The sequence below is a fragment of the Rhodococcus sp. 06-470-2 genome, assembly GCF_002258235.1.
GTDB lineage: Bacteria > Actinomycetota > Actinomycetes > Mycobacteriales > Mycobacteriaceae > Rhodococcoides.
This window is the reverse complement of sequence record NZ_NOYB01000016.1, coordinates 1-55,825: the sequence shown is the minus strand read 5'-3', so window position 1 is coordinate 55,825 and position 55,825 is coordinate 1. Positions and strand designations below refer to the sequence as shown.

Sequence of the window (55,825 nt, the reverse complement as noted above, 5' to 3'; positions counted from 1 at the left end):
AAAGGAGAACACCATGACCCAGACACCCGTTGCCACGCTGAAGATGGTCACCCTGGACTGTGCAGACCCTACGGCCAGCGCGGAATTCTGGTCGTCGTTGCTGGGCTGGAGCGTCGTGCACGCGGAGCAGGACTACGCGATGCTGCAGGGTCCGAGCAGTGCGCTCGGATTCGGTCGCGTCGACGATTACCAACCGCCGTCGTGGCCCAACGCCAACGGCAGCAAGCAGTTTCACTTCGATCTGGCGGTCGATGACCTCGATGTCGCGGCGTCGGCTGCGGTGGAGCTGGGTGCGACGCTGCCCGAGGACCAGCCGGGCGATACCTGGCGGGTGCTGCTGGATCCGGCCGGGCATCCGTTCTGTCTGACCAATGCCGCGAACTGGGGCTGACACGGCTAGCCTTGTCGTCGTGAAACCACGTCTGGCAGGAATCGAGATCGTCGTCGCCGATATGGCCGCAGCTCTGGCGTTCTATCGCGTTCTGGGACTGGACATTCCGGCCGACGCCGATGCCGAGCAGCACGTAGAGGTCGACCTCGGCGGCGTCAGGTTGCTGTTCGACCTGCCGTCCACCATCACGTCGTTCGATCCGACGTGGACGCCGCCCAGCGGGGGCCACCGCGTCGCGCTCGCGTTCGATTGCGGTTCCGCCGCCGGAGTGGACGCGGCGTGGGCAGCGGTGACCGAGGCGGGGTACACCGGACACCTGCAGCCGTGGGATGCGTTCTGGGGGCAGCGTTATGCCGTCGTACACGATCCCGACGGCACCACCGTCGATCTGTACGCGAACCTCTGAGGCGTCAGCTCGACGGAGCGATGATCTGAATCAGGTTGCCGCAGGTGTCGTCGAACACCGCAGTGATCACCGGGCCCATCTCGGTGGGCTGCTGAGTGAACCGAACGCCCAGGCCGATGAGCCGATCGTATTCTGCTGCAACACTGTCCACCGCGAACTGTGTGAACGGGATGCCGTCCGCGAACAGTGCGTCCTTGAACGGTGCGGTTGCGGGATGACCGCTGGGCTCGAGCAGCAACTCGGTGCCTTCAGGATCCTGCGGCGAGACGACCGTGAGCCAACGATCGGGGCCACCCATTGCTACGTCGTGCTTGACGACGAATCCCAGTACCTCGGTGTAGAACGTCAGCGCTTTGCTCTGATCGTCGACGAAGACGCTGGTGATGTCGATTCTCATGCCGGTCCCTCACCTCTCGGCCCGCCGGCCAGTTCGACTGCGACGTCGAGGTGGCCGAGGTGACGGGCGTATTCCTGGAGTACATGGAAGCAGATCCAGATCAGAGTCGGCCGCTCATCGGTGAATCTTCCACCGAGAGTTGCCAATTCGTCCATCCGATGTGTGCTCAGTACTTCTTCGGTGAGCCGGGCACCGTCGTCGAGCCTGGTCAGCAGGGTCTCGGCGTCCACTTCGGCCGGCACATGCCAGGAGCCGTCTTTCTCGTCACCCCACGGCGCGTCGACTGCCCTGCCGAGAAATCCCCAGACGAACCAGCGCTGCTCCATGTGCACCAGATGGGTCAGCATCTGTAGTGGGGTCCACTCGGAGGGTAGGGCTGTGGTGGTCAAGGAATCGCCGCTCAGTGCAGTGATGCGCCGAACCAACTCGCCGCGATAGAAGCGCAGGTACTCGCGAAACAGGTCGGCGGGATCGGAGAGGGCGGAGTTCGGTTCGGGAAACGTCGTCAGCTTGGCCATGGCTTCTCTAGTTGTCGGCTCATTCGCTCTTGCGCTGTTCGCGGGCGATGCGACGCTGCTCCTCGGCGCGGGCGCGGCAGCGGCGTAGGAACTCCTCGTCGCTTTCCTGCGACTGGGCGACGGCACGTCCGGGTCTTGCGTCGTACTCGGGATAGGCCGACGCAGTACGCGGTGCACCGCTGCCACCCCAGATGCCGCCGTTCTCGGGCCGGCCGACGATGAGCCACGCAATGGACCCGGCGAGCGGCAGAACGATGACGAGCAGCAGCCAGACGATCTTCGGGAGGTGCCGGATTCTCGAATCGTCGGCGGTGATGACGTCGATCAAACAGAAGATCGACAGCAGCATGATCAGCAGGCCGAGGTACGGCACGGAAAATCCTCCAGTCTTTTCGAGACCGCGCGGTCGGTCTTTCGCGACTATCAGATCACTCGTTGTACCACCGATCAAGTGCTGCGAACGTCTCGAGTGTCGTGGCTCAGCCGAAAACCAGCAGAGCAGCCAGGGTGAGCATCATCGCTCCGATGCCGAGGTCGAGTACTCGCCACGCCGCGGGCTTGGCGAACAGCGGACTGAGCACCCGTGATCCGTAGCCCAGGGCGGTGAACCACAGGACGCTGCCCAGCATCGCGCCGACGGCGAACCACCACCGCAAGTCCCCCGGCTGTCGGTTGCCGATCGAGCCGAGAAACACCACGGTGTCGAGGTAGACATGCGGATTGAGCCAGGTCAGGGCCAGGCAGGTGGCAAGGGCGGCGATCAGCGAACCCGTTCCCTCCACCTGGGAGGTCATGGCAGCAGGTGTTCGGGCGCGGTTCAACGCCATCAGACCGTAGACGAGGAGAAACAGAGCACCCAGGACGGTCACGATCCGCAGAGCCACGGGAAATCGATCCACGAGGACACCGATTCCAGCCACCCCGGCCAGGATGAGGACCGCATCGGACAGTGCGCACACCGCGACCACCGGTAATACGTGGGCTCGTTGCAGCCCCTTGCGCAGCACGAAGGCGTTCTGCGCTCCGATGGCGACGATGAGGGAAAGTCCGACGCCCAGTCCGGTGAGGGTCGATTGTGCGGCCGCAAGGGAGGTCATGACGGCAACGTTAGGAGCGAGCCGTCATTAGGTCCAGCGAATGTATTTCAGGAACAATTAGCGTAGCTTCATCTGATGGAGATCGAGCAGCTCAGAGCCCTGAGGGCCGTGGTCGACAGCGGAACGTTCGAAGCCGCGGCCCGCGCGCTATACGTGACGCCCTCGGCGATCAGTCAGCGCATCAAGTCACTGGAGCAATCACTCGGCCGGACTCTGGTCCAGCGGAGCAAGCCGGTGGTCGCAACTCAGTCGGGCGTCGCAGTGCTGCGTCTGGCGCGCCAGATCGACACTCTCACCGAGCAGACTCGTGCCGAACTGAGTGACGACGGCGTCGCCGCGCCGATTTCGCTCGCCGTCAATGCGGATTCGATGGCGACCTGGGTGTTGCCCGCGCTCTCTTCACTGGCGCGCAACACCACCTTCGATCTGCATCGACAGGATCAGGACCGGACGGCGCAGTTGCTGCACGACGGGATCGTCTCTGCCGCAATAACGTCCGTTGCCGATCCGGTTCGTGGCTGCACCGTCCGACGCCTCGGTGCGATGCGCTACCGGCCGTCGGCCACACCCGAGTTCATCGAACGGTGGTTCACCGCAGGAGTGACGGCAGAGGCCTTGCGCTCCGCGCCGGTGGTGGTGTTCGATGCCGACGACCGGTTGCAGGACAACTACTTACAGCGATTCGATGTCGAACCGCATGAGCCGCCGAGACATCTGGTGCCTGCGTCCTCGGATTACGCACGGGCCGTCGACCTCGGCTTCGGCTGGGGCATGATTCCGGATCTTCAGGCCCGCGCGACGCTGATGTGCTTCGACGACAACGGAATCGACGACGTGACGCTGTATTGGCAGCAGTGGTCGTTGTCGTCCGCCGCACTCCAACGGGCAGCCGATGCCGTGGCAGAGGGCGCAGAGCGAATGTTGTTGTGATTCAGGCCGGACTGTCGTTCGGCACGATCTCGGGCAGACCGTCGCCGACCGGATCGAGAATCGCCGCCGAGCGGGCACCCCACCGCTCGTGCGCGGATTGCCGCGACATGCCGACGGCCGTCCCGATCGTCGCCCACGTTGCACCCTGAACCCGGAGCACCACCACGGTTTCGATGCCGTCCAGGCCTGCCGCCAGTTGCACGCGCAGGCTGAGTAGATGCCACGCGAGACTCCGACGTGCGGGCAGATCGGAAGATTGATCGGCCTCCCATTCCGGGGTGCCCGGCAGCGGACCGGTGCCGATGATCTCGTCTGCGATACGGCCCGCTTCGGTGGCTGCCGCTGTTACGACCGCCCGCGTTGCAGCGGTGATATCAGCCTCGGCTGCGAGGGTGATGGGATCCATGACCGACCTCCTGTGTCAGGAAAAGCCTGACAGCAGGCCGACCATGTTGTCAAGAGTTACCTGACAATGTCAGAGCATCCTCAGCACCCGGTCGATGGACTGGACGGCCTGGGTCAGCTCGGTTTCGGTGATCGTCAGTGCAGGGCGGAATCGCACTGCCGACTCGCCGCAGCCGAGCGCCAGTACATGTTCCTCGGTGCGCAACAGCTCGATCACTCGGTCGCGGGTGGAGGCGTCGGGCAGGGAGAAGGCGCACATCAGCCCGCGTCCGCGGACCTCGGATACAATCGTGTGTCGAGTTGCCAACTCCTGCAACATGTTCAACAGCACTGCTCCGAGCTCACCGGCGCGGTCGATGAGCTTCTCGGATTCGACCACTTCCAGAATTCGACGCGACCGCACCATGTCGGTGAGGTTGCCACCCCACGTCGAGTTGATGCGGGAGCTGACAGCGAAGACATTGTCGTCGATGTCGTCGACGCGACCGCCGGCCATGACGCCGCAGACCTGAACCTTCTTACCGAAGGCGACGACATCGGGGACGACGCCCAGCTGCTGAAATGCCCATGCGGTGCCGGTCATTCCGGCACCGGTCTGCACCTCGTCCATCACGAACAGCGCGTCGAACTCGTGGCACAGCTCGCGCAGCTTCTGCAGGAAGCGCGGCCGGAAGTGATGGTCTCCACCCTCGCCCTGGATGGGTTCGATGATGGCGCAGGCGATGTCGTGCGGATTGGCCTCGAACGCCATGCGGGCTGCCGCCAGCGATGCGTCCTCGAGTTCGTCCATGTTCGCGTCGGATCTGATGAAGGGGGACGGGATGCGCGGCCAGTCGAATTTCGGGAAGCGGGCGACCTTGTTCGGGTCGGTGTTCGTCAGCGACATCGTGTAGCCCGAGCGTCCGTGGAATGCGTGCTCGAAGTGCATCACCTGCGAGCCCAACGAGGGATCGATGCCGTTGCGCTCGTTCCACCGTGACTTCCAGTCGAAGGCGACCTTCAACGCGTTCTCCACCGCCAGTGCTCCGCCCTCGACGAAGAACAGGTGGGGTAGGCGAGCGTCACCGAGAACCCGCGCGAACGTGTCGACGAATCGGGCCATGGGCACGGTGTAGATGTCGGAGTTGCTGGGCTTGTTCATCGCCGCCTGCATGAGATCGGCCCGAAACTCCGGGTCGTCGATCAGGGCGGGATGGTTCATGCCCAGCGCATTGGACGCAAAGAAGGTGAACAGGTCCAGATAGCGGGTGCCGTCTCTGGCGTCGACCAGGGTGCACCCGGTCGAAGCATCGAGGTCCAGTACCAACTCGAAACCGTCGGCCAACAGGTGTTCGCCGATCACGTCGCGGACGTTGGAGGCATCGATGGTCACTCCGGTGCGCTGTAATACTTGCGTCATGAAGACGAAGATACGCGTTAAAATTCCGTAAGCAAGTCCATATGACAGGAAATTATACTGTTGTGATCGTCGTCGGTAGGCTGATCTCCGACGGTTCGGTTCTCTTCACGGAAGGTGTACGCGCATGTCTGCATCCATCACCCACGACGAGTTGAGTGTGCGCACTCGCGCCATCCTCGACCGGCTGGGTGCCACGATCGCGCTCGACGCCCCCGCGGGACCCGACGCGATCATCGCGCGATCGCCGATCACCGGAGGGAACCTGGCGTCGCTGGCGTCGGCCTCGGCTGCCGACGTCGAGGCCGTCGTCGCCGACGCGCGCACCGCGTTCGTGTCGTGGTCGCAGGTGCCCGCTCCGGCACGTGGTCAGGTGATTCGGGAACTGGGCGAACTGCTGCGCGTACACAAAGAGGATCTGGGCGCGCTGGTGTCCATCGAGGCCGGAAAGATCGTCTCCGAGGGGCTCGGTGAGGTGCAGGAGATGATCGACATCTGCGACTTCGCCGTCGGACTCTCGCGTCAGCTGTACGGCAACACGATCGCCACCGAACGGCCCGGGCATCGGATGATGGAGCAATGGCATCCGCTCGGTGTCGTCGGTGTCATCACCGCCTTCAATTTCCCTGTCGCCGTGTGGAGTTGGAATACCGCACTTGCTCTGGTCGCAGGAGACACCGTCATCTGGAAGCCGTCGGAGAAGACTCCGCTGACCGCCGTCGGAGTGCAGGCGCTGTTCGAGCGTGCCGCCGCTGCCGCGGGCGTGGACCCCAAGATCGCACAGCTGGTGATCGGTGATCGCGCGTCCGGCGAAGCGCTGGTGGATGATTCGCGAGTTGCGTTGGTGTCGGCCACCGGCTCGACGAGAATGGGCCGTGCCGTCGCACCTCGGGTCGCCGAGCGATTCGGCCGGGTGTTGCTCGAACTCGGTGGAAACAATGCCGCGATCGTGACGCCGTCGGCCGATCTCGATCTGACGACGCGTGGACTGGTGTTCTCGGCCGCCGGGACGGCCGGTCAGCGCTGCACCTCGCTGCGACGCGTCATCGTGCATTCCTCGGTCGCGGAGGAACTGGTCGCAAAGCTGGTCGCGGCCTACGAGACGCTCTCCATCGGATCTCCCTTGGCCACAGACACTCTGGTGGGCCCGCTCATCGACGCCGGTGCGTTCGCGGGGTACCAGAAGGCGCTCGAAGCCGCGGTATCCGACGGCGGAACAGTGGTGGTCGGCGGGGAGCGGGTGAACGTGGTCGACGAGTATTCGTTCTACGTTCAGCCCGCGATCGTGACGATGCCCGCGCAGACCGACATCGTCAAGCACGAGACGTTTGCCCCCATCATGTACGTGCTGACGTACGACACCCTCGACGAGGCCATAGCACTGCACAACGATGTGCCGCAGGGTCTTTCGTCGTCGATCTTCACCACCGACCTGCGTGAAGCCGAGCGCTTCCTGTCCGCTGCCGGCTCGGACTGCGGTATCGCCAACGTCAACATCGGACCGTCCGGCGCCGAGATCGGCGGGGCATTCGGCGGAGAGAAGGAAACCGGCGGCGGACGTGAATCCGGTTCGGACGCATGGAAGGCATACATGCGCCGCGCAACCAACACCGTCAACTACTCCAACGAACTGCCCCTGGCGCAGGGAGTGAAATTCGGCTGACGGCATGATCGACAGTATGAAAGTACTGTCGATGATCCTGGCCGGCTTCGTCGTCGGCTATGCGGTCAGTGATATCCGACCCTTCGACTCCCTGCTGAGCAGCACGGCCGAATTCGGTTCACCGACAACGATCGTCAACGGGCTCACCGTCCTCGCGTTGATCGCCTGCCTGGTGAGCGTCGCGCTCGCGCGTTCGAGTGCGCGGGGTGTGCTCGTCGTGGCGATCGGAGCAGTACTCGTCGTCGTGTTCCGGACAGTCGGCATGGTGACCGGGATGTTCGGCGACTGGGCCGGCGCAGTGGGCGCAGGTGCCCTGCTCGGCGCCTCCGCCGTACTCGCGGGGCGACATCGCGGAGCGCAGGCATCGCTGGCCGTCGCGGCGATCGGAGCCGGTCTTCTCGGCACAGCGCTGGATGCCCTGTTGCAAGCCGACGACGGTCCCGTGTTCGTGTGGGATGTCGTCGGTGCCGAGGATGCGGTGGTTCCGGAGCGAGCGATCGTCATGGTGATTGCGGCACTGGGTACGGCGCTCTCGCTCTACCAGGCACACCGCGATGTGGCGTTGCAGTCGCACGAGACCCGACGGACTCTGCTGGTCGGACTTCCGCTGCCCATAGCTGCCGGTGTTGTGAGTTGGTTCGCCGGCGGCCACGACAGTGGGGATGCCGTCTGGCTCGGTGCACTTGCCGGTATGGCCGTTCTTGCTGTGGTGGCCGCGTTCGCATTCCCCGGCCGGGACGGGCGCGTACTGCTGGTGCTGTTCGCGTCGGCCACGATCGGGTCGATGGGATTCGCCGTCGAGGATTCGCTGCAACTCGCCGTGAGTGTCGCGTTGCTGGTCGTCGGAGCGGGGATCGGCTACCGGTGGCCGCAGCTGTACGTCGGACTGGGTGGGCTGCTCGTCGTTGCCGGTGCATCTCTGATCGAGGGCTACGTCGCTCTGCCGTCGTTGTCGCAGTTCGCTCTGCCGTTCGTCGTCGCGTACGCGCTGGTGTCCGTGTTGTCGACGGCGCCGGGTTCGCTGGCCGTCGCGTTGCCTGCGTTGTTCACCATGTCGCTGCCGGTGACGGTGTTCGCCGCGAGCTACCAAGCGGGGCTGTCATTGTCTTCGGACAACGCGGTCGCCACCCGCACGAGCGAGCCCGACCACCTGGTGTTGTCGCTGGCCGGGCTCGTGGTCGTTGCGGTGGTGACGGTTGCCTGCTCAGTGCTGATGCGCAGACCCGCCCAGAATCCGGCGGCTCGGTAGCTGCCGACAGCGTCCATTCCCGCGACGGCACCGTGGCCGTAGCCTGCATGGGATGGCCGATCACAACCGGAACACGGATCTGCCCGACGACGTCTCCGATGTGACATCGGGGTTCTTCCTCGCCGTGGCGATGTTCTTGCCCTCGTATTTCGGTGCCACGCTCATCACCGACGCGCTGCTCGGCCGAGGTGGACTGCCGCTGTCCCCGCTGTTGTGGCTGGTCGTAGCGGTACCTCTGGCGATTGCCATGGTGCATGTCGAGGATCGTGGGCATCGTGATCCGAGGGAAGCTACGCGGCACGGCCTGAGTCCGGTGAATTCGACGGCAAACCGCTTGATGCGACAGCGCACGAGCCCGCCCACCCGATGACTGCGGTGGACGGGCTCGTGAGCGTTCTGCACTGGACTACGGCGCAGGTACAACCTCGGTGGTCATGGGAATCACGGACTCGGCAGCCGTCTCGGTTGCGGTGACGCAGACCGGCGGTGCTCCCTCGACGGGGGTTTCACCCTCGACGGGGATCGTGCACTCGGGGGTCGTCGCGACGACGGCGGGTGCCGGTGTCTCGGCGGTGGTGACGGGTGCAGGCACAACCGGAACGGTGGTGGTCACGATCGGCGACGGGGTTGCCGGGGTTGCCGGGGTGGTCGCGGTGGCCTTCGGAGTCGTCGTTGCCGACGTGGTCACAGGTGCCACGATCGTCTCGACCGCTGCACGTCCGGCCTTCTCCTGCACCTCTTTGGTCTTCACCGGCTCGCCCCGGTTGGCCTGCTCGGCCAGCTGGGTCAGCCAGGCCGCTGCGTACTGCACCGAGGTCAGTGGCTTGCCGTTGGCAGCGTCGGCGTCGCGCCAGTAGTCGAAGTGGTGTCCCGATCCGGGTGCCAGGGTGAGGCCGTACGGGTCGTTCATCACGACGGGGATGGTGTTCTGGTTCGAGGAGATGAATCCGGTGATCTCCTTGAAGATCTTCTGCGGCAGGTACACCATGTCGACCATCTGACCGGTCTCGATGGGCTCCTGCTCGCCGTCGACCTTGGCCGAGACCGGAGTGGTCACTGTGCCGGGCTTGTAGCCGGGCTCCGACACCTTGATCAGCACGTCGAGGAACGTCTCGTCACTCTGCATCCAATTGGGCTGAGAAGCAATGTCGTTGAAGGCATTGACGGCGATGCGTCCCAGTGCCAGCGCCAGATCGGCACCGGTGGCGGGGTTGAGGTTCTCGTTCTGCAGCGCGTCGGCGTTGACCTGGCGACCGACGTTGGCGGCGAGGTGAATCAGTGACGTGTTGGCGGGCAGTGCGCAGGTGAGGTCGCCGTCGGAGCAGAAGGACGCCACTCGGCCGTCGAGCGCTCCGAATCCACCGGACGTACCGGGTAGTGCTCCTTGACCGGGAATTGCGTTGTTGCCGTTCTGGTACCGGGTGTCGAAGCCGTCCGGATTGCTGAACGGGTTCTCGGCGCCGGGGAACGGTCCTTCCCCGGCGACGCGGCCGGCGTCGGCGAAGATGACGACACCGACGACCTGGTTGGGGTCGACGATTCCGTAGGTGCCGTCGGCGGACGCAACCTGGTTACCGACCTCCATCGCGGTGCGGCGGGCAACGTCTGCGCCCTCGCTGTAGCCGACGATGGCGAAGCGGGTCTTGGGGCAGGACGCCGAGATCGTCCTCATGATGGTCTGCGAGTTGGTGACGCCGGTCTGTACGGCGTTCTCGTAGCTCGCCAGGTCTGCCGGATATTCGACGTACACCGCGGCGTAGGAGTCCGGAACCACGTTGCCGTTGTTGGGCGCACGGACGGCCTGGTCGATCCAGTCGCTGGAGTAGTCGCCGGACATCGCTGCGGGGAGCCGCTCGCCCTCGGGGGTGGTGAGCCACTTGACGCCCTCGCGCGGGGTGTCGCCGCGGCCGCCGATAGCGATGCTCACCATGTCGTAGCAGGTTGCGGTCGAGACCAGTTCGATCGATGCCTCGGTGCTCGTGGACGGAGTCGACCACGGTGCGGCAACGACTACTCCGGCACCGAGGGCTCCGATCGCAAACGCGCTCAGCGCGACGCGCGCACGCTTCGACTTGCCAACATTCATGTCTTCGATCCCCATCATGTCCGCCCGAACCGATCCCCACTGCAGTTGCCAATGGGTTACCCGGGGTTTCGTCGGTCGGGTCGTTCGCGTTACAAACCGCATCATTTACCGTCGTACGCATGGCTTTTCGCAGACGAATGACATCGACGGAATTCGACCTGACCGATGGGTCGACCTGCGTCGTGCGCGAGGCGGTGGCGTCGGACCTCCAAACGATCGTGGCTCTGCTCGTCGACGACCCGCTGGGTCTCACGCGGGAGCGCGCCGATGACATGGATCGGTATCGCACCGCCTTCGACGACATCTCATCGGACCCGCGAAACCTGCAGGTCGTGGCGGTGCACGGTGACGAGGTGGTGGGAGCGCTGCAGTAGACCGTCATTCCCGGGCTCGCCCACGTCGGATACAAGATGACACTCGGAACTACCGATTAGATACCCTGGGGGGGTAGGGTAGTGCCGTGAACACAGAACGGCAGGAGCTCGACGCACCCACCAAGCTCGTCGGATTTTTCGTCGGGATGGCGTTCCTGTTCCTGGCGGCGCTGTTCGTCGGGGACAAGATCGGACCCGACGCCCAGGCGACCGCAGCCGCGTCGCACACCGGCCACGACGCGCACGACGAGACGGCTGCCCCGGCCGCAGTGCCAGCCGGGCTCCAGGCCACCCAGGACGGCTACACACTCTCGCTCGAACGATCGGTCGTCGAATCGGGACCGGACGTACCGGTCGCCTTCACGATCAGCGGACCGGACGGGGCGGCACTGACCGACTACGACGTCATGCACACCGAGGAACTGCACCTCATCGTCGTTCGGCGGGATCTGACCGACTTCCAGCACGTCCATCCGACGCGCGACGCGTCGGGAACATGGTCGACGACTCTCGATCTCACCCGATCCGGGCCGTACCGCCTGTTCGCCGACTTCACCCCGGCCGGCGGGGAGAACATCACCCTCGGGGCAGAATTGACCGTTCCCGGCGACTATCGGCCGGAGCCCCTGAGTACACCGAATGTGACATCGAGGGTCGACGGTTACGAGGTGACGCTCACCGGAGCGGTCACCGCAGGCTCGAACTCAATCGTGTCCTTGTCGATCGCGCAGAACGGCCGCGAGGTCACCGATCTCGAGCCGTATCTCGGTGCCTACGGACACCTGGTGGCCCTCCGCGCCGACGACCTCGCCTATCTACACGTTCACCCCGAGGACGGGCCGCCGGGACCGACGGTCGACTTCACCGTCGCCGCGCCGACCGCGGGAACATATGCGCTCTTCCTGGACTTTCAGCACGGGGGCGTCGTGCACACAGCCGAATTCACCATCGAAGCACGGGAGGGGCAGGCATGAGCCAGGAAACCGAACTGATCCTCGGCGGCATGACCTGTGCGTCGTGCGCCAACCGCATCGAACGCAAGCTCAACAAGCTCGACGGAGTATCCGCGACGGTCAACTACGCCACCGAGAAGGCACGCGTCACCAGTGACGGCGTGGCCACCGAGGACCTGATCGCGGCCGTCGAAGCTGCCGGCTACACCGCCTCTCTGCCTGCGGCCGAACCGGCCGACCAGCCTCCCGCCGACCCGTTGAAGCAGCGGCTGATCGTCTCGGCGGTGCTCAGCGTGCCGGTGATCGCGATGGCGATGATTCCGGCGTTGCAGTTCACCAACTGGCAGTGGCTGTCGTTGACTCTCGCCGCGCCGGTGGTCGTATGGGGCGCGCTGCCGTTCCACCGCGCCGCATGGACCAATCTGCGGCACGGCACCTCGACCATGGACACCCTCGTCAGCATGGGCACCCTCGCGGCGTTGGGGTGGTCGCTCTATGCACTGTTCTTCGGCACCGCAGGCACCCCGGGTATGACGCATCCGTTCGAGTTCACGATCGCGCGTACGGACGGGGCAAGCAACATCTACCTCGAGGCCGCAGCGGGCGTTACCACCTTCATCCTGGCCGGACGATGGTTCGAGAGCCGATCCAAGCGCCAGGCCGGCGCGGCGCTGCGCGCTCTGATGGACCTCGGTGCCAAGACGGTGGCCGTTCTGAAAGGCGATACGGAACAAAAGATTCCGATCGAGCAGTTGGCCGTCGGCGATCTGTTCGTCGTTCGTCCGGGCGAGAAGGTCGCCACCGACGGCACCGTCGAGAGCGGCTCCTCGGCCGTCGACCGATCTATGTTGACGGGCGAATCCGTGCCCGAGGAAGTCGGCGTCGGCGACGCAGTGGTCGGCGCGACGCTCAACGTCGGTGGCCGAATCACAGTGCGAGCCAGGCGAATCGGCTCCGACACTCAGCTCGCGCAGATGGCGAAGGCCGTCGAGGACGCGCAGACCGGCAAGGCGCAGGCGCAGCGATTGGCCGATCGTATCTCCGGAATCTTCGTGCCGATCGTCATCGCGATCTCGGTCGCGACACTCGGATTCTGGCTCGGTGCAGGCAGTTCCGCAGCGGGCGCGTTCACTGCTGCAGTCGCCGTGCTCATCATCGCGTGCCCGTGCGCGCTCGGCCTGGCCACACCGACTGCGCTGATGGTCGGCACCGGCCGGGCCGCTCAACTCGGGATCCTGATCAAGGGCCCGGAAATCCTCGAATCCACGCGCCGCATCGATACCGTCGTACTCGACAAGACCGGGACCGTCACCACCGGTGAGATGACGCTGCAGTCGGTTCACGTGGCCGACGGTGAGGACGAGACCGAGGTCCGTGCCGTGGCGGCAGCGTTGGAATCGGGTTCGGAACACCCCATCGCCCGCGCCATCGCGGGTTCGACCCGGTCCATGGCCGTCGAAGAATTCACCAGCCTCGACGGCCTCGGGGTGCAGGGCGTCGTGGACGGTCGCGCCGCGGTCGTCGGGCGTCGCTCGTTGTTGGCCGACTGGTCGATGCCTCTACCCACCGAACTCGCAGATGCTTTCGAGGCCGCCGAACGGCAGGGACGCACTGCCGTCGCTCTCGGCTGGGACGGCAGGGCCCGCGGAGTGCTGGTGGTCGCCGACTCGGTCAAGCCGACTTCGAAGCAGGCCGTCGCGGAACTGCGGGCACTCGGCCTGACCCCGGTCATGCTGACCGGCGACAACGAGGCCACCGCTCGCACGATCGCCGCCGAGGTGGGAATCGACGAGGTCATCGCCGGTGTCCTGCCGACGGGCAAGGTCGATGCCGTTCGGGAACTGCAGGCGTCGGGCAAGGTGGTGGCGATGGTCGGCGACGGCATCAACGACGCGGCCGCCCTCGCCACGGCGGATCTGGGTCTTGCGATGGGTACGGGCACCGATGTGGCGATCGAGGCCAGCGACCTGACGTTGGTGCGCGGTGATCTACGGGCCGTGGGCGATGCCATCCGGCTCTCCCGGCGCACCCTGAGCACGATCAAGGGCAACCTGTTCTGGGCCTTCGCCTACAACGTCGCCGCTGTGCCGCTGGCCGCTGCGGGCCTGCTCAACCCGATGCTCGCCGGTGCCGCGATGGCGCTGTCGTCGGTGTTCGTGGTGAGCAACAGCCTGCGGTTGCGCCGGTTCCGTTCGTCGATGTGACCGGTTGGTAGCAGCGAACGGCTTGCTAGTACAGGATGGAGACATGTCCGACGCACACGATGTCCCCATCCGCGACGAATCGATCAGACTGGGTCAATTCCTCAAGCTCGCCAACCTCATCGAATCCGGTGCCGAGGCGAAGGGCGTGATCGCCGACGGTCTGGTCAGTGTCAACGGGGATGTGGATGTGCGGCGCGGACGGCAGTTGCAGCACGGTGATGTCGTATCGGTCCAGGGTGGGCCCTCGGCCCGCGTCAGCAAGGAAGAGGCACTGTGAAGGTCGGTAAGGGCGGACTGCCGCGCAACGAAGTTCCCGGGGCATTCGATGTCGGTGCCAAGGCGTACGACCGGCTCGTCGGAGCGAACCCCGGTTACCACGAACACCTGCTCAAGTCGGCCAAGCGGCTGCGGATCCCGAACCTGGGTGCAGGCCTGCGTCTGCTCGACATCGGTTGTGGCACAGGCGCATCCACTGCAGCGCTGCTCGAAGCCGCGCCGCATGCCGAGATCGTCGCCGCCGACGCGTCGGCCGAGATGCTCGAGGTCGCGCGGAGCAAGGACTGGCCGTCGAACGTGACGTTCGTGCACTCACGCGTCGAAGATCTGGCGATCAACGGGGTGGACGGTCCGTTCGACGCGATACTCGCCGCGTACCTCATCAGGAACGTCGACGATCCCGACACGGAGCTGAAATCGCTTCTGTCCCTGCTGCGTCCGGGCTCGACCATCGCATTCCACGAGTACTCGGTGCACGACTCGCTGCGGGCCAGGATCTCCTGGAACGTGGTGAGCTGGGGCATCATCATTCCTCTCGGCTGGCTGGCGACGCGCGACGCCACCCTGTACCGGCACCTGTGGCGCAGCGTCGTGACCTTCGACGGTGCCTCGGCCTTCATGCGGCGGATGCAGCGAGCCGGCTACACCGGGGTGGCCAAAGAGACCATGACCGGTTGGCAGAACGGTGTGGTGCACACGTTCCTCGGCTCTCGTCCCGCGGAGGAAGAGCGTTGACCGATTCCAAGAGAGTCACTCATGCTGCGGTGCAGGGATATTCCGACGCCGCACAGCTGGCGGACGTTCCGCAGGTGGTGGTGGTCGGCGGTGGCATCGCGGGTCTGAGCGCTGCCACCGCACTGGCCGAGCGGGGGGTGAAAGTGCACGTGGTCGAACGCGAGAGCTACCTCGGCGGCCGCGTCGGCGGATGGGACACGACGCTCGAGGACGGCTCACCCGCCACCATGAGCCGCGGCTTCCATGCGTTCTTTCGGCAGTACTACAACCTGCGAAACCTGCTCCGTCGCACCGACCCCGAGTTGGCTCGGCTGCGTCCGGTGGACGACTACCCACTGATCGACGGTGACGGCCGGATCGACGGATTCAAGGGCTTGCCCGAAACGCCGCCACTCAACGCCTTCGCGTTCGTCAAACGTAGTCCGACGTTCCGGTGGAAGGACCTCACCGACCTCAACGGTATTGCGGCACTACCGTTGATGACGGTCAGCGTGCCCAAGACCTTCGACGAGCTGGACACCACTCCCGCCGCAGAGTTCTTGCGCAACATCAACTTCCCCGAGGCCGCGCGGCACCTGGCGTTCGGAGTGTTCTCCCGCAGCTTCTTCGCCGACCCCGAGAAGATGTCTGCCGCCGAGCTCGCCATGATGTTCCACATCTACTTCCTCGGCTCCTCCGAGGGCCTGATCTTCGACGTTCCCCGTGACCCGTACCCGCAGGCTCTGTGGAACCCCTTGGGGGAGTACCTCACCGGACTCGGAGTCGACATCAGAACCTCAACTCCGTGCGGCGAGATCAGCCGCGGCGGGTTGCGAAAGTTTCGCGTCGACGCAGGCGGCATCATTGACGCCGACGCGGTGGTACTGGCGACCGACATCGCCGGATTGCAGCGAGTGCTCGAGCAGTCACCCGAGCTGGGGACGCCCGATTGGCGCAAACAGGTTGCTGCGCTGCAGAACACACCGCCGTTCCTGGTACACCGTGTGTGGTTGAGCAAGGCCGTCAACGCCGATCGACCCGCCTTCATCGGCACCGGTGGCATGCCCCCGATCGACAACATCAGCGTGCTCGAACGGTTCGAGGACGAGGCCGCACAGTGGGCTGCCCGCACCGGCGGCTCCGTCGTCGAACTGCACGCCTACGCCGCCGAGGAATCCGAGGAGGTCACGCGTCAGCAGTTGATGGATCGGATGCACGAGATCTATCCGGAAACCGCCGATGCAGAGGTGATCGCAGAACGATCCGAGTGGCGTGACGATTGCCCCATGTTCGGCCTCGGCGCGTTCGCCGAGCGCCCCACCGTCCGCACCCCCGAACCCGCACTGGTACTTGCCGGCGACGGAATCCGTATCGATCTGCCGGTGGCGCTGATGGAACGTGCGGCCACCACCGGTCTGCAGGCCGCGAACACACTGTTGGCGAGCTGGGGCGTCACCGGTCACGACATCGAAACAGTGCCGACGAGTGGGCGATTCAAGATGTTCGACGCCATCGAGAGGCTCATGAACAGGTGAGTTCCGGCATGCGGATCGAGGTCGACGATCTGTCGCGTCCGCAGGTGCAGGCGCTGCTCACCGAGCATCTCGCGGACATGAACGCCACCTCGCCTGCCGAGAGTGTGCATGCCCTGGATCTGTCGGGTCTGCGGGGGTCCGACGTCTGCGTGTGGACGGCTTGGGATGCCGACACACTGTGCGGTATCGCAGCGCTGAAGGAGCTCACCCCGGATCATGGCGAGCTGAAGTCGATGCGGACCACGGGGGCGGTGAGGGGGCAGGGTGTCGCCTCGCGCCTGCTCGTGCATGTTCTCGACGATGCGCGTCGACGTGGGTACGGGCGGGTGAGCCTGGAAACGGGAACCCAGGACTACTTCGCTGCGGCACGCAGGCTGTATGTGCGCCACGGATTCGTCGAGTGCGCACCGTTCGCGGACTACGTGCTCGATCCATCGAGCACGTTCTTCTCGTTGTCTCTGTAGAGGTCCCGATGACGGAGGGCCGGCACCGAGTATTCGGTACCGGCCCTTCTCGTCACGCTGCTTGCTGTGTGTGCGGGTAGAGATCGTCGTCGAGAGGCTCGGCTCGACACTGATCGAGCACATCCGCCGTCGAGCATTCCCTGATGCTCGTCTCGACACCCACCACCGTGCGCCACCACTGCTCACGGTCGGCCGATTCCGTCCACACCACCGCCTCGGATGGCATAGTGCATCACCCCAATGGTTTTCGTGATCTGTTCGGCTGTCCGTTTCGGGTCAGGTCGATTCGTGTTCGATGGACTTCTGCTCGGTGTGTGCGATGTCGATCTTGCGTGGTTTCGCGCGTTCGGCGAGGGGAATGGTGATGGACAGAACGCCGTTGTCGTACGCCGCGGAGATGCGCTCGGTATCGACGCCGTCACCCAACGAGACCTGGCGGCGGAACGTGCCGGCGAATCGCTCCGAGGTAATCCACTGCACCCCAGTGTTTTCCGGAGCGGATCGATGAGCGGTGAGCGTCAACGTACCGCGGTCGACGTCGACATCGATCGATCCGGGGTCGATGCCGGGAAGATCGGCACTGAGCACGTAGTGGTCGTCGACTTTGTAGAGGTCCATCGGCATGAATCGCGGGGCGCGGTCCGAACCGGAAGAGGCACCCAGCATGGCCGAGGTGAGGGAATCGACATCACGGAACGGATCGAAACGAAGCACAGCAACCACCTCCTGTACCCAGATGCGCTCACCCCTGTGGCGAGTCGCTCCTCAACTGTGCAGATCAGAAATTAGCACTCTGACCCTTCGAGTGCCAAGGGGTTTTCTGGAGGTTCTCAGAAATTTTTCAGATCCAATAGTGCTGTGCCGCAGCATGGGTCGTGATCAGAGAAGTCGGTTTCGATACTTAGCTCTTGCACTAAGTATGACTTGGCGATAGTGTGCCTTATGGCTCAGTATTCGACCGTTCTCGATGATGTGTTTCAGGCACTGGCCGACCCGACCCGGCGGGCAGTGTTGAGCCGGTTGAGCTCCGGACCGGCCACGGTGGGCGAACTTGCCGAACCGTTCGACATGACTCTGCCGTCGTTCATGAAACACATTCATCTGCTCGAGCGCAGTGGCTGGATTCGCACGCGCAAGGTGGGCCGTGTTCGTGCATGCACGATCGAGCGAGCCAACCTGGACGTGGCCGATCACTGGCTACGCGAGCAACGAGCCGTCTGGGAATCCCGCACCGATCGCCTCGAACAGTTCGTCACCGACACCGCGAAAGAAAGTGAAGCGCAATGACATCGATCGATCCTTCCCTCGACCTGACCATTTCACGCGTGATCAAGGCACCACGCGCAGCAGTGTGGAGTGCGTGGATCGACCCGTCGAAATTCGAGAAGTGGTGGATCCCTGCGCCTGCTCAGTGCCGGGTGGACGGCTGGGACCCGCGACCGGGTGGGGCCTTCCGGACCCTCATCAGCGAATCCGGTGGCGACTTCGCTCCGCACATCGACGGCTGCTTCCTCGCCGTCGACGACGGTGAGCGCATCGTGTTCACCAACTCCCTCGTCGAAGGGTGGCGGCCGGCACCGCAGCTGTTCATGACCGCGGTGATCACCCTGTCCGACCACCCCGACGGAACCCAGTACAACGCCCACGTGATGCACCGCAACGAAGAAGACCGAAAGATGCACGAGGAGTACGGCTTCCACGACGGCTGGGGTACCGTCATCGCTCAACTCGCCCAGTTCGTCGAAGGCTAGATCAAGCCCGGCCCTGCGAACGCAGCTCGTAGCGTCGCTCGGCGTAGTCGAGATCGTCCTTCCACAACCGCGCAGCGGTGAAGTTCATCGCCGGTCGCAGGAGACCGGACGCCTTGCGCGCCATCTGGAACCCCGGTCGATCCGAACTTGCGATCGTGGCTTCGATGACGGCGGTACGCGGTGTGCCGTCGGGTGCGGGGGCCAACGGCGTCGCATGGGTTTCGACGACGCTGCCCGCTCCCTCACCGTCGAGGATGCGCATCACGATGGTGCGGGGACCGGGGCAGACGAACTCGGCCCGCACCGGCACACCGACGCCACGACTGACGCGGAAGGTCACATCGACGAGAAAGCGATCGTCCTCCTCGGGCACATCGATGTCGGTGGGCGCGCTGACCACCTTCAGCCGTGCGAACGAGTACGGGTGGAACCACGCACCGTGCCAGGGGTCGAGTCGGTTGGCGATGATGTCGTCGGGCTCGCACTTGCCGACGAGAGTGACCACACCGGCGATGGCAGTCGAAGCAGGCGGGCGGATCGGAACCACGGGGACGGGCGTCGGCTCCTCGCCACCGAGCTCGTCGAGCCGAACCCACACCAGAACCCCGTCGTCGAACGCGGGCACCGGACGCCAACCGGGCTTGCCCTTCGGCCCGAGCGCAAGACCGTGCCAGCGGCAGACCAATGTGTCGCATTCGATCTTCGCGGTATCCAACGCCGCGCCCAGATGCGGGCACGCACCCGGCCCGATGTGCACCTTGCCCGCAGAGTCCCGCCAGGCCACCAATTCGGTGGTGCCGACATACCTACCGAACGGCTTGTCGGCCTTGACGTCACGACTGGCAGCGAAGACGAACCAGTTGCCCGAGGTCCGCGTCTTCGCACGCTTCAAAGCAGACTCGATGACCTGCGGATTCGCACCCTTCCAAGTGGGCTCCTGCTTGGCCCACGACTCCGACGGCAGCGGCTGCAGCGGCATCGTCTTCGGCCACCGTCGTCGTACTGCATCCAGCGCGGTCATTGCTGCTCCCAAAGTCGACAATCGATTCCCGTGTTCGATCACCATTGTTGCCGTTGGTGGGTACTCAATGTGACATTCGGTGGCCTTTTCGGGGGTCAATGTCACATCGAGTGGACCTAGGGGAGCGCCGTCGGCGGAGGGAAACAAGGAACGGTCAGGTCATCAGGGTCGAGGTATCGACCACCTGACGGCGCCATTTGCCGAAGGATCGCGGCGAGGACACCGCGAGCACGGCGACCGGGCGGTCGTTGTGTCGGTATAGAGCGACGAAGGGCCCGGTGGTGGGGTCGCCCTCGACGATGTCGGCGATGCAGTCGGGTCCGTGATGTCCGGCGAACTGGATTCGCGCGGCGTATTGGTCGGACCACACGTATGGCAGTCCGGTGAACCCCTTGGACCCACCGGTCAGCAGTGCCTCGACGGCGACGGCAGGGCGGGTTGCGGCGGAGGTCCAGTGTTCGTCGCGCCGAATCACCCCGGCGGCATCTCGCACTGCAGCGCAGTCCCCGACGGCGACGACGGCTGGGTTGGAGGTGATGCCGCGGTGATCGGTCACCACTCCGCCGTGGATGTCCAGGCCGGATCCGTCGAGCCAGCCGACGTTCGGCGTCGAACCGACGCCGAGGACGACCACGTCGGACTCGATCATCGAACCGTCCGCCAATTCCACCGCACGTACCCGGCCCGCCTGGACGACGAATCCGGCTACCGATACTCCGGTCAGCAGTGCCGCACCGGCGTTGCGGTGCCACCCGGCGATGAGTGAGCCCAGCTCACTGCCGAACACGCGAGCGAGCGGAGTCTCCGAGGCTTCGACGACGGTCACCGAAGCGCCCATTCCTACTGCAGTGGAAGCGACTTCGCTGCCGATGAACCCGGCTCCGACCACCGTGACCCGAACTCCCGACGACAGCGAAGACCGCAGCGCACGCGCATCGTCCAGGCTGCGCAGCACATGAATTCCGTCGATCCCGACGGTGCCGGGGAGCCGGCAGGCCGCAGCTCCGGTTGCGATCACCACCGCGTCGGCGCCGATATCGCCGGATGCGGTCGAGACCGTGGTCCCCGACAGGCCGGTGGCCGCACAACCGAGACGCCACTCGACGTCCAGACCGTCGATGTCGAGTGGCAGTGCGGATTCGTCACCGAGAAGGAAACTCTTGGACAGTGGCGGTCGGTCGTACGGCAGGTGCACTTCGTCGCCGATCATCGTGATGCGGCCGTCGAAACCCTGATCGCGCAGTGCACGGGCTGCGGCCACCCCGGCGAGCGAGGCTCCGACCACGGTCACCGACTTCACGGAGTGACCGCGATGCGGATGACTCCGTCCTCGACGTGTACGGCGTGCGTACGTACGGGGATCTTCGCGGGAGCACCCAGTGCCGCTCCGGTGCGTAGGTCGAAACATGCTGTGTGGAGCGGGCATTCGACGGCGCAATCCTCCACCCAGCCTTCGGACAATGAGGCGTCCTGGTGGGTGCAGGTGTCGTCGATGGCGAAGAACTCACCTCCGACGTTGAAGATCGCGATCGGCGGTGCTCCGGCCGGGGTGATGCGCAGGGCCTCGCCGTCGGGGAGATCCTCGGCGCGACCGACGTCGAGCAGGACGCGGGTGGAGAACGTTGCGGTCATGGTCGGGCCTCCGGGGACCTGAGGGTGTGCAGTGCTCGTGTTGTACCCAGCGTGGGATCACCCCGTTGCGGCGATGGAACGCTCGAGTTTCGATCGTGTGAATCTGTTGCGCTATACGAAGTGCAGTTCGTATTGTGCAACTAAATCAACTCGGCGTACACCCCCTAGGAGCGTGTCATGTCCTCGAGCATCCCGAGGGTTGTGATCGTCGGTGCCGGAATCGTCGGCTGCAGCCTCGCCGACGAACTCACCGCGCGCGGCTGGACGGACGTGACCGTCCTGGACAAGGGCCCGCTACCGCTCACCGGAGGTTCCACCTCGCATGCGCCGGGCCTGGTGTTCGCCACCAATTCGTCCCGATCGATGTCGCGCTTCGCGGCCTACACGGCCGCCAAGTTCAAGAGCCTCGATTGCTTCCTCGACGTCGGTGGCCTCGAGGTGGCGACGACGCCCGAGCGCGTCGACGAACTGCATCGACGCCACGGTTTCGCCACGTCCTGGGGACTGCAGTCGGAGGTGGTGGACGCCGAACGGTGCCTCGAGCTCTACCCCCTGCTCGATCGCGGCCGCATACTCGCCGGCCTGCACACCCCCGACGACGGACTGGCCAAGGCCGTCAAGGCCAGCGCGACGCAGGCCGAGCAGGCCACCGCCCGCGGTGCGCGCTTCATCGGCGGCATGGACGTCACGTCGATCGACCGGAGCAACGGTCGAGTCACGGCCGTGCGGGCGGGCGAGCACACCTTCGAGGCCGATATCGTCGTCTGCTGCGCCGGATTCTGGGGGCCGGAGCTGGGCGAGCTTCTCGGTATGACGGTGCCGCTACAGCCCCTGGCGCATCAGTACGCGCACACGACCGAGTTGGACCTACCGTCGCGTCGAGCTCGTACCGAAGCGGTTCTGCCCATCCTCCGTCATCAGGACGAGCGGCTCTACTACCGCGAACACGGCGATCACCTGGGAATAGGCTCGTACCACCACCGTCCCATGCCCGTCGATTCTCGCGAACTCGGTTCCAGTGAGAACGTGACCGCGCAGAACATGCCGTCGTCGATGCCGTTCACCGAAGCCGATTTCGCCGACGCCTGGCAGCGCAGCACCGAGCTCCTTCCCACGCTCGAACACGCGAAAATACAGCACGCGTTCAACGGCATCTTCTCCTTCACACCCGACGGCGCGCCGATCGTCGGAGAATCACGAGAAGTGCAGGGGCTCTGGGTCTCCGAGGCGATCTGGGTGACGCATTCTGCCGGCGTCGCGAAATCGCTCGCCGAGCAGATGATCACCGGGCACAGCGAGATCGACATGCACGAGTGCGACCTCTACCGATTCGAGAAGACCGACCTGGTGCCGTCGAACGTGGCGCGCACCAGTGCGCAGAACTTCGTCGAGGTGTACGACATCATCCACCCACTGCAGCCCAAGGTGGAACCGCGACCGCTCCGCGTCAGCCCGTTCTACGGTCGTCAGCAGGAGCTCGGCGCGATGTTCCTCGACGGTGCCGGCTGGGAGCGACCGCACTGGTACGAGTCGAACAGCGTTCTGCTCGAACAACTTCCGGAACAGTGGCAGGCACCGAAGCGAGAGCCGTGGTCGGCGAAGTTCTGGTCACCGATCAGCGCCGTCGAGGCCTGGCGCACCCGCGAGGCGGTGGCGATGTACGACATGACGCCGCTGCGACGCCTCGAGGTCGGCGGACCCGGTGCGCTCGCGCTGCTGCAGAAGTTGACGACCAACCAGCTCGACAAGAAGGTCGGCAGCGTCACCTACGCACTGATGCTCGACGCGACCGGTGGTGTTCGCAGCGATGTGACCGTCGCCCGAGTTGCCGAGGATCGGTTCCAAGTGGGAGTGAACGGTCCGCTCGACGAGGACTGGATGCTGCGTCATGCCGGCAGTGACGTGTACGTTCGCGACATCACCGGTGCCACTGCCTGTATCGGGCTCTGGGGACCGTCGGCGCGGAAGGTACTGGCTCCGCTCACCTCGGCCGACATCTCGCACACAGGGCTGAAGTATTTCAACGGCAGGACCATTCATGTCGGCGGGATCGACGTCCTGGCGCTGCGACTGTCGTACGTCGGAGAGCTCGGCTGGGAGCTGTACACCGATGCCGATACCGCACTGCGCCTGTGGGACACCCTGTGGGAGGCCGGGCAGGCGCACGGCGTCGTGGCCGCAGGGCGCAGTGCGTTCAACAGTCTCCGACTGGAGAAGGGCTACCGGTCGTGGGGTACCGACATGACCACCGAACACGATCCGTATCAGGCGGGGCTCGGGTTTGCGGTACGAAAGGCCAAGGGTGACTTCGTCGGAGCCTCGGCGCTGCACGAAGGAGGCGACGGCCCGGTGCTGACCTGCCTGACGTTGGACGACCCGTCTCACGTGGTGATGGGTAAGGAACCGGTACTGCGCGACGGCACCGTGGTCGGGTACGTGACCAGCGCCGCGTACGGATACACGGTCGGCAGGACGGTGGCCTACGCCTGGCTACCGGCAGGGCTGCAACCCGGTGATCATGTTGCAGTGCAGTACTTCCGAGACCTACTACCCGCGACGGTCATGGCCGAACCGCTGGTGGATCCCGACATGAACAAGATCAGGTGTTGATATGACGTATGACGTGATCGTCCTCGGTATCGGCGGCATGGGTAGCGCCGCCGCCTGTCACCTCGCCCGACGCGGGCAGCGGGTGCTGGGTATCGACCAATTCGGACCGGCGCATGCGCTGGGATCGAGTCACGGCGGCTCCCGCATCTACCGGCAGTCGTACTTCGAGGATCCGGCCTACGTGCCGTTGCTCCTGCGCGCGTACGAACTGTGGCACGACCTCGCCGCGGACAGTGGGCGCGATGTGTTCACCGAAACCGGTGGCCTCTATGTGGGAAGGCCCGACGGGCTCACGTTCGGCGGAAGCCTTCGGGCGTCGGAGAAGTGGGGTCTGAAGCACGACGTACTCGACCCTGCCGAGGCGCAGCGACGCTTCCCGACGGTCCGACTCAGGTCCGACGAGTTCGCCCTGTTCGAGGAGAAGGCGGGCATCGCGCGACCGGAGACGACGGTGGCCGCACATCTCGATCTCGCCGAGGCTGCCGGTGCCGAACTGCGCTACGACGAGAAGGTGCTCGGTTGGGAATCCACCGACTCCTCGGTGACCGTGACCACGGTGGCAGGAACGTACACCGCTGGAGCACTGGTCATTTCACCGGGAGCGTGGGCACCGCAGCTGTTGGCCGAGATCGGCGTACCGCTGGTGGTCGAACGGCAGGTGATGCACTGGGTCACCCCGGAACAGGGCGAAGCGGCCTTCGACAGCTCGCACCACCCCGTCTACATCTGCGGGGACGGGCCGGATCAGATCTACGGCTTTCCGGCCATCGACGGGGACGGCGGCGGCGTGAAGATCTCCTTCTTCCGCGCCGGGACACCGTGTGATCCCGACACCATCGACCGCACAGTGCATCCCGAAGAGATCGCTCGACTGCAGGAGCGCATCGTCACCACGTTCCCGGCACTGTCGGGACCACACCTGGATGCGAGGACCTGCATGTACACCACGACGCCGGACGAGCATTTCGTACTGGCGAAGCATCCGGACCACGCCAATGTCACCGTGGCGTGCGGGTTCTCGGGCCACGGGTTCAAGTTCGTTCCCGTCATCGGAGAGGTTCTGGCCGACCTCGCGATCGACGGGGCCACGTCACACCCGATAGCGCTGTTCGACCCGGCGAGATGCGCGGTGTCGGCATGACCATGGTCGATCCCGAACTGCAGCCCACTCTGCTCCCGACGTTGGGCGGCGAAACATACGTCGATCCAGCATATTTCGTTCGCGAGCAGGAGCAGATCTTCGAGCAGATGTGGTTCTGCGCCGTCAGATCGGACGACATCGCAGAGCCCGGAAAATTCCGCACGGTTCAGGTCGGTCGAGAGTCGATCCTGGTCAGCCGCAATCGGAAGGGCGGCGTGACCGCGTTCTTCAACATCTGCCGACATCGCGGCGCGACTCTGTGCACCGAGGCGTCTGGCACGGTGCGTCGAAACTTTCAATGTCCCTATCACGCATGGACGTACGATCTCGACGGCAAGCTGATCGCAGCTCCGAACCTGATCGATATGCCGATGATCGATCGGGTGGAGTACGGGCTCCGGAAGGTGCATGTCCGGGAATGGCTCGGATACGTCTGGGTGTGCGTTGCCGAGGAGGCCCCGTCGTTCGAGGACACGGTGCAGGGCGACGTTCGCGAACGACTCGGAGGTGTGGGTGCCATCGATTCGTACGACGTGGAATCACTCGCCCTCGGGCGCCGGATCGTCTACGACGTCAAGGCCAACTGGAAGCTCATCGTCGAGAACTTCATGGAGTGCTACCACTGCGCCACGATTCATCCCGAGCTCACCGAGGTGCTACCCGAGTTCGCCGACGGCATGGCAGCACAGACGTACGTGGGGCACGGTGCAGAGTTCGGCAGTGACATAGCCGGCTTCACCGTCGACGGCTCCCACGGATTCGACGCCCTCGACGGGGTAGGGGAGGATCGGGATCGACGGTACTACGCCATCACGATCAGGCCGACGGTGTTCGTCAACCTGGTTCCCGACCACGTCATCATCCATCGCATGTTCCCGATGTCCGTCGATCGAACGGTCGTCGAATGCGATTGGCTCTATGCCCCTGCAGTCGTGGCAGATCCGCACAGCGCGGCGACGATGGACAAGAGTGTGGAGCTGTTCCATCGCGTCAACGAGCAGGACTTCGAGGCGTGCGAGCGGTGCCAGCCGGCGATGTCGTCACGGATGTATCGCGACGGCGGCGTGCTGGTGCCGGCGGAGCATCACATCAGGGCGTTTCACGACTGGGTCGGATCACGCTTGGCCGGACCAACCCAATAGCGTCGAGACGCGCTGTGCAGCAGCGAGAACGGACACCCCTGCCGCGGTGAGGCGGTCCTCGTCCAGTCGGTAGGCGGGGCCCGAGACGGTGATCGCACCCACCGCGGAGCCGTCGTAGCTGAGGATGGTGGCCGCTGTCGCGTTCAGTCCGATCTCCAACTCCTCGCGCGCGTAGGCGATTCCGGTGGACCGGACCGTCTCGATCTCGTCGAGCAGATCGGTCTTGGTGGTGATGGTGTTGGCGGTGAACAGTTCGAGATGACCGTCGACTCCGGCCTTCAGAAGCGAGTCGTCGTACGCCATCAGTGCTTTCCCGCTGGACGTCGCATGCAGGGCAGATCTCTCGCCGAGCCAGTTGTGACTGATGATCGACGAACCGCCGCGGACCTGATCGATATTGACGGTGACGTTGCCGTCCGGCACAGCGATGTTGACGGTCTCGCCGATGGTGTCGGCGAGTTCCTGCAGGATCGGTCGGGCGATGCGGGTGATGTCGAGTTGCGCGGATACCGACGTGGCGAGGCGGATCAAACCGATGCCGAGGCGATACTTGCCGCGCTCGCCTGGTTGTTCGACGAGTCGGCGAAACTCCAGTGCGCTGAGCAGGCGAAACGCCGTGGACTTGTGCACTTCGAGGTGCGCCGCAACGTCCTGCACACCGGATTCACCGTGGTCGGCAAGGTATTCGAGCACCTCGATCGCGCGATCGACGGACTGAACAGGGGACTCGGACACCAACCCAGTGTTGCAGACTCAGGCGACGCCGACCCATCGAAGCCCCGCAGTGGTGGCGGCTGCGGCGAGAACGATGACCACGAACGGCGCTCGTCGCCAGGCGAGTACGGCAGCGACAGCTACTCCTGCGGGTAACGCGAATCCGGCGAAGTCCTTGCCTACGAGGAGCGTCGAGGTGGCGACCAGTGCCACGAAGATCACGGCGACTGCGGTGGTCATCACCTTGTCCATGCGAGGGGAGATGGTGACTCGGGTTCGGAGTGCCGGGCCGGCGATGCGGAGGGCGTAGGTGCCGATGATCAACGCGAGCAGGGGAATCGTGAGGTTCATGCGGATTCCTTCTGTGCGGCAGGGGTATTGGAGAACATGGCCGGTACGACGGCGATCAGTGCCAGGAGAACGGGTAGTCCGCTGGGCAGGAACATCGACGCGACGAGCGCAATGCACGCTCCGGCGAGGGCTGCGTTGCGGGTGGCCCGGTCTCGGAGCGCAGGCATGATCAGTCCCAGCAGAATCGCCGGGAATGCGGCATCGAGACCGAGTGCGGCGGTATCGCTGATCGCTCCACCGCCAAGGGTGCCGATCGCCACGCCGATGTTCCAGGTGACGAACAGTCCGATCCCGCACACCCAGAACGCTGTTCGACGGCTGCCCTCGTCGTGTTCGGCCACGCTGAAGGCCACCGCCTCGTCGGTGATGAGGTGAGTGCCGAGTAGCCGCTTCAGTGGTGCGACGTTCCGAAACACCTCGCCGATGGAGAAGCCGAGCGGAACCAGTCGGATGTTGGCGAGCAACGCGCTGGCCACAGCAGCAACGGGATTTCCTCCGGCCGCCAGAATTCCGACGAAGATGAACTGGGACGAGCCCGCGAAGACCACCAGTGACATCACGACCGGAAGCCACAGTGGCAGGCCCGCGGCTACGGAGATGGCACCGAACGATGCCCCGACCAAGGCGTCGGCCAAGCAGACCAACGCAATGTCGCGGATGTTGACCCCCTGCAGGGTTCGCCATGTCGAACGCATGGTCGTTATAGTGGACCCTGTTAGTCTGTTCGTCAAATCAAACGGACGTACCGATGGAGTGAACGAATGGCGGATACCGGTCCACCGATTGCGGCCATCGCTGCCGCTCTCCAGCAGGAGCGACGACGCGTCGGCCTGTCTCTCGCAGAAGTCGCCCGCCGTGCCGGCATCGCCAAATCGACTTTGTCGCAACTGGAATCGGGTACCGGAAATCCGAGCCTGGAGACTCTGTGGGCACTCAGCGTCACGCTGGACGTGCCGTTCTCCAGGCTGGTCGAGCCCGCGAAGCAGTCGGTCCGCCTGATCCGTGCGGGGGAGGGGCCGAGATTCGCGTCGGACAGAGCGGACTATACGGCCACCCTGCTGGCGTCGTCTCCGCCGAACGCCCGCCGAGACATCTACTTGATCAGCGCGGACGTCGGCGAACCTAGGCGTTCGGATCCGCATTCGCCGGGTGTCGTCGAGCACGTGGTGCTCAGCGCGGGACGAGCCATGGTCGGGCCGCTCGGCGAGGCCGTCGAGCTGGCTCCGGGCGATTACGTGGCCTACCCCGGCGATGTGCCGCATATCTTCGAAGCGTTGGAGCCGAACACCATGGCAGTGATGATCACCGAACACAGCTGACGGGTGGGGAATAGTCGGCGGGGGTGTCTCGTTGGAACCCCTGACGGCGTCCGCTTGGCAAGCCCCGGGCCTCACCCCATTTGTCGCTTCGAGCGACCACTCGCCGAGAGGCGTTTGCAGCGGGCGTCGTCCCTACTTCTGTCCGTGTAGCGAAGGGACGAGATTCATGGCAGCGAAGACATGGTTCATCACCGGCACCTCCAAGGGCTTCGGTCGTGAGTGGACGATCGCAGCGCTCGAGCGCGGTGACCGGGTAGCGGCCACCGCCCGCAACACCGACACATTGAAGGACCTGGTGGAGCAGTACGGCGACGCCATCCTGCCGATCGAACTGGACGTGAACGATCGCGCGGCCGACTTCGCGGCTGTGCAGCAGGCCTACGACAAGTTCGGTTCGCTCGACATCGTCGTCAACAACGCCGGCTACGGCCAGTTCGGCATGATCGAGGAACTCTCCGAGGAAGATGCCCGCGCGCAGATCGAGACCAACGTCTTCGGTGCGCTGTGGGTGACGCAGGCGGCCCTGCCGTTCATGCGTGAGCAGGGGAGTGGCCACATCCTGCAGGTGTCGTCCATCGGCGGAATCTCCGCGTTCCCGAACGTCGGTGCGTACCACGCCTCCAAATGGGCCCTCGAAGGATTCAGTCAGGCATTGGCGCAGGAGGTCGAGGACTTCGGCATCCATGTGACATTGATCGAGCCGGGTGGTTTCTCCACCGACTGGTCCGGCCCGTCCGCGAAGAAGTCGACCGACATCGCCGCGTACGACTCGATTCGAGACAAGGCTGCGAAGCTGCGCAGTGCCCGGCAGGCGACTCCCGGTGATCCGAGTGCAACACGGTCGGCACTGCTCAAGGTCGTCGACGCCGAAAAGCCGCCGCTGCGAGTCTTTTTCGGCGACGCACCACTGCAGATCGCGACGAAGGACTACGAGTCGCGACTGGCCAACTGGCGCGAATGGCAGCCCGTGGCCGTCGAGGCGCACGGAGGCTGATTCTTCCCAGGGACCAGCAGAAGTCGACTCGAGCTGCAGCGACTTCGGCTTCGGACCGTGGCAGGTTGGCGTCGACGCCTCTTCGAGGTAGGGGTTGCGAAGCACGACCGTCTTGCGGGTATCTGCCTGCAAACGCATCGCTTGCCAGAAGTGCTTGCGCGCGGATTCACGCCCCTCGTGGGGATTCACACCGCCTGGAGCGGGCGTGAATGACGATGAAGGGCGTGGATTGGGTAGTGGACTTATCGTGGCGTGATGGAAATCGGATTCGACGTGGGTTCGTATGCGGTCCGGGAGGTCGAGGGCAGCGATGGTCCTGAGGACTTCCTGGCGGTGTTCAACAGCAATCCCGAGCTCCTCGACGCGAGTACGTTGCACACCGGTGTCACCGCATTCACCACGGAGGATGTCGAGAAGTTCCTGTGGCACAACACGGTTATGGAGAACTCCCACTGCCTGGTGATTCGTGTAGCAGAACGAATCGTGGGAGTAATGACGTTGCTTGTTCCGCATCCGCGCGAGGGACAGCCATGGGTGGGGAGTCTGATCGTCGACGCGGACGAGGGCCACGATCGTGTGGCGAATCCGGTGCTGGCGGAGCTCGAGCGCAGGCTTGCGGCGCAGGGGTGGACCCATGTGTTCGTGGGTCCGATGGTCAGCATGGTCGAGAGCATCGGATGGTGGCGTTCACTCGGCTATCTGCCGGTCGAGCGGCGACTGGACAACGACAAACGCGAGGTCGAAGTCCATCGAAAAGTGTTGCGCTGCTAGCTTCCCGGAGCGAGTGCGGTGATGTTGGCCGACGTCCGAGTGTCGGTGGCCTCGGTCTCGTCGAAGTAGCGACGAAAGAGCATCCGCATCGATTCGATGACGTCGATGTGCTGCTGAAGAATCACGTCGAGTGATCGATCGGTGCCGGTGGCTTTCGCGAGGAACTTGTCACGCAGCGCCTGCGCGGAAGGTAAGTCACCCCAGGAAGCGACTACGGCCAGCTTTTTCGCGTCGATCTTCATCTTGTCGAGATGCTCGAGGTAAGTGACGCAAGCGGCGTCGCATTTCGCGGCCACATCGGCTGGAATGGTGATCATCCCGGCTTCCGCTTGAGCGTTGAGGCCCTGCCAGTGGGCGATGAGGTTCGGATCGGCGTCGGTCATAGTCTGAACATCCTCGGATTGCAGGTCTAGTCGGGTAGCTCGGAATCGAGGCTGGCGGTGAGTTCGCTGAGTTCAGTGCAAGGGTCGTACGGTACGAGATCGACCAATGCGCTCGTGTTCAATGTCGTCATGATCAGTTCTGTCCCAGCAGTGAAGGCAGCGCCACAATTGAGGGACGCATCTGCACCGACCTGCTGATATTGAGTGGCGTCGCGTGTTCCCACTCGGACGGACTGGAGTCGGTCGAACTTGCTCGGATCGTCGATGTAGTCGATACCTTCCAATCCGACGAATATCGAGAAGTAGTACTTGCTATCCGATGGCTGGCTCTCCCAGCCACAGATCTTGAATCCATTCTGATCCCGCCCGAACACCCCGGACTCCTTGGTGTCCACGTTCAATCCCGCTCGTTCGATGGCCTCGTCGGGGATGGTGCAGGGGTCCCAGGGCGTCGGCGCGGGGTTGGTCGTACTGGCCGCCCCACTTGATGTCGCGTCGGCGACGGCGTCATCATCGGTGGTGTTCGAGCAGCCCGCGGCGATCACCAGCACCGCCATCGCCGGCATCCATCGTCGTGCCCTACGCATTGCCTCACCCATTTCTAGCGGACGTCTACGTCCTTGGACGCAGCCCGGCTCTTGTCGGTTCCAGTACCTTCGCTGCGAACCTCGGCGTTCGGAATCGCAGTCGATCGGCGGGTAGTCGCGCGCGGTGGACGCTGGTGAACCAGCAGATTCGGCCGCAGATCTCCGACCTCATGGGCGAAGTCGAGTCTCTTCTTCCGTGACGGTCCTGCGGGCAACGCGCTGACAGATCTGCGTCCCTTTGGCATGGTGGAGGGATGCAGCGGCGCGTGGGCGAGAGTTGGTCCGCGGGACCGGTCTCAGGGGTAACCCCTGGGTACATCACGAGAATCGAGCACTGCGTCCGAAGCTGGTCTGCACGCTCCGCGTGCTTGGCAGCTCCGAGGACGAAAGATTTCGGTCGCCCCGCGCCGTTGCATGTCACGGCGTTGAATTCCACGGCACTGCATCCGATCGACGACCGCCTGTGACCGAACGCGAATTGACCCCACAGGCGGCCGCGACGCTGGCGCGCCTGGCTGCGGATGCCGAGTGGACGCGATCCGGACTCGCGGAGGCGTTCGAGCCACTCGTCCCGGCCAAAGCGACGTGGTTGGCGGATCGGGTCATCAATCTGTATCCGAGTCCGCCGTTCGACGAGGCATCGATTTTCGTTCTGCTGCGCGACCTTCCGTTCATTCCGGAGCCGTCGGTGTCGTCACAGAGACCGACGCGCAACAGTGACAAGCCCTGGCGATTCGAGGTACCGCGGTACGAGACCACCGGTCAGCTCGCGCGGTCGCTGGACCTGACGATCTCCGAAATCGAATGGTTCGCCGATCTGCAGGGCAGGCTTCGCACTGCGCCGTTCCCGTTGCAGCACTATCGATCTGCACGGCTCGACAAGCGTCAGGGCATCCGACTGCTCGAGGTGCCGAAACCACGTCTACGGGAAATTCAACGAAAAATACTGCGCCGCATCCTCGATCGGATCCCGGCTCATCCGGCGGCGCACGGCTTCGCGAAAGCGCGCAGTCCGCGTACATTCGCGATGTCGCATTCCGAACGCGACGTGGTGATCTCGGTGGATCTTCGACGCTTCTTTCCGTCCATCGGATTCGATCGAGTGGTCGCGATCTTCGAGGCCGTGGGATATCCGCGGACAGTCGCGGCGAATCTCGCCGCGCTCTGTACCACGGTGACCCCGGCACGTGAGTTGGTCGGCGTGGACCGTCCCACGGCGGCGCGGCTTCGCGCCACCCACCTGCCGCAGGGAGCGCCTACGTCACCTGCGTTGGCGAATCTGGCTGCGCGACCACTCGATATCCGAGCCACCGGGCTTGCCCGGTCCGTCGGTGCCCGCTACAGCCGATACGCCGACGATCTGGCGTTTTCCGGTGGGCCAGACATCGACGTGGACAGACTGCTGTGGCTGATTTCTCAGATCGCCCACGACGAAGGCTTCACGATTCATCCCGACAAGACCAGGGTCAGGCGCGCGCATCAGCGACAACAGCTGACCGGGCTCGTCGTCAACTCGTGGCCGGCGGTGCCCCGAGAGGAGTACGACACTCTCCGGGCACTGCTGCACAACTGCATCAGCACCGGACCAGCCGAGCAGAACCTGCATGACCACAACGACTTCCGAGCTCACGTCTACGGACGCATCGCCCGGATGGGCGAAACGAACGAAACGCGTCGAGCAAAGCTGCTGAGCATGGCGTCCCGGGTGAATTGGGACTGAAGCGGCGAATCGGCTCCTCGGATTCGGATTCCATCCTCTGATCGCAGTCGGAAATCCAGAACTGAGGAGCCGATTCACAGTTCAGACGGCTTGCACCCTGAGCAATACCCCGGTCTGCGGGAACAGCACCGGTAGTGCCACACCTGCCCGAGCCAGCATCGAACCCGACAGCTCGACCACTCCGCCGTCGGCGATCCACGGTGGTAGCTCGATCCCGTTGCCGGAATCACTCAGTGCATGAACGAATTCGACGCGATACCGCACGGCCGGATCGAGGCCCGGAAGCCGAACCCGATCGGTGCGGTCCTCGGGCGAGGTGTCCATTCGCACCACTGCGTACGCGGCCTCCGAGCAGTCCGCAGCCACGACGCCGTGCACCCAGACACTCGGGTCGGGATGGTCGGCGCGTACCACGTTGCCGGTGTGAAGCAGTCCGCGCAATTCCTTGTACAGCGCAGTCCACGACCGCAGGTATTCGTGATCTTCCGCCGCCAGCTCGGTGACGTCCATCTCCAATCCGGCGTGACCGAACAGTGATGTCAAGCAACGGAACTGAAGAGTCGACCACCGACCGGACGTGTGCGCGATCTGCGGACCGACGTGCGAGCCGATCAGCTCCGGAGGCAGCAACTGCGTCGTCCACCGCTGCAACCTTTGACGTTCGAGTGGATCGTTGGTGTCCGACGCCCATACGCGGTCGGTGTGTTCGAGGACCTCGAGGTCGATGCGGGCACCGCCGGATGCACAGGACTCGAATTCGACGTGGGGATGCCGCGAACGCAACGCGTCCAACAGCCGATAGAACGCCGAGGTCTGGGCATGCACCGCAGCGCGTCCGTCGGAATCGACCGCCAGCATCAGGTCCCGGTTGTGGTCCCACTTCACGTAGTCGGGCCGCTCGTTCGTCAGCACGGTATCGAGGGCCGAGAGCAGATACTCGAACACCTCCGGGCGGGTCAGATCGAGCACGTGCTGGTGACGCCATTCGAGGGGTAGTCGCCCGGGTGCCGCGAGCAGCCAATCCGGATGCGCCCGAGCGATGTCGGAATCCAGGTTGACCATCTCGGGCTCGAACCACAGTCCTGGACTCATACCGAGTTCACGAACGTGATCGAACAGCGGTGCCAGTCCGTTGGGCCAGACGCCCTCGTCCACCTGCCAGTCGCCGAGGCCGGCTCGATCGTCGCGGCGGTGTCGGAACCATCCGTCGTCGAGCACGAATCGTTCGACGCCTACGTGCGCGGCGACGTCGGCGATCCCGCGGAGTCGGGTGAGATCGTGATCGAAGTAGACCCCTTCCCACACGTTCAACACCACCGGTCGCGGCGAAGTGGGATGTGCGGGTCGGGATCGCATCCATCGGTGCAGCGACTGCGCCGAACCATCCAGCCCTGCATCGGAATACACGAAGTGCACCCACGGTGTCGTGTAGGTGTCGCCGTCCTGGAGTATCACCTCGCCGGGTGCCAGCAGCTCTCCGCCACCCAACACTCCTGAGGCCTGGCCGGCCCGCTCGGGTAGACGCTCGGCCAGATGCAGGTGATCGCCGCTCCAGGCGACATGTGCACCCCATACCTCGCCAGTGCGAAAGCCGAAGCCTTCACTACCGGCGGTGAGAACCAGGGTGGCGTCGTGCCCGGTTCTACCGCGTCGTGAGGTGCGCACGGTCGAGCCGTGATCGAACCGTCGCCGCTGGGGGGTGCGTTCGCGGCAGTGCCGTCCCGTCAGGTCGAGTAGTTCGGTTGCACTGTCCGGCAACGGCATCAGCGTCACGACACCGTCGACGGTCAAGGGTCCATTCGAAACGTTGCGAACACTCTGCTGCACTCGCAGTGAGCCACCGATCTCCAACGACAACTCGATCGACCACGCGATTCCCAACTCGGAGTCGGACGCCTCGACCTCACAACGGAAGTCGTCGGCGCGAACAGCGACGTCGCCCCACCGTGGGTACTGCACCGACCCATTGCGGTGCAATGCCAGAGCCGGTGTGCCCTGCCAGGCGTCGTCGCTGCCGGGTGCGAGGGTGAGCCACCGGGGCACATCCACGCTCGAATGCGGGACAGCGGGGATCGCGGCCCTGCGCAGCTCGGTCAGGTCGTTCTCGGACAGCTCGCCCAGATCGGTACCCCAATGCAGCACGGCCGGAACGGCGAAGGACGACGGGCCGAGAATCACCATGACACCGTCACGGCGAAGGACGGAAAAACTCACTTGTTGGCACCCATCGTCAGACCGGATACGAAATGGCGTTGCAGCGCAACGAATACGAGCACTGTCGGTAGAGCCACCAGCACCGAGCCCGCGGCGAGCAGATTGGTGTCGGTGAAGAAGCTACCCTGCAGATTCTGCAGCGCCGTCGTCACCGGGAGCTTGTCGCCACTGACCATCAGGGCCAGAGCCCAGAAGAAGTCGTTGTAGATCCATGTCACCATCAGTGTCGCGAGTGCAGCCAGCGCGGGACGGCACAGCGGCATGACCACCTGCCAGTACTGGCGGAACAGACTCGCTCCGTCGACGGTGGCGGCCTCGAGCAGCTCGTGCGGAACTGTTTTCATGTAATTGCTCAGCACGAACACGCAGAATCCGGTCTGGAACGCGACGTGCACGATGATCAGACCCCAGTAGCTGTCGTACAGCGAACCCGACGAACTCATCCAGTACGGAACGGGAATTGCGTTGTACAGACGGAACAGTGGCGTGAGCAATGTCTGCTGGGGCAGCAGGTTGCCTGCGATGAACACCGCGAGCATGAAGATGTTGAACTTCCAGCTGAAGCGGGCCAGGATGAATGCCGCCATCGAGCCGAAGAACAGGATGAGCAGTACCGACGGCACGGTGATGATCAGCGAGTTGAAGAAGTAGTGCGGGATTCCGCCGATCTGCCACGAGTCGATGTAGTTGCTGAACGTATAACCGCCGACGGACAGGTATCCGTTGAGCAACACGTAGTCGTAGTCGCGGAACGAGTTGTACACCGCCCACACGAGCGGGAACATCCAGACGAGCGCCATGACGGTCAACAGCACGTAGATGGCGATCTGGGCGGTGCCGGCGCGCCGACGGTTGGCGACGGCGGCGCGGTTGCGGGTCAACGGATCGCGCTCGGGCGGTGCTGTGCGGGTGAGTGAAGTGGTCATCAGTCTTTGCTCCGAAGAACGATGGCGAGGTACAGGGCGATGAAGACGAGAGAGATGAGAAGCATGACGGTCGCCAGGGCCGAGCCGAAGCCGATGCGGCCTGCTTCACCGACGACGTTGGCGGTGACCAACGCCGATATCAGTTCCAAACCGTTTCTGCCCCTGTTGATCACCCAGACCAGGTCGAAGGCGCGCAGTGCCTCGATGACGGTGATGACGACGATGAGCAGATTGGTGTTCTTCATCAGCGGGAAGATGACGCTGAAGAACGTGCGGATCGGCCCGGCACCGTCCATCACCGCGGCTTCGCGGACGGATGGATCGATGGCCTTGAGGCCGGCCAAGTACAAGAGCATGATGTAGCCGGTGTGACGCCACCCGGCGGCGACCATCACGGCCCAGATGTTGATGTCCGGGTCGCCGAGCCAGTCGACGTCGGTGCCCAGCAGGCTGTTGAGGACGCCGCCCTCGGTGGAGTAGATGAGCTGCCAGATGAAGCCGATGAGAGCCATCGACAGCACCACGGGAATGTAGAAGATGCTCTGGTAGAGCCGAGACCCTTTGAGGTTCTTGTCCAGAAGGATCGCCAGCAGGATGCCGATGACGGTGGGGACGAGGAACAGGAACACCAGCCAGAGCACGTTGTTGTGCAGGGCCTGTTGGAACGGTGGGTAGGCCTCGACGGCATCGACGTAGTTCCGAGTGCCGATCCATTCGATGCTCGATGTGCCGCCGATGCCGTCCCAGCGGGCGAAGGACAGGATCACCGTGAAGATCGTCGGAATCCAGACGAGACCGATGACGATCAGCGCGGGGACTCCGAGCATGAGCGCGATGGTCCACTTCTCGCGAACACTGCGCCGAATCTTCGGCGACTTGACCCGTTCGGGTGCGGTCATGGCATTACCTGATCTCGATGTCGAGTGGATGATGGGGTCCGAATCGCACTGCGCACGATCATGTTCCGAACACCGCCGACTTCTGGCGTTCGATACTGCGTACCAGGCCGTCGACATCGTTGGGGTTGCCGATGAACTGTTGTAGGGCCGGGATCATGACGATCGAGGCGAAATCGGGACGGGTATCGCGGTCGAAGAACTGGGTGATCTCCTCGGCGTTCTGCACCAGATCAGCCGATTTGCGCACCAGCGCAGGGAAACTCGACAGGTCGGCGTCACGGTGAGCGGGAATGGCCTGCGGATCCTGCTTCGCGTATGCGACGGCAGGGTCGGGGCCGGTCATGTAGGTGAGGAAGTCCTCGGCTCCGGGCCGGTTGCGCGGGTCGGTGCGCATCATGAACCCGTCCATCGGTGCCTCGACCGTGGATGTTCCTACGGCTGAATCGAGTTCGGGGAAGGTGAAGAAGTCCAGATCGTCGCGCTCGGCACCGGCGGGGAAGCTCTGCGCCACGAACATGCCGGCGACGAGCGACCCGACGCTCTTGTTCAGCAGCGCCATCTGCGCATCGGCGATCTTGCGGCCCAGCGGCTGCGGCTGGTGGAAGGGCAGCAGTTCACGCCAGGTGTCGAACACGGAACGCACGCGATTGTCGGTCCAGCTCACGTCTCCGGCGAGCAGGGTTCGGTGGAACTCGACGCCGTTGAGCCGCAGATTCAGATAGTCGAACGTTCCGAACGGTGGCCACCCGTCGCGGGCCCCGAAGCCGATCGGGGTGAGGCCGTCGGCCTGCATCTGCTTGCTCAGCGCTACCCACTGGTCGTAGGTCGCCGGGGGCTCGTACCCGCGCTCGGCCCACAGGCTCGGCCGGTAGAACACCGCCCATGGGTAGTAGAAGAACGGGATCAGGTACTGCTTGCCGTCCATGCCGGTCGAGTTCTCGCGGAAGCTGTCGTTGAAGCCACCGCCGTGGTTCGCCCAGATCGGCGACAGATCCTCCACCAACCCCTTTTCGGCGAAGTACTTCACCCGATAGCCGCCCATCCAGGTGACGACGTCGTCGGGCGTGCCCTGGAGGTAGTTGTTGACGTTCTCCTGGAACGACGTCGAGTCGACGGTGTTGACGGCGAGCTGTCGCCCGGTCTGCTGTCGATACATCGCGACGAAGTCCTCGACACCCAGCTTGGAGTTGGGGTCGGACAATCGTGACCCGAGCGTGGTGACGTTCGGGTCGACGCTGTTCGAGCACGACGACAGCACGCCACCGGCGGTGATCGCACCCGCGGCGACGAGCGCGGACCGCAGGAAATCGCGTCGTGACGGCTGCCACGTGCGCGGCCACTCGTGTGGGTTCATGGAAGTCCTTCGACGAGAAGTATCGATAACGATCAGAAGTGAACATATTCGCGGTAGGTTCCGCGTCGTTTCTCTGACCATCCGGGGTGATGCAGGTTACAGAAGCACGACGCGAGGGCGTCTGTCAAGCCCTTCTAGGCCCGCTCACCAGCATCAGTAAGAAAATGTTCATTCATGTTGACATCTGAGAACTGCTCGTTCATATTGTGAGCATGGACACAGCGCGACGCAGCACCTGGCCGACCCAGGGAATCTCCTTCGGCGGCGACTACAACCCCGAGCAGTGGCCCGAGGACGTCTGGCGACGTGACGTCGAGCTGATGCACGAGGCCGGCGTCGACTTCGTGACCGTCGGTGTCTTCTCCTGGGCGCGTCTGCAGCCGACCGCGTCGACGTGGGACTTCGAGTGGCTCGACCGAGTCATGGATCTGATGCACGAGGGCGATATCCGCGTCGACCTCGCCACGGCGACGGCCTCGCCCCCGCCGTGGTTGGCCACCGCCTACCCGCAGATGCGCCCGGTGGACGAGCGCGGCTACCGCTACGCCATCGGAAGCCGTCAGACGTGGAGCCCCAGTTCTGCTGTGTACCGCGAACATTCGCTCGTGCTGGTCGAGAAGATGGCGCATCGCTACGGTGAGCACCCAGCACTGGCGATGTGGCACGTCTCCAACGAACTCGGCTGCCACAACGCACTGTGCTACTCCGACGACAGTGCCCATGCATTCCGAGAATGGCTCAGCGCCAGGTACATCGACCTCGAGACCCTCAACACCGCCTGGGGAACCGACTTCTGGAGCCAGCGCTACAGCGACTGGGACGAGATCGTTCCCCCGTCGGTGAGCACCACTTTCGGCAACCCGACGCACCAGCTCGACTGGCGCCGCTTCTGCTCCGACGCTCTCCTCGAGCAGTACCGCGCCGAGAAGGCCCTGCTGAACCGCATCACCCCGAACGTCCCGGTCACCACGAACTTCATGGTCGGCATGGGCCAGGGCCCCGCGCTCGCAGGCAACATGGACTACGCGTCCTGGGCCCCCGAGCAGGACATTGTCTCGACCGACCACTACCTCGTCGGCCCCGAAACCGGTGACGCGGCAGCGCATCACAAGCTGTCGTTCTCCGCCGACCTGACCCGCGGCGTCGCCGGCCGTCGACCCTGGTTGTTGATGGAGCATTCCACCAGCGCGGTCAACTGGCAGCACATCAACCGGGCCAAGATGCCCGGTGAGATGATGCGAAACTCCCTGGCGCACATGGCCCGAGGCGCAGACGGCATCGCGTACTTCCAGTTCCGTGCCTCCAAGGCCGGGGCCGAGAAGTTCCATTCCGCACTGGTGCCGCATGCCGGTGAGGACTCCGCGCGGTGGCGTGAGGTCGTCGAGCTCGGCGCTGCGCTGCGTCGTATGGCCCCTGTGGCAGGAAGCACCGTCGATGCCCGGGTCGCCGTGCTCTTCGACTGGGCATCGCAATGGGCGTGCGAGCAGGAGGGCCATCCGTCGATGGCGATGCAGCCCATGGAGATTGCCCGACGCGCACATCGCGGCTTCACCTCCGCCGGCGTGACCGTAGACGTCGTTCCGTCGTCCACGGACCTCAGTGGCTACGACATCGTCGTGGTTCCGGCTCTGTACCTGTGCAGCGACGAGACCGCCGCGCGGATAGCCGACGCGGCCGATGCCGGCGCGCAGGTACTGGTCACCGCATTCTCGGGAATCGCCGACGAGGACGACCACGTGCGACTCGGCGGCTACCCGGGCGCATTCCGCGAGCTGCTCGGCGTCCGAGTCGAGGAATTCTTCCCGCTCGCCGACGGCGAGACGCTGAGTCTCGACGACGAGACCGTCGGTGAGATCTGGAGCGAATACCTCACCACGACCGAGGACGTCGATGTGCTGGCGCGCCATACCCGGGGGCATCTGCGCGGCGTTCCCGCGCTGACCAAACGCACTGTCGGCACCGGTGCCGCCTGGTACGCCGCCACCGTGCCCGACGCGGCAGGTTGGGCCACGCTCGCCGACAAGCTCTGCGCCGCAGCCGGAATCGACACCCGACGCGATTTCGGATCGGATGTGGAGATCGTCCGACGGTCGGCAGGGGAGCAGTCCTGGCTCTTCGTGCTCAACCACGGAACCGACAAGGTCAGCGTGCCCGCCTCGGGTACCGATCTTGTCGGCGGCGCACAGATCGACGGTGAACTCATCCTGGCCGCAGGCGGCAGTGCCGTGATCGCCGAGAACCGCTGATGCTCGCCCACCAGCGTCAGCAGAAGATCCTGGACCAGGTGACGGCCGAGGGTGCGGTCAAGGTCGCGGATCTCGGTGCTGCACTGTCGGTGTCGGACATGACCATTCGACGCGACGTCAACGAGCTCGTCGCCCGCGGTCTGGTCGAGCGGGTGCACGGCGGCGTGACGCTGCCGCGATCGGCGAGCGTCTTCGAGCCGGGGTTCTCGGCCAAGTCCGAACTCGATCGCGATGCCAAGGCGGCCATCGCCCGTGCCGCTGCACGATTCGTGCGGCCCGGGACCTCCATCGGCATCTCCGGTGGCACCACGACGCATGCACTCGCACAGGAACTCCTCGACGTTCCGGACATCACCGTCGTCACCAATTCGCTGCCTGTCGCCGAGGTCTTCCACACCGGTGGGCGGTCGGATCAGACGGTGTTGCTCACCGGCGGACAGCGCACGCCGTCCTACGCGCTCGTCGGACCGCTCACGGTCAGTGCCCTGCAGAGTATTCACATGGACATGCTGTTTCTCGGAACACACGGTGTGGACATCGAATCCGGGCTCACCTGCCCCAATCTCATGGAAGCACAGACCAACCAGGCGCTGGTCGCGTCGTCTCGTCGCGTCATCGTGCTCGCCGACCACACCAAGTGGGGTGTTCGCGCACTGGCCAACACCATCCCGCTCTCGCGCGTGGACGTGTTCGTCACCGATGCCGGACTCGACCCCGGCGTTCACGAGGCGTTGTCCGAGACGGTCGACGACGTGGTGATCGCCGGAGAGCACACCCCCGACACGAACGAGGAACGAGCACTCGATGACCGCGCATGACGCCACGACGCATTCGATGCGCAAGACGTCGACCACTCTGGCCGACGGCCGTGAGCTGATCTACTACGACGACACCGAGCCCTATCTCTCCGGTGGAGCCACCCGCGATCTGGTCGATACCCGGGCCCTCTCACCGTCGATGTCCCAGTCGCAGATGCGATTCGACGTCCTCACCGGGGAGTGGATCGTCATCGCGGCGCAGCGAATGGACCGCACGTTCCTGCCGCCGGCCGACGCGTCGCCGTTGGCACCGAGCCGACCGGACCGTCCGGCCACGGAGATTCCGGCGGCCGACTACGACGTGGTGGTGTTCGAGAACCGCTTCCCGTCCCTGTCCGAAACGGCAGCGCAGCAATCACTTCCGAGCGAGGTGGACGGCGAAGCGCTGTGGCCGATGGCCCCCGGCACCGGGCGGTGCGAGGTGATCTGCTTCGCGAGTGACCCCGATACATCCTTCGTCGCGCTGGAGCTCTCTCGAGTCCGCACCATCATCGACGTCTGGGCCGATCGCACCACCGCATTGTCCGCGATCCCCGGTGTCCAGCAGGTGTTCTGCTTCGAGAACCGGGGTAAGGAGATCGGCGTCACCCTGACCCACCCGCACGGTCAGATCTACGCGTACCCGTACCTGCCGCCGCGCACCGATGCGCTGATTCGTCAGTCTCGCAAGCACTTCGAGAGAACGGGCCGGGTTCTGCTGGCCGATGTGCTGGCCGCCGAGCTGCGTTCGGGGCGACGCATCGTCGTCGATGCCGAGCATTGGGTTGCATACGTGCCTGCAGCATCGCGGTGGCCGGTCGAGGTACATCTCGCTCCGCGTCGCGACGTTGCAGATCTCGCCGAGTTGAGCGGTGCCGAGCGGGACGAGCTGGCCGTGGTCTATCGGGATCTGTTGCGTGGAGTCGACGCGTTCTTCGAGGGCGTCGACGAGGTGCCGTACATCGCGGCGTGGCACCAGGCCCCTGTCGGAGCAGATCGCGAACTGGGACGCCTGCATCTGCAACTGTTCTCGATGATGCGCTCACCCGGTCGGATGAAGTTCCTCGCCGGATCGGAATCTGCGATGGGAGCCTGGATCAACGACACCACTCCCGAGCGGATCGCAGACCGGATGCGCGAGGTGCTCGCGTGAACTGGCTCGACGTGATTGCCGACGAGGATCTCGCCGACGGTGCCGCCGCGCTGTTCCGCAGTGCACTTGGCGGTGAACCCGACGGCGTCTGGATCGCTCCGGGTCGCGTCAACCTCATCGGCGAACACATCGATTACGCGGGGGGACTGGTGTTGCCCTTCGCGCTGCCGTATGCCACCGCGGTTGCAGTGCGTCGCCGCGAGGACACGACCGTGCGGGCCGTGTCGACGCACACCGAGCAGTCGTGGACCGGAGAGCTCGACGAGATCGGTCCGGGCACCCCGTCGGGTTGGGCGGCTTATGTGGCGGGAGTGTCCTGGGCTCTCGGTGAGCATGGAGTCGGCGGAGTCGACGTGGCCGTGCATTCCTCGGTGCCGGTGGGTTCGGGGCTGTCGAGCTCGGCGGCGCTGGAATGCTCGTTCGCCCTCGCGCTCGACGATCTGTTCGGTCTTCGGCTCGACCGAAAGGTGCTGATCGACGCCAGTATTCGCGCCGAGAACGAGATCGCCGGCGCGTCGACGGGCGGCATGGATCAGAACATCGCGATGTCGGCCGAGGTGGGACACGCGCTGCTGCTCGACTGCCTGGACGGTTCGACGCGTCAGATCCCCCTCGATCTGGCCACGTCGGGAACGCGCTTGCTGGTGATCGACACCAACGCCCCGCACCGTCTGGTCGACGGTCAGTACGGAGCCCGGCGCGCCGCCTTGGATACGGCGTACGCCGAGTTGGGGGTGACGACGTTACGAGGTCTGGATCTCGAGCGGGCGGTCTCGGGACTCGGCGACGAGACGTTGATCGCCCGAGTCAGCCACGTCATCAGTGAAATCGGGCGCGTGGAGCAGGCTGCCGAACTCCTCGACCGCGGTGCCGCAGGTGCCGAACTCGGTGAGCTGATGACCGCGTCGCACAGGTCGTTGCGTGACGACTACGAGGTCAGTTCTCCCGAACTCGACAGCGCAGTCGACGCGGCCCTGCGGGCAGGCGCGTACGGCGCTCGGATGACGGGCGGCGGATTCGGCGGCTCGGCCATTGCGCTGGTGCCCTCGGAACTCGTCGAGACCGTGGCGAACGAGATCGCCTACAGTGCAACACGATCCGTGCTGCCGGAACCCACCTTTCTCACTGCCGAGCCCGCCGGCTCCGCACATCGATTCTTCTAACCCATACAAAGGAGCACTCCCATGGCACAGGTCACGTACGAAGGAGCCACCAAGCTCTACCCGGGATCGGACGTCGCGGCAGTCGAATCGCTGGACCTCGCCATCGAGGACGGCGAATTCCTGGTGCTCGTCGGGCCTTCCGGTTGCGGTAAGTCCACCTCACTGCGGATGCTCGCCGGTCTGGAGGACGTCGACTACGGTGCCATCAAGATCGGCGACCGGGATGTCACGTCACTTGCGCCCAAGGAACGCGACATCGCGATGGTGTTCCAGAATTACGCGCTGTACCCGCACATGACCGTCGCCAAGAACATGGGTTTCGCGCTGCAGATCGCCGGAATGGACAAGGCCGAGGTGGGCCGACGCGTCGAGGAGGCTGCGAAGATCCTCGATCTCACCGACTACCTGGGCCGTAAACCCAAGGCGCTCTCCGGTGGTCAGCGGCAGCGCGTCGCGATGGGCCGCGCGATCGTGCGCAACCCGCAGGTGTTCCTCATGGACGAGCCGCTGTCCAACCTCGATGCCAAACTCCGCGTGCAGACCCGCACTCAGATCTCGTTGCTGCAGCGCAGGCTCGGCACCACCACCGTGTACGTCACCCACGATCAGGTCGAAGCCATGACCATGGGTGATCGCGTCGCCATCATGAAAGCCGGTGTGCTGCAACAGTGCGCCAGCCCCAAGGAGCTCTACGAGCACCCGGTCAACGCATTCGTCGCAGGATTCATCGGATCGCCCGCGATGAATCTGTTCGAGGTGGACGTCGTCGCCGGTGCCGCGAAGCTCGGATCGCTGTCGGTGCCCATCGAGCGCACGATCTCCGATCGAATCGACGGCAGCCGCGTCACGATGGGCGTCCGACCGGAAGCGTGGACGCTTTCCGACTCCGGTACCGACATCGTCGTCGACGTCGTCGAGGAACTCGGCGCGGACGCCTACATCTACGGCCGGACCGTCGAGGACGCGTCGAACCTCGGTACCGTCGGGGCGCAGATCATCGCGCGAATCCCCGACATCGCTACCCCGTCGCAGGGCGATGTCCTCCGCATCGCCCCTCGCGCCGAGGCGGCCCACTACTTCTCGACCACGACGGGATTGAACCTGCGCCGCTGAGATCGGGTCAGCTACGAACTCGAGCCGCTGCGAATTGGGCACCGGCGGTGGTGGATCCGTCGATTGCGTACCGAAGGTGCGCGAGAACATCGAAGCCGCCGATCTGGCACACCGGGTCGCCGACCGTGCAGAAACTCTGCGTGCGCGGGCCGTACGTGGCGCTGGCGGTCTCGATCTTGCTGCCGCGGAGCCCGAGCGGGTTGCCGAACACCACCACCGCGTCGATGCGGTCGGCGATCTCCGCCGGGATGACGGCTCCGGTGTTGCTGCTGCTGGTCCGCAGACCCACAGCGTTGGTCACCACGGTGGCCCCTTGTGAGTATCCCCCGATCACGAACGTCGTCGACGGGCACGACGCTGCGACGGACGTGAGGTGTTCGACGAGGTCCCGAGATCCCGGTCCGGCGCTGGCCTGTGTGACGTCGGCCGCGTAGTTCACCGCGTACGTACTGATCGAGCGGTCCGACAACTCCGACTTCAGCCGATCGACGAACGGCCCGCCGGTGATACCGAGGCCGGGGAACTCCGCGGTTCCACGGGCGAAGGCCACGTCGACATCCGAGCACGGGGCAGCGTTCGCCACACCGGTGGGTTGGGCCACGAAGAATGTGGAAGCAGCAAGTACTGCAACCGAATACGATGCCAGACGCTTGTTCATGAAGTCTCTCCTCGGTCGGTGAGTGCGCAGGTCGAACCCTAGCCGTGTCGTACCGCCGGGTTGGAAGTTTCCGGCGAAGTCTCAGCTACCGCTGTGGTCCTCCAACTCTCGCGTCTCAACGTCTGTTGCGCTACTGTCCTCGGCGGGGTGAGTCCGATCTGCACCGATTGCGGATCCAGATGTTCCGGGGGAACACGTGTCGAAGAAGTGGTTGCGCGGCGTCGTGGTGTCTGCAGTGGCGGTCGCGTTGTGTCCGATCGCCACGGTCTCGGCGGATCCTGCGCCGAGCCCGGCACCGGCCACCATCATGGGGTCCATCGACGACGGACCGGGCACCTTCAGCGTCTTCCGTACCGTCGACAGTGGTCAGCGCCCCACCGCCGAGGACAACGCTGCGTGCAACGACTACTTCGGCACCCCGCGTTCGCTGACCGTGGTGGAACGGCTCGACGCACGGATGTACACCTTCACCAACGACCCGTCGACGGGCTTCCTGCAGAACCCGACGGCCCAGAACGTCGGACCGATCTACGTGTGCGACGGACCCCTGCTCGACGGCCAGGCCTTCCTGGATCAGTGGGGTGCTCTGACGGCTCCCGGCCTCGGCACGCTCTCCATGTACGGCCCGTGCGGGCTCGAGTTCATGATCGGTTCGCCCGGACGCGCGGCCGTCGATTGTGTGATGCGAGTGAACCCCAACGAATCCGGGGTGGTCGACGGCGTCGCGACCAGCAACTCGATCGCCAATCCGCTTCGCCTGCCGGACGGTCGCACCGGCTCGCTGTGGACCCTCTACACACTCGGTGACGGCACTGCCCCTGTGCCGGAACCCGTTGCAGGAACACCGCAACCGACCGGGTCGGTGAAGTACAGCGTCGGACGCGAGGTGAACTCGGTTTCGACCGGAAGCACTCCCGCATGCCCGGGTGGCGTGCGCACCACCGAGATCCACGCCGTCTCCGTGGACGCCGCCACCGGCGCGGCATCGACCGAGCCGTCCGCGGACGTGGCGGCCACCGCATCGATCTGCTATCAGAACCCGTCGACTCCGGATTTCGGCGCATCGCTGAGCATCACCAGCTACGGCGTCACGCCTGCGCTCACGGCCACGTCCACCGGGCAGTGCCGTCGTACCGATCTGCCCATCGAACCGGGCACCGTACAGCAGTCCTGTGGCTTCACCCTGCCGCCGCAGCCGGCTCTCGGCCTGACCGGTGGCCAGGTGACGCGGCCTCGATAGCGACTCTGGAGCGTGCCGGAGGCGAGAAAGTCGACTGCATCGGGTCGGTGGTTCGTTTCCGGATTCCCGTGCTGTGAAGGTCGAGTGCACCCAACTTTCTGCGCTTGACCCTCACACTGTGTGAGACGAGAACCTCGGAGGGTCATGTTCAGCATTGGAGAGTTCGCATCGATCGGCCGGGTGTCGGTTCGTATGCTTCGGCATTACGACGAGATCGGGTTGTTGACGCCGGCGCGGGTTGATCCGTTCACGGGCTATCGCTCGTACGACGGTTCGCAGTTCGAAGTTCTGGGACGCATTCTGATGTTCAAGGACCTCGGGTTCAGGCTCGACGAGGTGACACAGATCGTGCACGGCCAGGTCGATGACGATCGGCTACGCGAGATGCTCACGGCCAAGCGCGATGATGTCGCTCGTCGGCTCGATCTCGACGCCGCTCGCCTGCGCCGCATCGAAGCGCGACTCTCCCACACCGAAGGGATTTCGATGATCACCGTGGATACCAAGTCGTTGCCGGCCACCCGTATTGCCGTTCTCACCGAGACCGCCGCTGGCTTCGGCCCCCAGAACATCGGACCGATCATCGGTCCGATGTACGCCCGGCTCGCCCGGACACTCGCCGGGCACGGCGTAACGTTCGGACCGTCGTCCATCGCCATGTACGAGGCCGTCGACGACGGAGACGGCAGCGGCGTCACCGTGCATGCCGCATTCGAGGTGGGACCCCAGGTCGTGGGCGGTGAGGGCTACGAGGTGCGCGAGCTACCGCCCGTCGAGGTCGCGGTGACCACCGTCCACCACGGTTCGATGGCCACGATCGGCGAAACCTGGGAGCAGTTCATCGCATGGATAGAGGCGAACGGCTACGAACTCTCTGGCATCTGCCGCGAGTTCTACCTGGTGTCCGAGCCGCAGCCGCAGGAGAATTGGGTGACCGAACTGCAGCAGCCGGTGGTTCGACGTCAGGACGCCTGAGCGAACTCCACGAGGGCGGTGCACTGGCAACCGCCGGTGACTTCCTCGCATTCGAGCACCAGGAAGTGACGTACGTACTCGAGATCCACGCAGTCCGGCTCCGTGCACTCCGCACCGCCGACCGCGTGGATCACGAGTGTGCCGTTGCAGGTATCGAAGCGTGCGGACATGCGAATCCCTTTCTGTCGTATCTCTCTACCTCCTTGATATCACCGGGCTCCGACAAGTTCGGGAGAAGACGAGCGTGTTCGACGCCTGAGCTGGGTAGCAGCCATGATGGTCAGAGCCGGAATCCAGGCGTATCCGAGCGCGGTCCTGATGACCGTCCGGTCACCCAGCCACGCTCCGACCGACACCAGTACACCCGCCCACACGACTGCGGCCAGCAGGCTGAGCGCCGTGTACTCGCGGTGCCGCAGTGAGGACGTCGCGACCAGCCGGGGCGTGATGGTGCGGATACCCCCGATGAGGTGTCCGACGATGGCGACCGCGCGTGGCCTCGATCGCGCCTGTGTGGTCAGCCCGAGGACGACCCTCATCACCGCGGCAGGCAGAGCCGACTCAGCTCGTCCGAGACCCAACACGGTGCCGGTGCGGCGACTGTGCCAGAACGCCCACTGCGCACCCATGCTCGACGCCACCGCCGCGGTGACGACGGCAGGCAGCCACGGCACCACACCGATCGACGTCAGCACCCCGAGCGTGATCGGCACGCTGTTTCCCGGTGTGAAAAGACCGAGCAACGACGCGGACTCGAATGCCAGCAGTACGAAGACGACGGCAAAGACGACCCACACGGGCACGGACGACAACCGGTCCACATCGAGGATGTTCAGGTTCATACCTGTCGAATCTCGTCGTCCGGACCGCGGAAAACACCACGATCGACCCACGGACCGACGGTAGGGCCAGCCCTACCTCGGGCCGTGGGTTCACAGTGCCGACAAGCCGACGACACCCGACTTAGGCTGATCCGCATGAACGAGGCACTACCGATTCCCCTGAATCCGCTCAGGGCATGGATCTCGCCGAACTGGTGGCTGGTGGTGGCGTCGCTGCTGGCATCGACGGTCGCCGGGCTCGGCGGCTGGATGATCCTGGGACTGCTGGTACTCGCGGTGTGCGCATTGCCGTTTGCGCTCAGTGGTGTGCTCGTCTTCGCGCTGACGATAGTGGCGCTCCGGTGGATGGACCGTGCAGTGCGTGCCGGAATCGGTTTCACCGGTGGAATTTCCATCGAGGGCCCAGAACCGACCGTGTACCCGACCAGTTGGCGCAGGTTCATCTGGTGCCTCCGCGATATCGGATTGTGGAAGTCGTTCTGCTACTGGCTCCTTCGGATTCCGGTCTCGGCCGTTCTGCTGTTCTTGCTGCCGGCGCTGTTCGTGGTCCTGCCGGTTCTGGCGGCGGCACCGGTCGCCTGGATCGTGACGAACCCGGTCGGTAATCAGCTCGAAATCGGAGATCGGGTGGGCTATCCGTTCGTCGCGCTGGTCGGCTTCGCCTCGCTGGTGACCTTCGTCGCGGGGGTTCCACTGCTGCTCACAGCTCTGGCGCGGCTCGACTGGTGGAGTGCCGCAGCCCTTCTCGGCCGATCCGAATCCAGTAGGCGGGTCGACGAATTGACGGTGAGTCGTGCTCGCGTCGTCGACGCTGCCGATGCCGAACGCCGCCGCATCGAACGCGATCTGCACGACGGGGCCCAGCAGCGTTTGGTATCGGTGGCAATGTCACTGGGGCAGGCCAAGTCGCGCGCCTCGGCGACGGACGATGCGGTACTGAAAGGCCTGCTCGACGATGCCCACCGGGAGGCCAAGAACGCGATCGGCGAGATCCGTACCCTCACGCGCGGTCTGCACCCGCCGATTCTGACCGACCGCGGTCTCGACGCCGCTCTGTCGTCCGTCGCGGCGTTGTGTGCTGTACCGGTCACTGTTCGTATCGACCCCGCCCTCTCCGGTGATCGACGCCCGGACGCGACGGTCGAGTCGACGGTCTACTTCGTCGTCTCCGAGGCCCTGACCAACGTGAGCAAGCACGCGAAGGCCGCCCACGTCCGAGTCGATGTCTCGAAAGTCGAGTCCGCCGTGCGAGTGACGGTGGTCGACGACGGTTGTGGGGGAGCGCATCCGGCACCGGGGGGCGGTCTGGCCGGGCTCGAGGACAGGCTCAGCGGAATCGACGGAACCATGTCCATCACGTCGCCGTCCGGCGGCCCGACGCGGCTCGAGGTGAGCATCCCGTGCGAGTGATCATCGCCGACGATTCGGTTCTGTTGCGAGAGGGTGTGGCTCGCCTGCTGATCGATACCGGAGCAGACGTGATCGGGAAGGTGTCCGATGCGTCGGAACTGCTCGCGGCCATGTCCGCTGCCGATCCGCTTCCCGACGAGTGCGTGATCGACGTACGCATGCCGCCGACCTTCCTGGACGAAGGTCTGCGCGCAGCGCTGGTCATTCGCCAACGGTGGCCCGCTGTAGGAGTTCTCGTGCTCTCTCAGTACGTGGAGGAACGGTACGCAGCCGAACTCATCCGGCAGAGCACGGACGGCGTCGGATACCTGTTGAAAGACCGGGTGGCCGACGTGGACGAGTTCGCCGATGCCGTGCGGACCGTTGCGACCGGTGGAACCGTCATCGATCCCGAAGTGGTGCAGCAGATCCTGGCGCGGGCCCCACGGTCGGATCCACTCGATTCGCTGACTCCGCGGGAGCGGGACGTGTTGACCGCCATGGCCGAAGGCAAGTCGAACGCCGGAATCGCCGCTGCATTGGTGGTCGGTCAAGCTGCCGTGGAGAAGCACATCGGAAACATATTCGCCAAGCTCGGTCTACTCGGAGACAGTGCCGATCACCGCCGCGTCATGGCCGTCCTACGATATCTGGGAGCGATTCAGTGAAGAAGTCATTGTGGCGCAACGTCGTTGCGGTGTCGATCGCCATAGCTGTCGTGGGCGTGGCGGGCGCGGCGACGACGGCCACGATTGCCTACGGCTTCACCATGCCCAAGATGCAGTCGTTCGACTACGCCACCGACGCAGCGATCACCGGGAAGAATCTCTCGCTCACGACCGGATTCGCCCACGTGTCGGTGTCCATGAGTCCCGACTCGGAGGTGCACGTGCGGGCCGACGGTTCCTATCGAGGCGACACTCCGACCATCGACATCAGTGACGACGGGTCGAACATCGCTGTGGAATGCTCCTACCGGAAGCGCAGCAGTTGCGACATAGGTCTCGAACTACGGATACCGTCGGGCCTGACACTCGATATCGATGGCACCACAGCCGATGTCGAGCTCGTCGACGTCGACGCGCAGACATCGGTGTCCACCTCGGCGGGTTCGGTGATCTCTCGGGGATCTGCCGGAACCCTGAACATAACAACACGATTCGGCGACGTGGACATCACCGATGCGGCCGTGTCGGCACTGGAGGTGGACACGACGTTCGGTCGGGTCGCCGTTGATTCCAGGCTGCCGCCGGATTCGTTACGTGTGCAGAACATGCAGGGCGACAGCATGATCGAACTCCCGCCGGCCGATTTGTACGACGTCGAGGCGACGTCGGAGAAGGGAGATGTCGAGATCGACGTCGTCGACGATCCGAGTTCTCCGAGGTCGGTATCGGTCAGCAGTGAAGAAGGCCGGATTTCGGTGCTGCGGAGATAGCTCCGGTCGAGGACCGCCGTTCAATGACTGCGTCGCCACGCGCTGAACGACCGTACCGAGGATGCGGTCGGTCGGAACAGCCACGGCCACGGATGCAACTCGACCGGGGCTATGGCGTCGGCGATGCGGGAGAAGCCGGGAACGGGTGCCCAGGTGGTAGCCAAGGAGCGTCCGGAGAGCTCGTCGGACACTCTGCCGCGACGTACCTCCAACGGGCGGGTCGACGCGATCTCACCGAGCGTCTCGGCGAGCAAGACCAGCCTCTTGCCGGAGAGCCTGAGTTTCCGCAGGAGCGGCTCGTCGAAGACGAACACCGCGGGTCGATCGGTGTCGGCGGCCAGTGCCGGGTCTGCGGTGCCGAGTGACTCTGCCGTTATCCACACCTGTTCTGCGCCAGTGCCTTCCGCATGGGCGGGGCCGGCGGGAATCGGTGCCTTGTTCAGGTCGGGACCGTCGACCGCCGGGCCGAGCTCGTCGTCGGGCCAATTCTCGATGGGGCACGCATCTTTCAATGCGCAGTTGCGGCACAGGGACGGTGCTCGCTTGTTCACCTGCCACCGGCTGAATCCGTAGACCTTGCCGCTTCCGGTACCGACGGTCCACTGCCAGCCGAGGCGGTTGGCTGCGCGGGAGCCGTCGAGTAGATGGGCGAACATCTCGTCTTCGCCGTCGCGCCACGTCGCCCCGGCACGGACTGCCCACTGGGAGGCGAGCCACATGCGGGTTTGGTTGACCAGCCAGCCGTCCTGGTGCAATTCACCCACCACCGAGGACATGCAGTTCATCTCCTCGGGCCACGGCTGCGCGGTCCAGCCCTGGGGTCGCGGCTGCTCACGGCGTAGCGAACGACCGAGATCGGATCCGGTGCGCGCGTAGAGATGACGCGCGTATTCCTGCCACATCAGTTCGTCGCGATAGCGGGAACGGTCGCGTGGGGGAGCGTCGGCGACCGCGTCCCATACCTCCCGCAGCGTCAGCAGCCCGTGTCGGATGTAGGGCGACATGCGGCTTGCACCTCGGCGATTCACCGGTAGAACGGTGCTGCGATCGCGCGCATATCCGGTGATGTCGAGTCCGGCCAGCGCGGTATCGGCAGCGGACTGCCCGCCGCGAATGCCGCCGGCCGTGATGGCATCCGGACCCTCGCGAGTCAGATCCCCCAGATGCTCGGCGACCCAGTCGACGACGTCCTCGGTGGTGGAGCCGTCGGCAATCGACGGGGGAGCTGGAAGCGTGGGCATGGCGTCGGACTTCCCTGTCGGCGCGAAAGGGAAACGCGGAGTCGTCAGGGGCGCGGCAGGCGGCGATGCAGTGGATTGGACGTGGTCCTTGTTGCGGATCTGCCGGCCGGAGGTAGAGACGAGACCACGGCAGGTGTGTCCGCAGTGGCGCGCGAGGCGTCGTGTGCCTTCATCGCAGCGCTGTTCCCACGTCCGAGAGCAGGCGAGGAGATCTGTCGTGGGGCCGCGTCGCCGCACTCCGGGCACGTCACCTCGGATGGCGCGTCCGCCATGGAGAATCTCTGCTCGACGGGGGCGCATCGTCGCGCGCAGCGGAAGCTGTAGGTGGGCACGCATTCGAGAGTAGCGCGATGTGGCGCATCAGCAACGTTCCGGCACAACGTCATACAAGGTTTACATGCCATATCCGACCGGATGGACCGCGACGGTGCAATGATCGAGGCAGGAGAATCCGCGCAACCGGAGGTGCCTCGTGCCCGAACTGCTGTTTCCGCTCGACTCGACGAAGAGTTTCACCGAGCAGGAGGTCGTCGGCCACAACCGATGGCATCCCGATATCCCGGCGGCGGTCACAGTCAAACCCGGTACGTCCTTTCGGGCCCACTGTCGCGAATGGTTCGACGGGGCCATCCACAACGACGATTCCGCCGAGGACATCCTGAATGCGCCGCTCAACAACGTGCACACACTGTCAGGGCCCTTCCACATCGAGGGTGCAGAGCCCGGTGACCTGCTGATCGTCGACATCCTGGACGTGGGTCCGATACCGCAGGAGGATTCGGGTCCGCTGGCCGGCCAGGGTTGGGGCTACACGGGGATCTTCGCCAAGCAGAACGGAGGCGGATTTCTCACCGATCGATTCCCCGATGCGTACAAGGCGATCTGGGACTTTTCCGGTCAGACCACCATATCTCGCCACGTGCCGCACGTGAAGTACACCGGCATCACCCATCCCGGGCTGATGGGGACCGCGCCGTCGGCTGCCCTGCTGGCGAAGTGGAACGCCCGTGAAGGTGCGTTGATCGCGACAGATCCGAATCGGGTTCCGCCACTGGCCCTTGCACCCGAGCTCGACGGTGCAATCCTCGGTTCCTTGAGCGGCGACGAATTCACCCGTGTCGCAGGTGAAGCCGCACGTACAGCGCCGCCCCGGGAGAACGGTGGAAATCAGGACATCAAGAACCTCACCAAAGGAACCCGCGTCTTCTATCCGGTGTTCGTGCCGGGCGCGAAGTTGTCCTTCGGTGATCTGCACTTCTCGCAGGGTGACGGGGAGATCACGTTCTGCGGTGCCATCGAGATGGGTGGCTTCATGGACCTGCACGTCGACCTGATCAAGGGCGGTATGGAAACCTACGGGGTGAGCGAGAACGCGGTCTTCATGCCCGGAAACACCGCGCCGCAGTACTCGGAATGGATTGCCTTCTCGGGCATTTCGGTGACCGTCGACGGTGAGCAGAAGTATCTGGACTCCGACCTGTCGTACCAGAACGCATGCATGCACGCGATCGACTACCTCACCAAGTTCGGCTACAGCCCCGAGCAGGCGTACCTGCTACTGGGATCGGCTCCGATCGAAGGACGCCTGTCCGGGGTGGTGGACATTCCGAACTCCTGTGCCACCGTGTACATCCCCACGGCGATCTTCGATTTCCCGATAGCGCCCTCTGCGGGCGGACCGTTCCAAATCGACCCGGGAATGGGTGCTCCGAGGGCGCAGTTCTCCTGAGGCGCATGGGCGAATGCCGCAACTGTGGATGCTCGAGGACATGGAACCCTGGCCTGACGAACCAGCCGTAGGTGCGGTGTTCTCACCCACGACGTACTGGGCTTCACCAGAGCAGATGGAACTTCCCCCGCAGGTGTGCGCCGAGGTGCCGGCTCGGGTCGAGGCCGTGCATATCGATGGCAGAACGGAGAGGATCGCTCACCTCGGTGACGGCTTCACCACCATGATGGGTGACGAAGACCCGATAGGCGACCGATCTGCGGTATGGCCATACGGGGAACGTGCGTTCGAAAGTTTGTCGGTGGGTCGCGATAGATTCTTTGCATGCTTTCGGGGGACGGCGGATCAGGGGTGGACGGCATCGAGACGGTGCCGCCCGCCCCTGCGGTGTCCGATCCCGACTTGTCTGCGCTGGTCGACCGGATCGAGTCCGCGATCGCGGAATTAGCGGAACAGTCGTCGGTAGCGTGGTCGAACGCGGACCGGCGCGCGGTGATCCAACGGATGGAAACGGCGACGAGATCCCTGACGGCGCACTCGTACACCTGGCTCAACGAGCTGATCTCACAGCACGGCCTCGATGTATACCCGGGATCGGTGCCGTCGTCGGTGGCGTGGATGCTGCGGATCACCCCACGAGCAGCCGGAGCACGGGTGCGTCTGGCTGCGGAGTTGGGTGACCGCACCGCCTTCTCGGGGGAAGTCCTGCCGCCGTTGCTGCCGCACACTGCTGCTGCGTTGCGGGCGGGGCTGCTCGATGCCAAGCATGTGCAGATGATCCGCGAATTCTTCCGCCATCTGCCCCGGGATGTCGATCCGCAGACGCGCGAGCTCGCCGACGAACAACTGGCGGGCTACGCCTCGACCAGGCGACCCGACGATTTCGCACCGTTGGTGGCGCACCTGGATTCGATCCTCAATCCCGACGGCGACCACGACGAGGACGAGGACGAGGACGAGGGGAAGCCCCCGAAACCACCGAAACGCAGGGATGCGTTCTTCTACCTCGGTGAGCAGGGTGCCGACGGAATGTCGGAAGGAAAATTCTGCGTCGACCCCGAACTACGGGCCTACCTCGAAGCCTTGTTCTCCAAAGCCGCGAAACCGGGCGTCAACAACCCCGCAGACCCGACATCGGTCGTGCACGACGAGACCGGCGGCAAGGACAGCACGACCCCTGGTGCCGAGAGTGACGGTGCGCGTCCCGATCCTGCAGCAGCCGAACCGGATTCGCCCACACCGAGTGGCGTCTGC

Annotated in this window: 60 protein-coding genes; 34 read left to right on the top strand and 26 right to left on the bottom strand. The window is 64.7% G+C overall.

What is annotated here, in order from left to right:
- Positions 1-13 precede the first annotated feature (13 nt).
- Positions 14-391 (top strand): VOC family protein, encoded by a 378-nt coding sequence (locus CH276_RS09255; RefSeq protein ID WP_094628940.1) that lies wholly within the window; start codon positions 14-16, stop codon positions 389-391.
- Positions 372-797 (top strand): VOC family protein, encoded by a 426-nt coding sequence (locus tag CH276_RS09250; RefSeq protein WP_094628938.1) that lies wholly within the window; start codon positions 372-374, stop codon positions 795-797. The genes CH276_RS09255 and CH276_RS09250 overlap by 20 nt, the downstream gene beginning before the upstream one ends.
- 4 nt (positions 798-801) lie before the next feature.
- Here the strand turns inward: CH276_RS09250 and CH276_RS09245 are convergent, their stop codons facing one another.
- From CH276_RS09245 to CH276_RS09230, 4 genes are all read right to left on the bottom strand, one after another.
- Positions 802-1,194: a VOC family protein gene (locus tag CH276_RS09245; RefSeq protein WP_045197856.1), complete on the bottom strand. Its 393-nt coding sequence runs from the start codon at positions 1,192-1,194 to the stop codon at positions 802-804.
- Positions 1,191-1,712: a mycothiol transferase gene (locus CH276_RS09240; protein ID WP_032397049.1), complete on the bottom strand. Its 522-nt coding sequence runs from the start codon at positions 1,710-1,712 to the stop codon at positions 1,191-1,193. The genes CH276_RS09245 and CH276_RS09240 overlap by 4 nt, the downstream gene beginning before the upstream one ends.
- A 19-nt stretch (positions 1,713-1,731) precedes the next feature.
- Positions 1,732-2,085, bottom strand: coding sequence for a PLD nuclease N-terminal domain-containing protein (locus CH276_RS09235; protein ID WP_032397050.1), 354 nt, complete (start codon positions 2,083-2,085; stop codon positions 1,732-1,734).
- Positions 2,086-2,191: 106 nt separating this feature from the next.
- Positions 2,192-2,809: a LysE/ArgO family amino acid transporter gene (locus tag CH276_RS09230; protein WP_045197862.1), complete on the bottom strand. Its 618-nt coding sequence runs from the start codon at positions 2,807-2,809 to the stop codon at positions 2,192-2,194.
- Positions 2,810-2,884: 75 nt separating this feature from the next.
- Here CH276_RS09230 and CH276_RS09225 point away from each other — a divergent pair, with 75 nt between their 5' ends.
- Positions 2,885-3,739, top strand: coding sequence for a LysR family transcriptional regulator ArgP (locus CH276_RS09225; RefSeq protein ID WP_176459178.1), 855 nt, complete (start codon positions 2,885-2,887; stop codon positions 3,737-3,739).
- A gap of 1 nt (position 3,740) precedes the next feature.
- Here CH276_RS09225 and CH276_RS09220 read toward each other — a convergent pair whose 3' ends face one another.
- Both CH276_RS09220 and lat read right to left on the bottom strand, forming a co-directional pair.
- Positions 3,741-4,145, bottom strand: a complete 405-nt coding sequence (locus CH276_RS09220; RefSeq protein ID WP_045197865.1) for a hypothetical protein — start codon at positions 4,143-4,145, stop codon at positions 3,741-3,743.
- Between the two features lie 69 nt (positions 4,146-4,214).
- Positions 4,215-5,543, bottom strand: coding sequence for an L-lysine 6-transaminase (gene lat, locus CH276_RS09215; protein ID WP_094628934.1), 1,329 nt, complete (start codon positions 5,541-5,543; stop codon positions 4,215-4,217).
- A 124-nt stretch (positions 5,544-5,667) separates the two neighbouring features.
- Between lat and amaB the strand changes: the two genes are divergently transcribed.
- Genes amaB through CH276_RS09200 form a run of 3 tightly spaced genes read left to right on the top strand, consistent with a single transcriptional unit; the run spans position 5,668 to position 8,822 of the window.
- Complete coding sequence (gene amaB, locus CH276_RS09210) at positions 5,668-7,203, top strand: L-piperidine-6-carboxylate dehydrogenase (protein ID WP_094628932.1); 1,536 nt, start codon at positions 5,668-5,670, stop codon at positions 7,201-7,203.
- Between the two features lie 16 nt (positions 7,204-7,219).
- A complete protein-coding gene (locus tag CH276_RS09205) occupies positions 7,220-8,452 on the top strand; it encodes a hypothetical protein (RefSeq protein WP_094628930.1) in 1,233 nt (410 codons plus the stop codon).
- A 52-nt stretch (positions 8,453-8,504) separates the two neighbouring features.
- A complete protein-coding gene (locus tag CH276_RS09200; RefSeq protein WP_094628928.1) occupies positions 8,505-8,822 on the top strand; it encodes a hypothetical protein in 318 nt (105 codons plus the stop codon).
- Positions 8,823-8,858: 36 nt separating this feature from the next.
- On the opposite strand, the gene CH276_RS09195 is transcribed toward CH276_RS09200, so the two are convergent.
- Positions 8,859-10,553 carry a cutinase family protein gene (locus tag CH276_RS09195; RefSeq protein WP_094629203.1) on the bottom strand — a complete coding sequence of 565 codons (1,695 nt, stop codon included), beginning with the start codon at positions 10,551-10,553 and terminating at the stop codon, positions 8,859-8,861.
- Between the two features lie 104 nt (positions 10,554-10,657).
- On the opposite strand from CH276_RS09195, the gene CH276_RS09190 reads away from it, so the two are divergent.
- From CH276_RS09190 to CH276_RS09160, 7 genes are all read left to right on the top strand, one after another.
- Positions 10,658-10,912, top strand: a complete 255-nt coding sequence (locus CH276_RS09190) for a hypothetical protein (protein ID WP_141214683.1) — start codon at positions 10,658-10,660, stop codon at positions 10,910-10,912.
- An 86-nt stretch (positions 10,913-10,998) separates the two neighbouring features.
- The gene (locus CH276_RS09185; protein WP_254923852.1) at positions 10,999-11,886 is read left to right on the top strand and encodes a hypothetical protein; all 888 of its coding nucleotides are present in this window, start codon (positions 10,999-11,001) and stop codon (positions 11,884-11,886) included.
- The gene (locus tag CH276_RS09180) at positions 11,883-14,069 is read left to right on the top strand and encodes a heavy metal translocating P-type ATPase (protein WP_094628924.1); all 2,187 of its coding nucleotides are present in this window, start codon (positions 11,883-11,885) and stop codon (positions 14,067-14,069) included. The genes CH276_RS09185 and CH276_RS09180 overlap by 4 nt, the downstream gene beginning before the upstream one ends.
- Before the next feature lie 43 nt (positions 14,070-14,112).
- Positions 14,113-14,346 carry an RNA-binding S4 domain-containing protein gene (locus tag CH276_RS09175; RefSeq protein ID WP_032397061.1) on the top strand — a complete coding sequence of 78 codons (234 nt, stop codon included), beginning with the start codon at positions 14,113-14,115 and terminating at the stop codon, positions 14,344-14,346.
- Complete coding sequence (locus CH276_RS09170) at positions 14,343-15,080, top strand: class I SAM-dependent methyltransferase (RefSeq protein WP_094628922.1); 738 nt, start codon at positions 14,343-14,345, stop codon at positions 15,078-15,080. Before CH276_RS09175 ends, CH276_RS09170 begins: the two co-directional genes overlap by 4 nt.
- Positions 15,077-16,594, top strand: coding sequence for an NAD(P)/FAD-dependent oxidoreductase (locus CH276_RS09165; protein WP_032397063.1), 1,518 nt, complete (start codon positions 15,077-15,079; stop codon positions 16,592-16,594). Before CH276_RS09170 ends, CH276_RS09165 begins: the two co-directional genes overlap by 4 nt.
- An 8-nt stretch (positions 16,595-16,602) precedes the next feature.
- Positions 16,603-17,058: a GNAT family N-acetyltransferase gene (locus CH276_RS09160; protein WP_094629201.1), complete on the top strand. Its 456-nt coding sequence runs from the start codon at positions 16,603-16,605 to the stop codon at positions 17,056-17,058.
- A 52-nt stretch (positions 17,059-17,110) separates the two neighbouring features.
- Here CH276_RS09160 and CH276_RS28425 read toward each other — a convergent pair whose 3' ends face one another.
- Positions 17,111-17,284 (bottom strand): hypothetical protein, encoded by a 174-nt coding sequence (locus CH276_RS28425; RefSeq protein WP_155290817.1) that lies wholly within the window; start codon positions 17,282-17,284, stop codon positions 17,111-17,113.
- A gap of 50 nt (positions 17,285-17,334) precedes the next feature.
- On the bottom strand, positions 17,335-17,772 hold the full coding sequence (locus CH276_RS09155; RefSeq protein ID WP_045200692.1) for an Hsp20/alpha crystallin family protein: 438 nt from the start codon (positions 17,770-17,772) through the stop codon (positions 17,335-17,337).
- A 228-nt stretch (positions 17,773-18,000) separates the two neighbouring features.
- On the opposite strand from CH276_RS09155, the gene CH276_RS09150 reads away from it, so the two are divergent.
- Positions 18,001-18,345, top strand: coding sequence for an ArsR/SmtB family transcription factor (locus CH276_RS09150; RefSeq protein ID WP_032397064.1), 345 nt, complete (start codon positions 18,001-18,003; stop codon positions 18,343-18,345).
- A complete protein-coding gene (locus CH276_RS09145; protein ID WP_094628920.1) occupies positions 18,342-18,809 on the top strand; it encodes an SRPBCC family protein in 468 nt (155 codons plus the stop codon). The genes CH276_RS09150 and CH276_RS09145 overlap by 4 nt, the downstream gene beginning before the upstream one ends.
- A gap of 1 nt (position 18,810) precedes the next feature.
- Here CH276_RS09145 and CH276_RS09140 read toward each other — a convergent pair whose 3' ends face one another.
- The 3 genes from CH276_RS09140 to CH276_RS09130 all read right to left on the bottom strand — a co-directional run bounded on the left by CH276_RS09140 (position 18,811) and on the right by CH276_RS09130 (position 21,462).
- The gene (locus tag CH276_RS09140) at positions 18,811-19,830 is read right to left on the bottom strand and encodes a DUF5914 domain-containing protein (protein WP_176459177.1); all 1,020 of its coding nucleotides are present in this window, start codon (positions 19,828-19,830) and stop codon (positions 18,811-18,813) included.
- A 154-nt stretch (positions 19,831-19,984) separates the two neighbouring features.
- Positions 19,985-21,130, bottom strand: a complete 1,146-nt coding sequence (locus CH276_RS09135) for an NAD(P)/FAD-dependent oxidoreductase (protein WP_176459176.1) — start codon at positions 21,128-21,130, stop codon at positions 19,985-19,987.
- Complete coding sequence (locus CH276_RS09130; RefSeq protein WP_176459175.1) at positions 21,127-21,462, bottom strand: bifunctional 3-phenylpropionate/cinnamic acid dioxygenase ferredoxin subunit; 336 nt, start codon at positions 21,460-21,462, stop codon at positions 21,127-21,129. The genes CH276_RS09135 and CH276_RS09130 overlap by 4 nt, the downstream gene beginning before the upstream one ends.
- A 177-nt stretch (positions 21,463-21,639) precedes the next feature.
- Here CH276_RS09130 and CH276_RS09125 point away from each other — a divergent pair, with 177 nt between their 5' ends.
- The 3 genes from CH276_RS09125 to CH276_RS09115 are packed head-to-tail and all read left to right on the top strand — an operon-like array spanning position 21,640 to position 26,355.
- Positions 21,640-24,072 (top strand): GcvT family protein, encoded by a 2,433-nt coding sequence (locus CH276_RS09125; protein ID WP_094628918.1) that lies wholly within the window; start codon positions 21,640-21,642, stop codon positions 24,070-24,072.
- 1 nt (position 24,073) lies between these two features.
- Positions 24,074-25,213 carry an N-methyl-L-tryptophan oxidase gene (gene solA / locus CH276_RS09120; RefSeq protein WP_094628916.1) on the top strand — a complete coding sequence of 380 codons (1,140 nt, stop codon included), beginning with the start codon at positions 24,074-24,076 and terminating at the stop codon, positions 25,211-25,213.
- Positions 25,210-26,355 carry an aromatic ring-hydroxylating oxygenase subunit alpha gene (locus tag CH276_RS09115; RefSeq protein ID WP_045200696.1) on the top strand — a complete coding sequence of 382 codons (1,146 nt, stop codon included), beginning with the start codon at positions 25,210-25,212 and terminating at the stop codon, positions 26,353-26,355. Before solA ends, CH276_RS09115 begins: the two co-directional genes overlap by 4 nt.
- On the opposite strand, the gene CH276_RS09110 is transcribed toward CH276_RS09115, so the two are convergent.
- The 3 genes from CH276_RS09110 to CH276_RS09100 are packed head-to-tail and all read right to left on the bottom strand — an operon-like array spanning position 26,329 to position 28,115.
- Positions 26,329-27,090: an IclR family transcriptional regulator gene (locus CH276_RS09110; protein ID WP_045200699.1), complete on the bottom strand. Its 762-nt coding sequence runs from the start codon at positions 27,088-27,090 to the stop codon at positions 26,329-26,331. The genes CH276_RS09115 and CH276_RS09110 overlap by 27 nt on opposite strands.
- A gap of 18 nt (positions 27,091-27,108) precedes the next feature.
- A complete protein-coding gene (locus CH276_RS09105; protein WP_045197890.1) occupies positions 27,109-27,420 on the bottom strand; it encodes an AzlD domain-containing protein in 312 nt (103 codons plus the stop codon).
- Positions 27,417-28,115 (bottom strand): AzlC family ABC transporter permease, encoded by a 699-nt coding sequence (locus CH276_RS09100; RefSeq protein ID WP_032397071.1) that lies wholly within the window; start codon positions 28,113-28,115, stop codon positions 27,417-27,419. Before CH276_RS09100 ends, CH276_RS09105 begins: the two co-directional genes overlap by 4 nt.
- A 66-nt stretch (positions 28,116-28,181) precedes the next feature.
- Here CH276_RS09100 and CH276_RS09095 point away from each other — a divergent pair, with 66 nt between their 5' ends.
- The 3 genes from CH276_RS09095 (at position 28,182) to CH276_RS09085 (ending at position 30,504) form a co-directional block, all read left to right on the top strand.
- Positions 28,182-28,739, top strand: a complete 558-nt coding sequence (locus CH276_RS09095) for a helix-turn-helix domain-containing protein (RefSeq protein WP_032397072.1) — start codon at positions 28,182-28,184, stop codon at positions 28,737-28,739.
- Positions 28,740-28,905: 166 nt separating this feature from the next.
- Positions 28,906-29,733 carry an SDR family oxidoreductase gene (locus tag CH276_RS09090; RefSeq protein WP_094628914.1) on the top strand — a complete coding sequence of 276 codons (828 nt, stop codon included), beginning with the start codon at positions 28,906-28,908 and terminating at the stop codon, positions 29,731-29,733.
- A gap of 255 nt (positions 29,734-29,988) precedes the next feature.
- Entirely contained in the window at positions 29,989-30,504 is a 516-nt protein-coding gene (locus tag CH276_RS09085; RefSeq protein ID WP_094628912.1) for a hypothetical protein, read from the top strand.
- Here CH276_RS09085 and CH276_RS09080 read toward each other — a convergent pair.
- A complete protein-coding gene (locus CH276_RS09080) occupies positions 30,501-30,887 on the bottom strand; it encodes a hypothetical protein (protein ID WP_094628910.1) in 387 nt (128 codons plus the stop codon). The two genes, CH276_RS09085 and CH276_RS09080, sit on opposite strands and share 4 nt — an antisense overlap.
- A 26-nt stretch (positions 30,888-30,913) precedes the next feature.
- Complete coding sequence (locus tag CH276_RS09075) at positions 30,914-31,474, bottom strand: DUF3558 family protein (RefSeq protein ID WP_254923851.1); 561 nt, start codon at positions 31,472-31,474, stop codon at positions 30,914-30,916.
- Positions 31,475-31,937: 463 nt separating this feature from the next.
- On the opposite strand from CH276_RS09075, the gene CH276_RS09070 reads away from it, so the two are divergent.
- Entirely contained in the window at positions 31,938-33,194 is a 1,257-nt protein-coding gene (locus tag CH276_RS09070; RefSeq protein ID WP_094628908.1) for a reverse transcriptase family protein, read from the top strand.
- A gap of 81 nt (positions 33,195-33,275) precedes the next feature.
- On the opposite strand, the gene CH276_RS09065 is transcribed toward CH276_RS09070, so the two are convergent.
- Genes CH276_RS09065 through CH276_RS09050 form a run of 4 tightly spaced genes read right to left on the bottom strand, consistent with a single transcriptional unit; the run spans position 33,276 to position 38,587 of the window.
- Positions 33,276-35,408 (bottom strand): alpha-galactosidase, encoded by a 2,133-nt coding sequence (locus CH276_RS09065; protein ID WP_094628906.1) that lies wholly within the window; start codon positions 35,406-35,408, stop codon positions 33,276-33,278.
- Complete coding sequence (locus CH276_RS09060) at positions 35,405-36,334, bottom strand: carbohydrate ABC transporter permease (protein ID WP_082073862.1); 930 nt, start codon at positions 36,332-36,334, stop codon at positions 35,405-35,407. The genes CH276_RS09065 and CH276_RS09060 overlap by 4 nt, the downstream gene beginning before the upstream one ends.
- Entirely contained in the window at positions 36,334-37,233 is a 900-nt protein-coding gene (locus tag CH276_RS09055; protein ID WP_045197906.1) for a carbohydrate ABC transporter permease, read from the bottom strand. The genes CH276_RS09060 and CH276_RS09055 overlap by 1 nt, the downstream gene beginning before the upstream one ends.
- A gap of 58 nt (positions 37,234-37,291) precedes the next feature.
- Positions 37,292-38,587 (bottom strand): ABC transporter substrate-binding protein, encoded by a 1,296-nt coding sequence (locus CH276_RS09050; RefSeq protein WP_094628904.1) that lies wholly within the window; start codon positions 38,585-38,587, stop codon positions 37,292-37,294.
- Between the two features lie 212 nt (positions 38,588-38,799).
- Between CH276_RS09050 and CH276_RS09045 the strand changes: the two genes are divergently transcribed.
- Genes CH276_RS09045 through CH276_RS09025 form a run of 5 tightly spaced genes read left to right on the top strand, consistent with a single transcriptional unit; the run spans position 38,800 to position 45,059 of the window.
- Positions 38,800-40,833, top strand: a complete 2,034-nt coding sequence (locus CH276_RS09045; protein ID WP_094628902.1) for a beta-galactosidase — start codon at positions 38,800-38,802, stop codon at positions 40,831-40,833.
- Complete coding sequence (locus tag CH276_RS09040; protein ID WP_094628900.1) at positions 40,833-41,651, top strand: DeoR/GlpR family DNA-binding transcription regulator; 819 nt, start codon at positions 40,833-40,835, stop codon at positions 41,649-41,651. Before CH276_RS09045 ends, CH276_RS09040 begins: the two co-directional genes overlap by 1 nt.
- A 16-nt stretch (positions 41,652-41,667) precedes the next feature.
- The gene (gene galT, locus CH276_RS09035) at positions 41,668-42,783 is read left to right on the top strand and encodes a galactose-1-phosphate uridylyltransferase (protein WP_094629196.1); all 1,116 of its coding nucleotides are present in this window, start codon (positions 41,668-41,670) and stop codon (positions 42,781-42,783) included.
- Positions 42,780-43,946: a galactokinase gene (gene galK, locus CH276_RS09030; protein ID WP_094628898.1), complete on the top strand. Its 1,167-nt coding sequence runs from the start codon at positions 42,780-42,782 to the stop codon at positions 43,944-43,946. Before galT ends, galK begins: the two co-directional genes overlap by 4 nt.
- 21 nt (positions 43,947-43,967) lie before the next feature.
- Entirely contained in the window at positions 43,968-45,059 is a 1,092-nt protein-coding gene (locus CH276_RS09025; protein WP_094628896.1) for an ABC transporter ATP-binding protein, read from the top strand.
- A gap of 7 nt (positions 45,060-45,066) precedes the next feature.
- Here CH276_RS09025 and CH276_RS09020 read toward each other — a convergent pair whose 3' ends face one another.
- Positions 45,067-45,717 (bottom strand): cutinase family protein, encoded by a 651-nt coding sequence (locus CH276_RS09020; protein WP_094628894.1) that lies wholly within the window; start codon positions 45,715-45,717, stop codon positions 45,067-45,069.
- Positions 45,718-45,913: 196 nt separating this feature from the next.
- Here CH276_RS09020 and CH276_RS09015 point away from each other — a divergent pair, with 196 nt between their 5' ends.
- Entirely contained in the window at positions 45,914-46,957 is a 1,044-nt protein-coding gene (locus CH276_RS09015; protein ID WP_094628892.1) for a hypothetical protein, read from the top strand.
- Positions 46,958-47,101: 144 nt separating this feature from the next.
- Positions 47,102-47,932, top strand: a complete 831-nt coding sequence (locus CH276_RS09010; protein WP_094628890.1) for a MerR family transcriptional regulator — start codon at positions 47,102-47,104, stop codon at positions 47,930-47,932.
- Here the strand turns inward: CH276_RS09010 and CH276_RS09005 are convergent.
- Together CH276_RS09005 and CH276_RS09000 are read right to left on the bottom strand one after the other, a co-directional pair.
- Complete coding sequence (locus CH276_RS09005; protein ID WP_032397091.1) at positions 47,920-48,102, bottom strand: hypothetical protein; 183 nt, start codon at positions 48,100-48,102, stop codon at positions 47,920-47,922. The genes CH276_RS09010 and CH276_RS09005 overlap by 13 nt on opposite strands.
- Positions 48,103-48,141: 39 nt before the next feature.
- Positions 48,142-48,774 (bottom strand): DedA family protein, encoded by a 633-nt coding sequence (locus CH276_RS09000; RefSeq protein WP_094628888.1) that lies wholly within the window; start codon positions 48,772-48,774, stop codon positions 48,142-48,144.
- Between the two features lie 135 nt (positions 48,775-48,909).
- Here CH276_RS09000 and CH276_RS08995 point away from each other — a divergent pair, with 135 nt between their 5' ends.
- The 3 genes from CH276_RS08995 to CH276_RS08985 are packed head-to-tail and all read left to right on the top strand — an operon-like array spanning position 48,910 to position 51,601.
- Positions 48,910-50,184, top strand: coding sequence for a sensor histidine kinase (locus CH276_RS08995; RefSeq protein ID WP_094628886.1), 1,275 nt, complete (start codon positions 48,910-48,912; stop codon positions 50,182-50,184).
- A complete protein-coding gene (locus tag CH276_RS08990; RefSeq protein WP_094628884.1) occupies positions 50,175-50,831 on the top strand; it encodes a LuxR C-terminal-related transcriptional regulator in 657 nt (218 codons plus the stop codon). Before CH276_RS08995 ends, CH276_RS08990 begins: the two co-directional genes overlap by 10 nt.
- Positions 50,828-51,601, top strand: coding sequence for a DUF4097 family beta strand repeat-containing protein (locus CH276_RS08985; protein WP_094628882.1), 774 nt, complete (start codon positions 50,828-50,830; stop codon positions 51,599-51,601). The genes CH276_RS08990 and CH276_RS08985 overlap by 4 nt, the downstream gene beginning before the upstream one ends.
- Before the next feature lie 20 nt (positions 51,602-51,621).
- Here the strand turns inward: CH276_RS08985 and CH276_RS08980 are convergent, their stop codons facing one another.
- Positions 51,622-52,842: an FAD-binding domain-containing protein gene (locus CH276_RS08980; protein WP_094628880.1), complete on the bottom strand. Its 1,221-nt coding sequence runs from the start codon at positions 52,840-52,842 to the stop codon at positions 51,622-51,624.
- Between the two features lie 44 nt (positions 52,843-52,886).
- Complete coding sequence (locus CH276_RS29355) at positions 52,887-53,114, bottom strand: zinc ribbon domain-containing protein (protein ID WP_254923875.1); 228 nt, start codon at positions 53,112-53,114, stop codon at positions 52,887-52,889.
- 200 nt (positions 53,115-53,314) lie between these two features.
- Between CH276_RS29355 and fmdA the strand changes: the two genes are divergently transcribed.
- Both fmdA and CH276_RS08960 read left to right on the top strand, forming a co-directional pair.
- Positions 53,315-54,571: a formamidase gene (gene fmdA, locus CH276_RS08970; protein WP_094628876.1), complete on the top strand. Its 1,257-nt coding sequence runs from the start codon at positions 53,315-53,317 to the stop codon at positions 54,569-54,571.
- Positions 54,572-54,895: 324 nt separating this feature from the next.
- Positions 54,896-55,825: DUF222 domain-containing protein (locus CH276_RS08960; RefSeq protein ID WP_141214682.1), on the top strand; the 930-nt coding region annotated here is incomplete at its 3' end.

Excerpts from the sequence above, each read along its gene's own strand:
- CH276_RS09255 (WP_094628940.1), top strand. The coding sequence starts at position 14 with ATGACCCAGACACCCGTTGCCACGCTGAAGATGGTCACCCTGGACTGT.
- CH276_RS09250 (WP_094628938.1), top strand. The coding sequence starts at position 372 with ATGCCGCGAACTGGGGCTGACACGGCTAGCCTTGTCGTCGTGAAACCA.
- CH276_RS09245 (WP_045197856.1), bottom strand. The coding sequence starts at position 1,194 with ATGAGAATCGACATCACCAGCGTCTTCGTCGACGATCAGAGCAAAGCG.
- CH276_RS09240 (WP_032397049.1), bottom strand. The coding sequence starts at position 1,712 with ATGGCCAAGCTGACGACGTTTCCCGAACCGAACTCCGCCCTCTCCGAT.
- CH276_RS09230 (WP_045197862.1), bottom strand. The coding sequence starts at position 2,809 with ATGACCTCCCTTGCGGCCGCACAATCGACCCTCACCGGACTGGGCGTC.
- CH276_RS09225 (WP_176459178.1), top strand. The coding sequence starts at position 2,885 with ATGGAGATCGAGCAGCTCAGAGCCCTGAGGGCCGTGGTCGACAGCGGA.
- CH276_RS09220 (WP_045197865.1), bottom strand. The coding sequence starts at position 4,145 with ATGGATCCCATCACCCTCGCAGCCGAGGCTGATATCACCGCTGCAACG.
- lat (WP_094628934.1), bottom strand. The coding sequence starts at position 5,543 with ATGACGCAAGTATTACAGCGCACCGGAGTGACCATCGATGCCTCCAAC.
- amaB (WP_094628932.1), top strand. The coding sequence starts at position 5,668 with ATGTCTGCATCCATCACCCACGACGAGTTGAGTGTGCGCACTCGCGCC.
- CH276_RS09205 (WP_094628930.1), top strand. The coding sequence starts at position 7,220 with ATGAAAGTACTGTCGATGATCCTGGCCGGCTTCGTCGTCGGCTATGCG.
- CH276_RS09200 (WP_094628928.1), top strand. The coding sequence starts at position 8,505 with ATGGCCGATCACAACCGGAACACGGATCTGCCCGACGACGTCTCCGAT.
- CH276_RS09195 (WP_094629203.1), bottom strand. The coding sequence starts at position 10,553 with ATGGGGATCGAAGACATGAATGTTGGCAAGTCGAAGCGTGCGCGCGTC.
- CH276_RS09190 (WP_141214683.1), top strand. The coding sequence starts at position 10,658 with ATGGCTTTTCGCAGACGAATGACATCGACGGAATTCGACCTGACCGAT.
- CH276_RS09180 (WP_094628924.1), top strand. The coding sequence starts at position 11,883 with ATGAGCCAGGAAACCGAACTGATCCTCGGCGGCATGACCTGTGCGTCG.
- CH276_RS09175 (WP_032397061.1), top strand. The coding sequence starts at position 14,113 with ATGTCCGACGCACACGATGTCCCCATCCGCGACGAATCGATCAGACTG.
- CH276_RS09160 (WP_094629201.1), top strand. The coding sequence starts at position 16,603 with ATGCGGATCGAGGTCGACGATCTGTCGCGTCCGCAGGTGCAGGCGCTG.
- CH276_RS28425 (WP_155290817.1), bottom strand. The coding sequence starts at position 17,284 with ATGCCATCCGAGGCGGTGGTGTGGACGGAATCGGCCGACCGTGAGCAG.
- CH276_RS09150 (WP_032397064.1), top strand. The coding sequence starts at position 18,001 with ATGGCTCAGTATTCGACCGTTCTCGATGATGTGTTTCAGGCACTGGCC.
- CH276_RS09145 (WP_094628920.1), top strand. The coding sequence starts at position 18,342 with ATGACATCGATCGATCCTTCCCTCGACCTGACCATTTCACGCGTGATC.
- CH276_RS09140 (WP_176459177.1), bottom strand. The coding sequence starts at position 19,830 with ATGACCGCGCTGGATGCAGTACGACGACGGTGGCCGAAGACGATGCCG.
- CH276_RS09130 (WP_176459175.1), bottom strand. The coding sequence starts at position 21,462 with ATGACCGCAACGTTCTCCACCCGCGTCCTGCTCGACGTCGGTCGCGCC.
- CH276_RS09125 (WP_094628918.1), top strand. The coding sequence starts at position 21,640 with ATGTCCTCGAGCATCCCGAGGGTTGTGATCGTCGGTGCCGGAATCGTC.
- solA (WP_094628916.1), top strand. The coding sequence starts at position 24,074 with ATGACGTATGACGTGATCGTCCTCGGTATCGGCGGCATGGGTAGCGCC.
- CH276_RS09115 (WP_045200696.1), top strand. The coding sequence starts at position 25,210 with ATGACCATGGTCGATCCCGAACTGCAGCCCACTCTGCTCCCGACGTTG.
- CH276_RS09105 (WP_045197890.1), bottom strand. The coding sequence starts at position 27,420 with ATGAACCTCACGATTCCCCTGCTCGCGTTGATCATCGGCACCTACGCC.
- CH276_RS09100 (WP_032397071.1), bottom strand. The coding sequence starts at position 28,115 with ATGCGTTCGACATGGCGAACCCTGCAGGGGGTCAACATCCGCGACATT.
- CH276_RS09095 (WP_032397072.1), top strand. The coding sequence starts at position 28,182 with ATGGCGGATACCGGTCCACCGATTGCGGCCATCGCTGCCGCTCTCCAG.
- CH276_RS09090 (WP_094628914.1), top strand. The coding sequence starts at position 28,906 with ATGGCAGCGAAGACATGGTTCATCACCGGCACCTCCAAGGGCTTCGGT.
- CH276_RS09085 (WP_094628912.1), top strand. The coding sequence starts at position 29,989 with ATGGAAATCGGATTCGACGTGGGTTCGTATGCGGTCCGGGAGGTCGAG.
- CH276_RS09080 (WP_094628910.1), bottom strand. The coding sequence starts at position 30,887 with ATGACCGACGCCGATCCGAACCTCATCGCCCACTGGCAGGGCCTCAAC.
- CH276_RS09075 (WP_254923851.1), bottom strand. The coding sequence starts at position 31,474 with ATGCGTAGGGCACGACGATGGATGCCGGCGATGGCGGTGCTGGTGATC.
- CH276_RS09060 (WP_082073862.1), bottom strand. The coding sequence starts at position 36,334 with ATGACCACTTCACTCACCCGCACAGCACCGCCCGAGCGCGATCCGTTG.
- CH276_RS09055 (WP_045197906.1), bottom strand. The coding sequence starts at position 37,233 with ATGACCGCACCCGAACGGGTCAAGTCGCCGAAGATTCGGCGCAGTGTT.
- CH276_RS09050 (WP_094628904.1), bottom strand. The coding sequence starts at position 38,587 with ATGAACCCACACGAGTGGCCGCGCACGTGGCAGCCGTCACGACGCGAT.
- CH276_RS09045 (WP_094628902.1), top strand. The coding sequence starts at position 38,800 with ATGGACACAGCGCGACGCAGCACCTGGCCGACCCAGGGAATCTCCTTC.
- CH276_RS09040 (WP_094628900.1), top strand. The coding sequence starts at position 40,833 with ATGCTCGCCCACCAGCGTCAGCAGAAGATCCTGGACCAGGTGACGGCC.
- galT (WP_094629196.1), top strand. The coding sequence starts at position 41,668 with ATGCGCAAGACGTCGACCACTCTGGCCGACGGCCGTGAGCTGATCTAC.
- CH276_RS09025 (WP_094628896.1), top strand. The coding sequence starts at position 43,968 with ATGGCACAGGTCACGTACGAAGGAGCCACCAAGCTCTACCCGGGATCG.
- CH276_RS09020 (WP_094628894.1), bottom strand. The coding sequence starts at position 45,717 with ATGAACAAGCGTCTGGCATCGTATTCGGTTGCAGTACTTGCTGCTTCC.
- CH276_RS09010 (WP_094628890.1), top strand. The coding sequence starts at position 47,102 with ATGTTCAGCATTGGAGAGTTCGCATCGATCGGCCGGGTGTCGGTTCGT.
- CH276_RS09005 (WP_032397091.1), bottom strand. The coding sequence starts at position 48,102 with ATGTCCGCACGCTTCGATACCTGCAACGGCACACTCGTGATCCACGCG.
- CH276_RS09000 (WP_094628888.1), bottom strand. The coding sequence starts at position 48,774 with ATGAACCTGAACATCCTCGATGTGGACCGGTTGTCGTCCGTGCCCGTG.
- CH276_RS08995 (WP_094628886.1), top strand. The coding sequence starts at position 48,910 with ATGAACGAGGCACTACCGATTCCCCTGAATCCGCTCAGGGCATGGATC.
- CH276_RS08980 (WP_094628880.1), bottom strand. The coding sequence starts at position 52,842 with ATGCCCACGCTTCCAGCTCCCCCGTCGATTGCCGACGGCTCCACCACC.
- CH276_RS29355 (WP_254923875.1), bottom strand. The coding sequence starts at position 53,114 with ATGGCGGACGCGCCATCCGAGGTGACGTGCCCGGAGTGCGGCGACGCG.